Genomic DNA, 48,224 nt, shown 5'->3' on the forward strand with positions numbered 1-48,224 from the left:
GAGCGGCTGCCCGTTCGCGTCGAGCAGCTGGCCCCGCTTGCCCGTGGAGGGGGTACGGTCCAGCCGGAGGCCGGGCGCCAGCGCCGGGTTGACCGAGTCGGGACGGGCCTGCACCTTCCAGGCCTTGCCGCGGCGCACCAGATGCAGCACGCCATCGTAGGTGTACGGCTCACCGAAGCCCGTGAGGACGAGGGTCGCCGAGTAACCGACCGTCGCCGTCGCGTCCTGGCGATGCAACGGGCCGGCTGCGAAGCGGGCTCCCGCGACGTTCAGCCTGGTGCGGACGTCGACCATCGTTGCCACGAGCTGGTCCACGGTGATGGTGGCTGGCACGCTGGCAGCGGTCACGCCGGCCCGGCCCTGATCCTGCGCGGCGGTGGTCACGGCCGTGTCCCCACCCGGGTCGCCGAGCGAACCGAGGTTCTGCCAGCTGGCGAGGTATGCCTGGGCGGCGCCGGCCGCCGCGTGGTCCGCGGCGCGCGCGTCGGCGCGGGTCTTCACGACGTACCCGACACCGGCCACGGCCAGTAACAGGATGACGACCACAAGCGCGATGAGCATACGGCCACGCCCGCGTCGCCACGAGGCCGAGGCAGTGAGCCCACTGGAGGTGAGAGGCACCGTGGCGGGCACTCCTCCCAGAGATGGTGGCCGGGTACGCCACGATTCTTGGCTTTTGACGGACTTTTCCGGGCGCAGTCGCGAGTCTACGGACAGCCCCGTGCTCCCGGCCGCGCGACACACCGAAAGCTGTCGTAAAAACGTAACGGCGTGGTCATGCGTCGTTCGACCGATGGATGGAAAACCCCGCGATGACAACGAGTCCCACCCATCGGCAACACCAGCAGTCACCAACGGAGTCGATGACCACGAACTCGCCCTGACCCTCGGCGAGAAGATAGAGCGAGCGCACGAGGGTCAGCCGTCTTCCCGGGTGGGCAGGCCGCCGAGGATGTTCTTCTGCCACAGTTCGCCCAGCGAGTAGTCGTCCAGCCAGGCCGCGAGATCGGCTGGGTTGGGGCGGTGGAAGGTGGAGATGCCGTCCGTTCGGTCGACGATGATGAGGTCGACATGGTCGACATGGTCGACATGGTCGACGAGGGGGACGGACTGGGTGGCCACGACGATCTGGCTGGTCTGGCTGGCGGAGCGCAGCATGCCAGCGAGCTGGACCAAGGCGAACGGGTGTAGGCCAAGTTCCGGCTCATCTAGAATGATCAATGGTTGTGGGTCGGGACACAGCAGCAGCGTGGCCAGGCAGATGAAGCGCAGGGTGCCGTCGGACAGCGACTCAGGGCCGAGGACCCCGTCCATCCCGGCCTGCCGCCAGCGCAGCCGGACACCGGCATGTTCCCCCACCAGCACAAAGTCCCGGAAGAAGGGCGCAACCTGCCCGACGGCCCGCACAATCCGCCGGTAGGCTGCGGTGTCCTCGGTTGCCAGGCGTAGCAGATAGGCCGCGAGGTTCCCCGCGTCGGGGGCGAGGGTGAGGTTGTCCGCCGGGTTGGCGAACCGTTTCACCGGTGCGGTTCGGCTGGTGTCGTGAAAGTGGTGCACTCGGCAGCCGTCCAGGATCTCTGTCACCTGGCCCGCTGTCGCCCGTTCAGCCCGGCTGCCAGTCCTCCGGTGCAGCAGTGTCTCCCTGTGCCCATGGCCCAGCACTGCGGTCTCTGCCAGCCCGGAGATTTCCTCCGTTTCAAAGACCAGCTCATCGCGTGCGCTGGGGACCAGACGTGCCAGGTAGGCGTGTGGCGGCGCCTCTATCCGGACTGTGATCCCGGGCGTTCCGCCTCGCGGACCGCCGTGCAGCAGTGCCCCGGCGCCGCCGCGCAGCCCGACGAACAGCTGCAGGTCCTCGTCGAGGATCCGCCCCAGCAGCTCCAGCGCGGAGACGAAGTTGCTCTTACCCGCCCCGTTCGGGCCGATCAGGACGTTCAGCCCACCCAGCCGGACCCGTGCCGAGCGGATTGAGGTGTACCCCTCAACCGTCACCGCCGCAAGGCGACCTGCCGTCACGCGATCACTCTACGACGGGCAGTGGCGCGGGGAACCCTCCACCTACCCATCGGGCGGACGGTGGTCCACGACGAAGCCGCCACCGGGCAGCTGGCCGGCACGACCGTCCTGATCCCCTGAGATCAGGCGGTGCGGCGCTGGCCGGTGACTTTGGAGGTTGGCAGGCGGCCCGCCTTGGACTTGCCCGTCATGGTGTCGCCGTTGACGACCATGTCGAAGGTGAGGTTCAGGCGCAGGGGCTTGGTGATGGACTGGGACCAGGTGAGGCGGTCCCCGGCGAAGAGCACGTCACTGAGGGCGGCTTCCTCACCGGATCCATGAGCGGTGCCGTTCAGGACACCGTCTTCGGCGTACAGGTCCGGCAGTCCCCACCGACAGCACCGCGGCGTTGCCGACCCGCGCGCCTGCACCCGTACCAGCCCCCGCCGCCCCGGTCGCCTTCCACCACGACCCGGCCACCCTGCAACGGGTCATCGACCGTCTCCGCGGACTCGACGACTGGCACCGCCCGTCCCCCGGATACGGCGTGACCGACCGGCACCACACCACCACCCGTCACCGCGACGTCCGGCCGGGGCCGTGCGCCGATGACGATCGTCCGCTCTGCCGTGCCCGAGCACCTGCGCCCTGTGGTGCTGCTGGCCAGGATGCGCGACCTGGCACCGGCCGACCAGATGGCGCAGGTGCTCGGCCGGTTCGTCCCCCCGATCGATCCGGCCTCCCGCCGCTGGGCCGCGCTCTGCGACGCCCTGGAGCACTACGACCGCACCGACCGGGCCGGAACCGGCGATCTCACGACCGCCCGTCACCAGGTCGACGCGGCAGCCTCGGCCGTTCTCGGTCTCGCCGGTCCCTGCCCACACAGCGCACCCCCGGCCAGCACGAAGGAGCACCCATGACGCTCGCCAGCCTCCACCACCCCGCAACCAGGGATACCGGACAGACCGACCCCCGTCCGCCCACCACCGCGCCGGAACCGGCAGAACCGGTCGCGGCGTTCGTCGCCCGGCAGGCGCCACGCCTGTTCGCACTCGTCGACGACAGCGCGGATTACCGGATCCTCGTGTGGGGGCTCGCCCATCACGACCATGTCAACCTCGTGAGCCCCGACGGCAACCTGTGCGGCACCTTCGCAAGCGTCGACCGTGCCCACGCAACGTACGCGCTTGTAGCCACCTCCATCGAGATCGTCTGGTGCGCCCCCGGCCGCCACGAGTGACAGCTGGGAGTACACATGGTCACGCCCGCCGACCCCAGCCGCCGGATACCCCTCCAGGCCAGGCCACGTGTTCACCTCGGGACGGTCGTGGTCCGGCCGCTGGGCACCGACGCCCGGCAGGCTCTCGCATGGTCGCTACGTCCCGTTCGAGTGGAATTATCCGAAGTCCCGTCGGCCCGCCCACCGGAGCCGTACCGCTTCGCGGGAAGATCCCCGCGTGTGCGGGGACGACGACTCGAACGGCTCGATAAACGTCTCGTAATCGGGAAGATCCCCGCGCGTGCGGGGACGACAGGTCGTGCATGTCGCGGCGCGCGAACTGGATCGGAAGATCCCCGCGCGTGCGGGGACGACTGGCTCCTGCTCCGCCCGTGGCGCCTGCTGCGGGGAAGATCCCCGCGCGTGCGGGGACGACGCCTCATACCTCCAAGAGCAGCTCTTCGGGGCGGGAAGATCCCCGCGCGTGCGGGGACGACGGTGGATGGGGCGTCGGTGACGGGCGGGACGGGGGAAGATCCCCGCGCGTGCGGGGACGACCTCGAGGACACGTGGCGGCGCGCGGTGGCGCGGGGAAGATCCCCGCGCGTGCGGGGACGACGCCCAGCGGGTCGGCCAGGCGGAACACCACGCAAGGAAGATCCCCGCGCGTGCGGGGACGACTCGTGCGACGGGGATGGCCACCGGCTGACCATGGGAAGATCCCCGCGCGTGCGGGGACGACTACCTCGTTGGGCCGGCGACGGTGCGCGTGGAGGGAAGATCCCCGCGCGTGCGGGGACGACACGGGGAGACGGACTGGCCAGACCCGTTGGAGAGGAAGATCCCCGCGCGTGCGGGGACGACAGGGACTGGAATCCCGGTTTGATACCGACGTCCGGAAGATCCCCGCGCGTGCGGGGACGACCCGGTGCGGCTCTCCTGCCCCCGCGCGTCCGGGGGAAGATCCCCGCGCGTCCGGGGACGACTCGGCCGCGAGGGTGACCGGGTCGACGTAGGTCGGAAGATCCCCGCGCGTGCGGAGACGACGCGGCGGTGGCCAGCCACTGCAGGAACGTGGACGGAAGATCCCCGCGCGTGCGGGGACGACTCGACGAGCGGACGTCCGAGGTTTGGAACAGCCGGAAGATCCCCGCGCGTGCGGGGACGACGTCATCGCACCAGCGGCCACCGTGTAATCCGTCGGAAGATCCCCGCGCGTGCGGGGACGACAGATCGACGCGGCTGTCCTCGAGCTGGGACAGCGGAAGATCCCCGCGCGTGCGGGGACGACTCGGCAATCCCCGCTCGTTCCGGCTGGTAGCTGGGAAGATCCCCGCGCGTGCGGGGACGACGTGCAGCGTCACCGCATCGGACACGCGCTTGGCGGAAGATCCCCGCGCGTGCGGGGACGACACAGCCCGAATGGCCAGAATGAGAGACTCGGAAGGAAGATCCCCGCGCGTGCGGGGACGACCCAGGTCGACGTGCACAGGTCGATCATCGTGGAGGAAGATCCCCGCGCGTGCGGGGACGACAGGTGAGCGTGAGCGGGGAGACTGTCAGGGAACGGAAGATCCCCGCGCGTGCGGGGACGACACGACGCGGTCGCCCAGGCCGCCGGCCGCCGAGGGAAGATCCCCGCGCGTGCGGGGACGACGCGACGACCGTCGCAACGCTGGTCCGGGCCGGGGGAAGATCCCCGCGTGTGCGGGGACGACGACCATGTTCGGTGTGGCGGCATGCTCAAAAAAGGAAGATCCCCGCGCGTGCGGGGACGACCCGAATGTCGGGTGCGCGAACGGCTGGCTGCCAGGAAGATCCCCGCGCGTGCGGGGACGACCACAGCCGGTGCCGGGTACCTTGCGGACAAAGGGGAAGATCCCCGCGCGTGCGGGGACGACTGCCGCGCGCGGATCAGCTCGGCCCAGGCTCCAGGAAGATCCCCGCGCGTGCGGGGACGACCCGAGCTCGGCCGCGATGTCGGCAAACCGGTGGGGAAGATCCCCGCGCGTGCGGGGACGACGAGGTGCCCAGCGGAATCGCATTGGCGTTGGAGGGAAGATCCCCGCGCGTGCGGGGACGACCATCGCCGGAGCCGTGGTCTCGGCCCCGGTCTGGGAAGATCCCCGCGCGTGCGGGGACGACATCACCCTCACGGCGTAGGGAATGGTACGAAGGGGAAGATCCCCGCGCGTGCGGGGACGACTGCCGCGCGCGGATCAGCTCGGCCCAGGCTCCAGGAAGATCCCCGCGCGTGCGGGGACGACACACGGGCCGAGCGTCAGCCAATCCCGGTCCCAGGAAGATCCCCGCGCGTGCGGGGACGACGTCGCGCCCTCTGGGACAGTGAGGGTGCCGAGGGGAAGATCCCCGCGCGTGCGGGGACGACTCAGCCACGGTCGGTCTCCTGGCTGCGTGCGTAGGAAGATCCCCGCGCGTGCGGGGACGACGTTGAGCGCGATCCCATCAGCGCCGCAGGCCGGGGAAGATCCCCGCGCGTGCGGGGACGACTCTCTCCTGTGCTGCCCGCAGTCAACCAGAATCGGAAGATCCCCGCGCGTGCGGGGACGACATCTGCGATCAGGGTACCGCTAACGGGATCTCGGGAAGATCCCCGCGCGTGCGGGGACGACCCGCACGCCAGCTGAGCCCCATCGGCCGACCATGGAAGATCCCCGCGCGTGCGGGGACGACATTCAACCTGCCACCAACCGTCTCGGGCAGGGGGGAAGATCCCCGCGCGTGCGGGGACGACCGGTCCGCGCGCATCGCGCGCCCGGCTGGTCTGGGAAGATCCCCGCGCGTGCGGGGACGACATCAAGACGGCCCTGGGCCTGGATGACGCGGCCGGAAGATCCCCGCGCGTGCGGGGACGACTGGCCCGCCCAGCAGGACACCCGCCTGGAGGTCGGAAGATCCCCGCGCGTGCGGGGACGACCGCGGGACGCTGGGGCGCCGCGACCATCCTCTGGGAAGATCCCCGCGCGTGCGGGGACGACCTGACGACCGGGGTGAGGGAGCGAGCGCAGACCGGAAGATCCCCGCGCGTGCGGGGACGACGGCTGGTGCCGGGCGCGGAGCTTTCATAGGCGCGGAAGATCCCCGCGCGTGCGGGGACGACGGCCACCGGATCGTCTGGTAGCGGGGCGGTTTAGGAAGATCCCCGCGCGTGCGGGGACGACGACGCAGGTCGACCGCCGGCCTGGCCTCCTGGGGGAAGATCCCCGCGCGTGCGGGGACGACCCACGATCACCACCGTCCGGCTCGCCGACCGACGGAAGATCCCCGCGCGTGCGGGGACGACGACGGTCCAGTGCGGCTGAAGGACCGCCGCGAGGGAAGATCCCCGCGCGTGCGGGGACGACGTACCCGGTTAGCAACCTTCGGCGGCGCAACTCGGAAGATCCCCGCGCGTGCGGGGACGACCATCACCACTAGCACCGGGGTGGGGTCGGTGAGGGAAGATCCCCGCGCGTGCGGGGACGACTGGACCGACCTACGGCCGCGCCGCGTCACCCGCGGAAGATCCCCGCGCGTGCGGGGACGACACGTCAGCGTCCGTATGACTCACCATGAGGTGGGGAAGATCCCCGCGCGTGCGGGGACGACGGGGCGGGGATGGTGCCTCCCTGGCTCAGATGAGGAAGATCCCCGCGCGTGCGGGGACGACGGCATCGGCGCGCTCCTGGCCCCGGTCGGCGCGGGAAGATCCCCGCGCGTGCGGGGACGACTCCGGTGATCCGGGCGAAGCCGGCCGCGATCCGGGAAGATCCCCGCGCGTGCGGGGACGACTGGCAACGGATGTGTCCAGGGTGTAGGTATTGCGGAAGATCCCCGCGCGTGCGGGGACGACGGTTGGACTACCGAAAGAAATCTTCCAACCCCAGGAAGATCCCCGCGCGTGCGGGGACGACGCCTGGAGCCGAGCCGCCAGCTGGGGCGCGGCACGATGGGAAGATCCCCGCGCGTGCGGGGACGACCGTCAGGGTGGCTACACCGGCACCGAGTCGACAGGAAGATCCCCGCGCGTGCGGGGACGACGCGAGCTCGCCCCTGCGGGCCATCCGGGCAAGCGGAAGATCCCCGCGCGTGCGGGGACGACATGCTGATGGCGCTCTCGATGCCACCAACAGCCGGAAGATCCCCGCGCGTGCGGGGACGACCATACGCCCGTACCGCACCCCTGGCGGTACCACGGAAGATCCCCGCGCGTGCGGGGACGACTGTCCTGTCCGGGCTGCGAACGGAATGGTCCGCGGAAGATCCCCGCGCGTGCGGGGACGACTGGGCCTGGTCCACCCTGAGCCGGGCCGGGGGTGGAAGATCCCCGCGCGTGCGGGGACGACTCAACACTATCTTCGCTCAACGTCGGTCCGCATGGAAGATCCCCGCGCGTGCGGGGACGACGTCCCGTCGCATCCCGGCATGGTGAGCACGATCGGAAGATCCCCGCGCGTGCGGGGACGACAGGTCGCCAGCAGGGCAATGATCTGATCGTCGGGGAAGATCCCCGCGCGTGCGGGGACGACTCGTCTCGGGCGCATTGATCGCCGGCGCCTGGAGGAAGATCCCCGCGCGTGCGGGGACGACGCCGACAGGCCCTGGGCGGACAGGCTGTTGCGCGGAAGATCCCCGCGCGTGCGGGGACGACTCCAGCAGCTCGGTTATGTCACCAAGCCCGAAGGGAAGATCCCCGCGCGTGCGGGGACGACGCCGACAGGCCCTGGGCGGACAGGCTGTTGCGCGGAAGATCCCCGCGCGTGCGGGGACGACCGAGCCCGGCTCGCCGTCGGACGGCCCGTCGTGGGAAGATCCCCGCGCGTGCGGGGACGACGGCCGGTCCACGTCGGCTGGGCGTGCGCCACGTGGAAGATCCCCGCGCGTGCGGGGACGACGATGCCGATGATCTTTTCGCGGCGTGAGAGATCGGAAGATCCCCGCGCGTGCGGGGACGACTCGGCGCGGCGCAGCAGCGACGGCATCCAGTCGGGAAGATCCCCGCGCGTGCGGGGACGACTCCGACGTCTGATCCATATGGCCGGTGGCCTCGGGAAGATCCCCGCGCGTGCGGGGACGACAACGCCGCCGCATGCCGGGCTTTCACACGGGGGGGAAGATCCCCGCGCGTGCGGGGACGACCGTCGAGCGTGCCCACAAGGCCCACCTACCGGCTGGAAGATCCCCGCGCGTGCGGGGACGACTGGTTCGGGATCTGTATGACAGTGGTTTCCGGCGGAAGATCCCCGCGCGTGCGGGGACGACCTCAGCGAGCTGGAAACCGGTCGTATATATCTAGGAAGATCCCCGCGCGTGCGGGGACGACGCTTCGTCGTCTGCTGCTGTCAGAGCCATACTCGGAAGATCCCCGCGCGTGCGGGGACGACACTTGCTGACCTGCGGCTTTAGCGGCGTGGACGGGCAAACAGTATCAGTCCGTCGTAGTCGACGGGGTAGCCTCGATCGCGGCCAGCGGTGCGGACGGTCCAGCCTTGTTCGTTGTTGGCTGGTTCGATCATGACTGCCTGGCCGTCGTTGACGCGAGCGGTCAGGACGGTCCAAAGTCGGTCGCGGACCCGGGCGCTGGGGTTGCCGACGAACACACCGGCCGTTATCTCGATCATCCATCGGGTGAGGTGCCCGCGCAGGCCGTCGGCCACTGCTATGAGGACGATGACGGTCACAGCGGTGGCCGGTGGTCGTCGATGTCCGGGCCTGTGATGCCGAGAAAGCTGACGTCATCCCAGCTGTCGACCATGTCGATGGCCCAGTTGACCCCGCCGGGGACGCGGTCGTTGACCTCATCCCACAGGTGAAGTTCATCTTGGTCATCGATATCCGTTCCTTCGCCGAGAAGCAGATCTTTGATATCGCGGACAATGCGGGCCATGAGCTTGCCATCGGCGACGCGGTCGCGGAAGGCGGTCCGGATGTCGCGTTCCTCGGTTCGGCCGGCGGCGGCGAGGTCGAAGGCGAGCGGAATTGTGTATTCCGCCTTGTAGAGGTCAGCTATGTCGAGGACGAAGGAGGTGGCTCCGCCGGTGTGGACGAATCCGAGTGCTGGGCTGGCTCCTATTCCTACGACAGCGGCGTGGCATATTCCGTAGAGGCAGGTGTGACCTGCCGACAGGAGCCGGTTGATGTCGTCGCCGGCGGCGTAGGGTTCACCTGGTTTGTACGCGCGTCCGGACCATTCAATGCCGGTGCGTTCTGAGTGCTGTCGGTAGATTTTCTTGACGCGGGCGCCCTCCCGGCCACGGAGCTGTTGCATCGTGGCTTGGGATACGTCGTCGTCGGGGAAGCGTTTGCCGTACATGCGTCGCGCGACACCGAGACGTTCCTTGGTACGGGTTACCAGGTATGCCTGACGGAGGAGCAGCCCGGCGCCTCGGCTGGGTCCGAGACCGGCGGCGTACATGCGGACCGCGCGATCGCCGACCCAGCATACGGCGGTGCCGGAGTCGGCGAGCAGCCGGACGGCACCGCTGGTGATTCGGGTTCCTGGGCCGATCAGCAAGCTCGCGACAAACGCGGCTGGAACCCTGACGGTACGTTCGCGGGTCACGAGCACGACGGCGTTGTCGTCCCGATCGATATGGCATTTCTCGACATACAGGGTGGAGACGCGGTCTTCGATGCGATGGAGGTCCTGTGGGTTGGCCAGCCACCACATGTCATCCGCCGGTTTCGGCTGGCGGCCGGTAGGCGGCGAGGGTGAGGAGGCCGCATCCATAGGCTTTGGCGGAGCCGACGCCGTGCGTCAACGTATGACGGGCAAGAGCCGGATCAGTCACTCGCAGCGCTCCGTCAAAGGTTGCGGTGCTCAGCACGACACGATGGCCCCGGGTGCTGGATGCACCCGCACCCGCACCCGCACCCGGCTCGCCTTCGCCTCGCTTGTAGAAGGTGAGGCGGTCACGGGCGGTCAGGCGGAGCGCGGGGTCACCGTCCGGGGTGTCGAGCACGTGAAAGCCCCACCGTTCGACTCGGCTGGTCAGCCAGGCGATCTGGTGGGTTGCGGTCCGGTGCGGAACGCGGACGCCGCGCGGACGCGGCTGGGATAGGCGCTCTTTTTGGCTGACCGACGGGTTCATCGGCGTACGGGTGGAACTGACCGGGTTCGCGCGGAGCCGGAAGCGGAACTCCCGGCCCGTCTCGAGGCGGTCGAGCAGCGGCTGGTAGTCGCGGATGAGAGCCTGCGGCTCGTCGGCATGGGCCCAGCCGGCCTGTTCGATGAGGTGTTCCCACGATGGGGTTGACTCGGTGAGAACCAAGAGCTCCGCTCGATACTCACGGCGCGGCCGATCGCGGGCCTCACCGCGCGACGGGTCGCTTTCCAGACGCCAGAGAACGCGTTCGCTGATCGGCTGGCGGCTGATGCCGCCAAGTATGGCGGCGTGCAATTTCTCCGGGTTGCTGAGCAGCTTCTGGCTCTGTCGCCGCAGCGGGTTAAGCCATATTCGGGACAAATAGGTCACGGCTGGTCACCATCCGAGAATCGCGAAGGGGTCATGGCTGTCGGCCGCGTCGACAGCATCCGGGTTGTCAACGTGGGGCGAGGGAACGCGCACCCAGGTCTGACGGACCCGGCGGCTGGTGAAGGACCGGTCTCGGGGGTCGAAGCTCGTTGGCAGGTCCATCCGGATGTCGTCACCGGCGGGATCGTCGAGGGTGACGGGCAGGTCGAGGTGACGCGGCGGGGACTTCAGCCGTTCGAGCTGACGCCGCTGGCTGTGTCCGCCGTACCAGGGCACCTGGCCGAGGACGTCGAGCAGCTCACCGGCCCAGGCGGTCGAGCCTGGCTGACCGACGGGTGTGATCAGCACCGGTTGGGTCGGGGGGCAGGCTCGGCGGCCAAGCGCGAGGGGAAAGGCGGGATTGCGGATGGCATCGGCGAGGGCGACGAGGACGTCGTCGGGCGCGACGATCGCGACGATGAAGACGGCGTCCTGGAGGTAGAAGCGTTCGGTGACATGGGTGAGTTTCGCGGGCGATGTCGGCTTCTGCTTCCCCTTGGCTGTGACGGCGGCCGACGGCAACGGGCGGCCACGGTAGTCGCTGACGGTGTGGTAGTCGCGGAGCAGAGTCCCGGCCTGGTCGGTGCGAACCCCGAAGGTCAATGCGAGCAGGTCTTCGATCGGGTCGGCCCGTCGGCGGCCCTGCGCGGCCGCGAGCAGGCCGACAAGACCGCTCTTCGTCGGCTCGGGAGAGGTTTCACGGCGGTTGAACATGCTCGGGCCGCCCCATGACTGGATCGGCCCGGCCAGCCGGAGGACCAGACAGGACGATGTGCTCATCGCGCCGCGCCGGTGAGGCGCTCCCGCGCGGCCACGGTCACCATCTCGACGACGTCCTTGAACGGCGTCGATGGGCCGAGCGTGCTGGCTAGATCGTCTGCGCCAGCGGTTGACGTGCTCGTGCTGTAGGTGGAGGCGACGAGCGCGGGCCGGCGTCCCCACAGCGAGGCGGCCTCGGCCAGCTCGTTCGCCAGCCGGTCGACGGAGGTCGCCAGGATGCTTCGGCTGCCGGCCCGTACGGGATTCTCGAACGCGGAGACGAGGTTGACCGGCTGGTCGCCGCGCAGGGCGACGGTGACGAGGTTGGGGACAGTGCGGTGCGCGAAGGAATTCCTGTGTCCGGTCGGCATGGAGGTGGTGAACGCGGTGAGGAAGACACGCAGGGCCTCGACGGCTGCCTCCACGTCGCCGCCGAGGTTGTCGGCGAGTTGGTGCAGGCCGACGGTCGCATACCGGTAGAGCGTCGCGGACTGGAACTCCACCGTGCCGATCATTCCGGCGCCGGTCTCCTCCTTGAGGTTCTCGTCATCGACCGCCGTGTAGTAGTCGAACTCGACCTCGGCGGCGTGGGTGGACAAGGCGTGAGCGACCTGGGTCGCGGCGTCGACGTTCAGATCAGGCAGCTCAGCGACCATGCGTCCGAACAGGGCCACGTCGATCGGATGGCCGGTGCCGAGCACCTTTTTGATGGAGACGTGGCCGAGGGAGGCAGCGAGGGCCGTTTCGTCGAGCTCCGCGAGCTGAGGAAGGTCGGCTTCGATCAGGTCGATGAGCCGCTCGAGCTGCGGGCGGCCGAAGAACAGCAGATAGGCGGTCTCGGTCTCTTTCTTCCCGTCCTTGATGCCAAGGTCAGCGAGGAGAGCCTTGGTGATCCGGGCGCACGCCTCCGGGTCAGTGAGGCCGCGCGCGGCGATCCGCTCGCGGAGCAGGGCTGAGATCTTTTTTGTCCGGGTACCGAGCCGGGCTGGATCCACCTGATCACTGAACGCGGTGCGGGTCGCCCGCTTCCACGCCTGGGACGATACCCGCGCGCGCCTGACCCCACCGTAAATGGCTTGTTTCGGTGTGCCCGCGTCATCCCGGTTGAGGTTCGACGGGGGCACGGTCTGGAGAATATGAATGTCAACATAGAGAGGCATCGGTATGCTCTTCATCCTGATGGTATCGGGCGATGGTATTGGGATCGGTACGGGCGCAACGGCCGCGGGGAAATGCGCGCCGCGGGTGTCAGTCGTTGGGGGTGGCGGAACCGCCGGGCTTGGTGCCGTCGGATTTGGCGCGGGCAGATTTGGCGCGGTCGGGCTTGGTGCCGTCAGGACCGCCGCGGTCACGGCCGAGGAAGTACTGTCGTCCCCAGTCGCGACGGACCCGGCCGATTCGCTCCGGACGCTGCCAATCGATGAGGTCGTCGAGCAGGGCGGTGTAGTCGAGCGGCTGGGAGATTTGCCGGAGCTGACGGACCAGGCCCCGGAGATGGTAGGCGCACTCGTCCAGTGATGTGGCGGTGGCGGCGGCGTTGAAGCGCCGGTCGACAGCGTCGACGCTGAATTTCTCGCTGGCCCGCAGCATCTGAACAGCTTCACCGACCCCGATGCCCGCGTCGTGCACCGACTTGGGCTGCGACTGCTGATGAATGGCATACAGGGTGAGGGCGGCGTGCTCGGCACGTAAGCGCGCGCTGATCCCACCGTCTGCCGTGAGGAGGGTGTAATGCTGCCACATCGAGGGGACGCTGCCCGGCTCGCGGCCGACACCGCGCCGCAGGGCGGCCAGGGCCGCGCCGTCCGGGCTTGTCCCCGACGCCGTCCGTTCCCAGAAGTATCGGACCTGGCTTCGTTGCTCCGGAACGGACGTGTCAGCGGACGGTGTGGCTTCGGTGGTCATGGGTTCCCCGTCGTAGGTCTGGATGCCGTGGAGGTGTCTTCCGGCCGGCCGAGGGCATCGTTGAGCGCGCGCCGGAACGACGCTTCGGCGGTCGCGAGCCGAGGCCCGAAGGGGGTGTCCGGGTCGCGGCCGAGGAATGTTCCCGGGCCCGCCCCCGCCAGGGCGGGTTCGGCGATGGCAAAGGCCAGTCGGCGGGCAATGGCCCGCCAGGCATCCTCGGCCTGTTCGGTGAGGTCGGGCCGCCGTTGGAGCCCGGCCAGGAGCCGATGGACGTAGGGGGTGAAGCTGTGGACGAGGGTGTCACCGAGCCGTTGGCCCTTGTCCCAGGGAATCTTCTCGCCGTGTTCGGCGGCTCGAAGGTCGTCCCCGAGCCGGTTGGCCGCGACTCGCAGCTTCTCAGCCTGCCCGACGACGGCCAGGATGGTGTCCCGGACCGCCGAGTCTCCTCCGGCGAGCGCGGCGACCGGTAGCGGGACACCATCGACCATGACGTCCTCGATGACCGCCGACTGGTTGCCGTAGCTCACCCCCACGGTAAGTACCTGAAGGGGGATGTCGTCGGCGAGGTAGTCGTCCGTGCGGAGCCGGCCGAGCTGGGTGAGCAGCGACGGCGCGGTCATCCGCTCGCCGCTGGTCGGGATCGTGGCCAGCAGCGCCTCCAGGCCGCGCCAGGCGGACCGTCCCGGCTGGTGGCGGGCCGGTCGTACCGGCGGGTCTTCTTTCTTGGGCTTGTCGACCCGCCGCCAGGCGGTGTGGGGCTCGAGGTCGTGCGGGAGCGGCACGAGCCGGTCGCCGGCGGTCAGGACGACCCGGCTCACGGTGGGTACCGTGTCGCCGTGGTCGAGCACGAGCCGGACTCGGCGGGACTGCCAGGTGAGCAGGTCCAGCAGGCCCTGTGCGGACCGGGAGGCCCAGCGTCCGGTGGGGGGCTCCCGCCGCCACCAGGGAGCATCCCGCTGGCGCAGCCCCGCCGGCAGTATGGGCGTGTTGAGCAGCAGGGTCTGGAAGAGGGTCAGCCCGATCGGGATGACGACGCCGAGCTGGCCGACCGGACCAGTCGGGTTGCCGGTGGTTTTCCCGGCCTTGACCTTGTCGTCGTCGGCCGCGCCCGACTTGATGGCGGCGGTGTCCCAGCACTGGACGGCCAGTAGCGCTCGGACCGCCCGCGCTGGGCTGAGCGCTGGCGGGTCATCCTCGGTCCGGGCTGAGAACAATGGGACGTTGTTGCCCGCGGCGAGCCGAGGGATGAGCAGTGAGATCGGTTTTGTCTCGTCCTTTCCCGTGCGCAGCCCGGCGACCTGCCCGAACGGCTGGGTGGGATGGAACACGTCGAACCGGGCGGCATGATCGCTGAGGTAACGGCCAATCGGGTCGCCGGCTGTGCGGCCTCCCGTCTCCCAGCGCGCCGCCCACTCGTCGTCGTCACGCGGCGCGCCCAGCGCGTCCAGCATGACGGGCAGCAGGACCTGACGGAGGACAGCGACGGCCTCCAGCGGGTCGTCGACCGCCAGGCCGTCGATCACGGCGGCGTCGGCGAAGGCGGTGGCCAGACTGACGTCGGTGCGGTGGCCGTCACGGATCACTGGAATCCACGGCTCGTGGACGAGGTCGAAGCTGGTCATCGCTCCCCCTGGCGTTGATACCGCAGACCGTGGTCGTTGTCATACGTCAGCAGATATTTACCAAAGGCCACCGACAGTTTGTCGTCGAGCACAAGCGCACGGGCGTGACGCAGCCACGGATCGTCTCGGGACCAGCCGGGGAGCGGGCCGAGCTCCGCCCGAGCGGCCGCGGTGATCGCTTCGATCGGCGGCAGCCGGATGGTCGCGCCGACAACTTCCTCGAGCAGAGCGTCGTCGCCGTTGACCGCCTCGCCGTTGGGCCCCAGCGGCCGGCCGGCCAGCGTCCGCAAGCCCCCGTCTGGCGCCCGCCGGACCAGGACCACCTCGACCGACTCGGGACCGTCGCGAACCACCGCGGCGATCCTCTCGTCGTCCTCCCGGGGCGCGGCCGACCGATCGTGCAGGCCATCCAGGGTCTTTGCGCCGAGCGCATCCACCCCGGCGAGAAGATAGTTCGCAGCCTTCGCGGCGCGTTCAGCTTCCTTGTCCAGCCAGTCCTGGCGGTACCGCTCAGCCGCCGCGGTCCAGGACGGCGGGCCGAGCGGATGCTCGCCGTACCCGTCGGCGACGAGTGCCGGGACCTGGGCGGGTATCGACCAGCCGGGACCGGCCGCGGCGTCGAGGACGAGCGCCGCCGCGCGGACGAGCGGATGGTCACCGTAGACCGCCCGGCTTCCGGCCGGCCAGGACGGCAAGCCGGCGGCGTCCAGGCGCAGCCCGCTGACGATCAGGCGAGGCTGGCGCAGCCGGTGCGGCCGGTCGACGTCCGGCCGGACATGACGATGTAAACGTCCAACACGCTGGATCAGCAGGTCGATGGGCGCAAGATCGCTGACGAGCAGATCGGCATCAACGTCAAACGACTGCTCGGCGACCTGCGTCGCCACGACCACCAGCCGACGCGGTCGCTCGGCGGCCCCGGATCGGCCCGGTGGGCCGAGCTGGTCGACGATCCGTTCCGCCCGCTCGGCTCGGGCGGTCGCGACGAACCGGGCGTGCAGCAGAACGACGTCGGCGCCGAAGACGGGACGGAGCAGATCGAAGACGTCCTGCGCCCGGCGCACGGTGTTGCAGACCACCAACGCCCGTCCACCGTCAGCTACCTCGGCGGTGACCGCGTCCGCGATGCTTGTGGGAGCGAATTCCACCGTCTCGGCCAGGATCTCCACACGGACATCCGATGGTCTGTCCCGCCAGGATGCGCCCGACGTGACGCGGGCGTCGAGCCCGCCGTCGTTGCCTACGGCGACGGCGGTCAGACACGGATATCCGTTCGCCGCGGGTATGGAGCCCAGTTCGGGGTCCGGGTTTTGGGTCACGCCCTGCACATATGCCTCGATGAGGCGCAGGCGAAGGGCGGGCGGCAGGGTCGCCGAGAGGAGAATGACGGGCACACCGGCGTCTGCCAGCCAGCGCAGTGCTTCGAAGAGGAACTGCGCCATGTAGACGTCATAGGCGTGCACCTCGTCGAGAATCACCACCCGACCCGCCAGGCCAGCGTGGCGCAGCATGACATGCTTGGTCCGCGTCGCCGCGTAGAGAAGCTGGTCGACGGTCCCGACCGTCACCGGCGTAAGCAGGCCACGTTTCCCGCCCAGGAACCAGTCGGGCGCAGCCTCGCCCGATGCGGCGGGCTCGGCCGCGGGACTGGAGCCGTTACCCGCCGACGCCCCGTCACAATCGTCAGGCAGACCGTACTCGTCGAGGCCCTCGTCGATACCGGTGAACCGAGCCTCACGACGGAGTGCGGCCCACTCTTTGTTGAAACGCGCCCGGCCGTGGAGAAGACCGATGGGCACCTCCGGATCGACCTTCATGAGCCACTCCAGGACCCGGGTGAACATGGGATCGCTGGTCGCCTGCGTGGGCATACCGACGAACACACCGTCCGCGCCGAACCGCCGGGCCATCACCTCGGCCGTGACCAGCGCAGCCTCGGTCTTCCCTTCGCCCATCGGCGCTTCGATGATCATCAGGCCTGGCGCCGGCATTTCCGTCGCGAGCGCGACAGCGGCCGCCTGCGCCGGCCGGGCGCTGCGCCCGAACCGGAGACGAACCAGATCCTTCTCGGCCTGCGGGGCGGGGTGGCTGGAGCGCCAGCCGCCCCGCAGGCCCAGGCTGGTCCACGCCGTTTCCGCGCGCCGCCGCGATTCCTTCAATGAAATTTTTTCCAGGCTGGGCTGGCCCTCGAAGTGCGTCTCATCGCTCGCTATCCAGTCCGCCATGATGATCAGACCGGATAAGGCGAGCTGCCCAGCCCGTCGCGGGCGGCTCACATTCACGAACGAGGTTAAATCGGTGCCGAGTTCGCGGGCGACCATGGCCACGAAGGCACGTTGCGCTTCCCGCCAGGGGCCTTCACCATGCGCGGACGGCGTCGGAGGCTGAAGGGTGGCGGTCGCCGGGACGATGCCGTGATGGCCCGCGATCAGTGGCCATACCCAGTTCCGCGTTTCCCGCGGCCAGCCAGCCTCCGCGGCGTACGTCCGCATGATCACAGCGCCGGCTCGGGCGTGATGCCACTGCCGGCTCTGATTGCGGGTCAGTCGTCGCCAGTCAAGCCCCGCAACGCGGACCCGCTCCGCCAAGGCGTCGTCTTTCATCTGGAACGCCGGTGTCGCCTTACCGACGTCGTGCAGCCCACACAGCAGGGAGAAGAACAGCCGCCCTCGGCCGCCGCTATGGGCATCCAGCCGGTCTTTCACCGCCGAGGACAGGAACCGGTCCCACACCAGCTCGCCGACCGCCGCGGTATCGAGCAGGTGCCCAAGTAGGAGGTGAGCTGAGTTCTGCGCCTTGGATTTTCCCCACACGACGCCCAAGCCCGCATGCATCAGACTCCGTCCTATCGGTCAGAGGGCAGCATCCAGGACGCAACCCCGCGCGTGCGGGGACGACACCGATACGGCGCGCATCCAGGGATGACCCCAGCGGCTGAAGGCGATCCTGGCGACGCCCCCAATACTCATTGAGCCTGAGCTTTGCGGCCTACTGACCGCGCAGGCCGGCGATGGGCAGGTTGCCTCCGCATGCGCGTGGATCTTCCCACGGGCCGGGAGATCCGCCGCTATCTCGGCGCGACCGGGCTGGCAGGCGCGAGATCTACGGTGGCCGCGTCGTCGGTCCCGACGTCATCCTGCTCCGGAACGAGTTCGGCGAGGCGCTTGTTGATCTCCTCACTGTCGAACGGCACCGAGCCGGGCTCCGAGTCCTCCGGGTTCCAGTACTCGACCGGTGCGTCACCTTTCCCAGCCAAGCAGACGATGCGGAGCGGCCCGGCTTCGACGGCGTCCGCGGCCTCGTTAAAGTCGAAGCCCTCCAACGTTACGGTGTGCTTCCAGGATGCGCCGAAATCGTAGAGATAGTCCAGCCGGGAGCCCACCCGCGGCAGCACGCGGTAGAGCGAGGTGCTGTCCTCGTCCTCGGCTTCGTCGATGTCACCGAACCTCAGCCCGTTCTCGGCGGTGAAAGCGTGGAGATGGTCTCCGTCCCAGCCGAACAGGGCCTGGATGACCAGGTGCAGGTCGGCAAGGCTCGCGGCGGCCGGGATCCGCACCCTGCGCCATGCTCGTGGCCGCCAGCCGTCCAGCTCGACCTTCAGCCGGAGGGCACGGGGCCGCCCGCCGGCCTCGAGAACCGCGTGGATGGCCTCGCGCAGCTCGGGTTCGTCCGGGTGCCCGCCGCCGACGGCTCTGGCCAGGCCACCGACCATGGTGACCTCGTCGAGAACGGCCTGTGTGCCGTAGCGGTGCAGGATGGCGAGCAAGAACTCGGTGCGCAGCCAGCGGGTCTGCGTGGCGTCGGGTTCATCGCCCAGCCCGTGGGCGAAAAGGGCGTCGACCGCGTGCGGCGCGAGCGTCGGCAGGTCCCGGACAGCCATCATCGCGGGTAGCATCTCAGGCCCGTGACAGATGACAGCCTCCACCACGACCCCGCGGGCGGCAGGCCCCGCGTCGGCGGCTGCTCGCAGTAGCTCGGTGAGCAGCCCGATGCTGTCGCGCTCGCCTGTCCACTGAGCGAGCAGCATGTCGACCTGCTCGCTGCTGTCGGTCGCGACGAGGCGGGCGACGAGTTCGGCTGCCGGCAGCGAGGGCGTCACCTGAGACGCGCGCACGACCTCGTGAAGCCAACGGCCCAGCGGCGTGAGCGCGACGCGGTCGGCCCCGCTGTCCACTGCCGCGAACGACTCCAGCAGCCGCAGCACGCTGTCAAACCGCCCCATGCTGCCGCTGAACGAACCGAGTACGAGCGAGCTGGACATCCAGTCAAGGTCGTAGAGCCGGTCACGGAGTCGCTTGGCCACCTCGTCCTGACGCAGGCTCGGCTGTTCACTCAGGATCGACAGGAGCAGATGACAGGCAAGCAGCACCCCGGCCCGGTTCCGGTCGCGCGACTGGCTCCGGCAGACCTCCTCCAACGCCGTGGCCCAGGTGTTCAGCATGCTGGCATCGGTGTCGGTCCCGTCCGTGCCCGGAGAGACCGCGGTGTCCGTGCTTTCGGCGGGGGAATCCGCAGGGCAGGTGCCCACCGCGCGACCGCCGCCGATGACCAGCCAGCGGGCCGACTGCGCGGCCAGCCATGCAAGGTGTAACTCTGGGACGTCGGCCGCTGTGCGTACCTTTCCCGGAGCGGGCAGGCCCGCGCCGGCCGCGGCAGCCGCGACATCAACCGGTCGGAGCACCTCCTTCGCTGTCACGGGACGACCAGGGCCGACCCAGGCAGCGAGCCGCCGTGCGCGGGACAGCGCCTGACAACCGGCCGCGGCGCGGGCAAGCTCTGCGAGATCAGCGGGCGGGACTGTGACTGGAGAGGAAGAGATCACGGCCGTTAGCGTAGACAGCCTGGGCGACCGTGACGTCATCGAGTCGGGGGATGTCTGGTGTGCCCTCGGAGATCGGCTCACCCAGGTCCATCCCGCCCCCGAGCAGCGCCACCTGTGCCGTCAAACGATGTAGGTTTACATCATGGCGCACCGTACACAGATCACTCTGGCCGACGAGCAGTACGAGCGGCTGCGGGCCGAGTCCCGGCGCAGCGGGCTCGGCCTCGCCGAGCTTGTGCGCCGCGCGGTGGACCGGGTGTACGGTTCAAGCCGCCCGGAGGAAACGGTGCGCGCTCTGGACGCCAGCTTCGGGAGCTGGACGGGCCGCGTGGACGACGGGGCGAGCTACGTAGAAGGGCTGCGGCGCGGGATGGCACACCGCCTCGCCGACTGATGGCAATCGTCGTCGACACCTCGGTGCTCATCGATCATCTCCGTGGCGACCAGGGTGCGCGCGGCGCGCTGCGCCAGGCCGCGCAGGCGGGGGAACGCCTGGTCGCCTCAGTCCTGACGAAGGTCGAGATATTGGCGGGGATGCGGGCGGGCGAGGAACATGCGACGCACCGCCTGCTGGACAGTCTCGACATGGTCGGAGTCGATGACTCCATGGCCGAACGTGCCGGTATGCTCGCCAATCGCTACCTGCGTTCCCATCCCGGTGTCGACCCTGTCGATTACGTCATCGCCGCGACAGCACAGCACCTGGACGCCGATCTGTGGACCCGTAACCTGAAGCATTTCCCGATGTTTCCTGGGCTCGCGGCACCGTATTGAGTGCCAGACACCCGCCTCGGTGACAACGTCAGCCTCAGCCGGAGACAGCCAGCGAGAGTGTCGTTCCAAAGAGCCGACGGCTCGGGCCCCATGGCTGGACCGGAGAGGTCAGCGCCGCACGTCAGATCACGGCCAGCGTTTCTCACCGGCGGAGCCGCGGGCGACCAGCGTCGGTTCGAAAACGATGCTGACCGGCTCACCGGGGTGTTCAACGACGAGTTCGGCCGCCCGTCGGCCCATCTGGTACGAGGGCTGGGTGATCACGGTGATCCCGAGCGCGGTGGCCCAGGGAAAGTCATCCATGGTCAAGAACGCGATGTCGTCGGGAATGGCGAGGCCTCGAGCGGTCAACGCCGCGTGGACAGCGATGGTCAGGCGCCCGGTGGTGCAGGCGATCGCGTCCAACGGCCTTTTTCGATCATGTGCACGCGCGAGGAGCGTACCGACGGCGCGGTCGACCTCCTTCGCAGTCTCCGCTACGGTCACCGCGTCCTGGGGCAGGGGCAGATCGAAATCAGTGAAAGCCTGCCGCAGCCCCGCCGTGCGCTCGATCTGGGACGGGCGGCCCCCGGAGGTGACAACACCGACGGACGACCGCCCGCACTCGGCCAGATGCACGGCCATCAGACGACCGGCCCCGACGTTGTTCAGACTGATCGAGTGCATGCTCTGCGGTGGGTCCCGCACGATGCGCGCGACGATCACGCATGGCGTGCCGTTCTCGGCCATGTGACGGGTACGGCTGTCGGTCCCCTCGCCGGTCGTCACGATCAGGCCACGCACCCGGTGTTCGTCCATCATCCGGACCAGGGCGATCTCATGATCGATCTGACGAAACGTGTTGGCGAACATGACGAGGCTGTCGTTAGCGGCGGCCACGTCGTCGATGCCACGGATCAGGTCGAGGTAGAAGGGGCTGCTCAAGTCGCGGATGACAACTCCGATCGTGCTGGAGCGTCCGGCGAAAATACTCCTGGTGAGCGCGTTGGGGGTGTATTCGAGACGCGTGACCGCCTCCCGCACCCTGATGGCCGTCGCCTCGGTCACGGCCCCGCCGTTAAGCACCCGGGAGACCGTGGCCGTGGACACGCCGGCGTGCGCGGCGACGTCACCGATGGTGACCCGCTTCACCATGGTCGCTCCACGTCTCTCCAAGGTCCCGCCAAGGTCACGCCACGCGGTTCCGGCGCCGGCCCGGTCAGGGGGTGACACGCCGACCGTGCCGGACGACGATCTCGCCGCCGAGCATGACGGTACCCACCTTGTCGAGCTCCGCCGGATCTGTCACCACCAGGTCGGCGAGGGCGCCCGGGACAACGCGGCCACGCCGGGGCGCCAGCACCGGGACGCCCGCCCCACGGGCCTGCTCGGCCGCCTCGGCGAGCCCGCGCAGCGCGATGTCGAAGGCCGGCAGCACTATGGCCGAGACGATCTCGCGCGCGTCCTCGACCGACAGCCTGCCGGTCAGCCCCACGTCCGCAAGTGCCTGCTCGACAGCGTCCCGGTCAAATGCCGACGCCGCGATATGCCGGCCCAGTACCGCGATCTTCAGCCCGTTCGCCTGCCGAGGTGTGGACGATGTCGACGCCGCACTGTGGCTCCCCGCCCCGGCCGTCGACCAGGTCGCAGCTGTGCATGACAACTGTGCGCACCGTTGCTCCCCTACCTGCTCGCCGGGCGGAACCGCTCGAACCGGAAGGCGGCCAGGGCGTCGCCTCGGTCCTCCCCGAGCACCTCTGCCGCGACCAGGTCACCCGCGTGCACGCTCAGGGTCGCGCCGCTGTGCGAGACGGCGAAGTGGAAGTTGGGCAGCTCGACCGCCCGCCCCAGCACCGGTAAGCCGTCCCCGGGAATGGGACGTTCAGCGATCCGGACGCTTTCCACGGCCGCGGCCCGCGTCCCCGGGTACAGCGCACGGCTCGCCTCGAGTATGTCCTCGACCGCCGACCGGTCGGCACTGATCTCGCCGCTCTCGGACACCCGCACGGCACCGTCGATCGCGGGGGTGTGCAGCAGCAGCCCGCCGGCCCCGTCCGGACGCAGGTGGACGCGGGGTGCGTGGATGACATGGGATACCGAGACCGTGACCGGGGAGGTGTAGACAAGCACACCGCGGGTGTTGCGCATCGGCAGATCCAGACCGGCGAACCTGGCGATCATGCTGGCCTGCGGCCCCGCGCAGTTCACGACCGCGTCCGCGCAGAGCCGCCGCCCCGAGGCGAGCCGGACGCGACGCACCGTTCCGGCCGTGACCTCCAGGCCGATGACCGCATCGTTGGTCACCAGCTCAGCGCCCTGGGAGACCGCGCTGGAGAACAGGTGACCGATCAGGCCGGCCGGCTCAACCCATCCCTCGCGCGGGAAATGGACGATCTCGTCCGCCGGTAGTTCGGCCGGATCGATGTCCGGTTCGAGATCCAGTGCCTCGGCCCGGCTGAGCCAACGCGCCTCGTATCCGTAGCTGAGGACACCGGCGACTTTCCTCCGCAGCTTCTCGCGCTCGTCGTCGCCAGCTGCCCACTGTAGGTTACCGCCCTCGTGGTACCAGTCGCTGTGGGGCACCTCGGCCGCTAGTTTCTGGTGAGCCGCCATACCCGCGACGCCGAGATCATGATACAAGCGCGACTGCTTGCTGGAGGCGTTGGTCCACGAGAAGGTCGAACCGGAGGTACCGCCCGCTGGCACGCCGGCGTCCACAACGATGACGCGGGCACCCCGCCGCACCAGCGAGGCACTCACCGCCGCGCCATAGACGCCAGCACCGATGACGACCACGTTCTCAACCATGTTGGTCCTTCCTCCTCTGCTCTCTGCTGCTCTGTCTCTCTGCTGCTCTGTCTCTCTGCTGCTCTCTCGGAACTGGTGGTCGGGCGACCGACGGGCCCGTGCGCTCATTCCGGCGGCACCCGGACGGCGCCCCACCGGGGCGTCACGGCCGACGGGAAATGCTCGGCCGGCCTGGAGCAACCACAGCGGTACACATCTGCGGCGCATCCGCCGCTACCGGCGATGTAACTAGTTTCAGCAACTATTTGCAGTCTGACGTACGCAGCCAGCGCGGTCAACCCATCCAAAAAGCACCCGAACGCGACGCGGGACCGCCAGAGGATCTTCCGGTAATTGCCAACAACAGAGAAATAGGCGTTTCATCCGCTTATGTTCGACGGCATGTCGACCCCGTAGCCGCAAGCACCCCACCAACCATTTGATCCGCGGTCAGACCTGGATTTTCCGCCAGCCCCCGTGGGCGTCCTTCCTGTCGGCTGAGCTCGTACGCTCCATTCATCGTCGTCCGCCGGCTTGGCTGTCAGCCGGTCAGTCACAGCGCGCCGGCCGCGGAATCTTCTGGAATCACAGAGCGGATGTTTAGGCTAGGCTATAGTTGATCCATGTCGGCAGAACCACCTCATCAGTGGGCGATCAAGGTCGCACCCGAAGTACGGGAGTGGCTGCGTGCGTTGCGCCAGACAGATCCGGACGCCTATCGGTCGGTCAACGTGGTGATCGACATGCTCGCCGAGATCGGACCCGGGCTCGGGCGTCCGCTGGTCGACACACTGCGTGAGTCGACAGTCAAGAATCTCAAGGAGCTGCGTCCACGGTCGGGCCGTGATGTTGCGATACGGGTGATCTTTGTCTTCGACCCCTGGTCGCAGGCGGTACTGCTGGTCGCTGGCAACAAGGCTGGCGACTGGTCGCGATGGTACAGGACGGCGATCCCCGCGGCCGAGATCGCGTATGACAGATGGCTGGCCTCGGAGAGGAAGCGACGGGAGGGCTCATGACCGAGTTTCATGACTGGGACGACATTCGCGCCGAGCTGCACGACGGCGATGGGGATGCGCTAACCGCTGAGCGGGCGCGCACCGAGGCATGGGTTAGTGCATTCCATCTGGCCGAGGAGCGCAAGCGACTGGGGCTAACTCAGCGTCAGGTGGCCGACCTGATGGGCGTCTCCCCGGGCCGGGTGAGTCAGATCGAGAACGGTGATCTCGATGCCAACGAGGTCGCTACGCTAAGCCGGTATGCCCGAGCGCTGGGTGCTCGCATGCGGATCATCTTCGACTATGGAAACGATCTCCGCCAGATCGCCTGACCGGCCATTGCCCTTCACGAATTCTTGATTATTTTCTGAAGTGGTCCCTCTATCGTAGAGGGCGAGTTCTCCACCGTGGGATTTAAGCGCGCCACCAACACAGAGAATGAGATCATATAGACAGATCCTACTTGATGCGGAACCGTGCAGGAGATGAAGGTTTTGCGGCCCTTCGGCGTCGCCCCGCGGGGGAAACACCAAATGGAGCGGTCCCGGTTCCGTGGAGAGTGAATTTTTGGTCCGCTGTCTGCCCCATCGCCGAACAGGAAAGATCAAATAGCCTTGGCTGCGCTGGCTGAGGACAGCCTGGCTACGCGTGAGATCGCCCGGATGGTCCAGCTATGACAACCCGGCCACCCGGGCCAGCCGCCCAATGACAGTCTATGATCAGTAAAATAAGATTACGCAAGGTTCACATCAACCGGCGGCTTCTTCCGTGCCCGGAACCAACACTCCACGCTTTTCGTCGCGGATACCGGCCGCAGGCTGTCGGTGGGGCAAGCCAATTAACCACAAATCTACGACGCCGACGAGCGGATGCGGCTATGGAGCCGGAACCTGACCGAAAAGCTGGAGATTCTCTACGCCGAGCAGGCTCGGAGTATGGTGGCCGTCTTCGTCTACGCCGACTACGCCATCCGGAACTGGACCTACGCAGACCGGGTCGCCGCCGCTCTCGCTGACCTACCGCTCGCCGTTGGAGCGATCCCGGTAGGCGTAGAGCGCGTTCTCCCCGAACCGGAGAAGGTCCAGCTCCGGTGGAGTCCCGACGCCGAGCCGAGCGAGCACGTCGAACGCCGCCATGCGGGCGTCGGACTCTTTCCAGGCCACAACGTCCTACCAGGCGAGACGGGAGTAGCGCGAGGAACAGCAGGCGACGACCGGGAGGACCGCACCGGACCGCTCCCGGGCCAGGGTGCGCGAACAATCAGCCGGGCTCACCAGTGCAATCAGACCCACGGTCCCGTCCAGGGTTGAGGCTCTCCGTCACCACCACCCTAGGCCCGCAAGCCGTCACACGCATCCGGGACGGGACAATCCGGGCACAGGCAGAGCGCCACCTGCTGTCCGCGCCTCGGTCCGCGTCGGGAGATGGAACCCCGATCTCCGCAGGAGCGACGGAGAGCACATAACGGGTGCCGGCGGCCCCCTCCGGATTCACCGACACCCACCATCGAGCAACATCGACCGACGACGACAAGCATCGAAACCGTGGGGTAAACGCGGGGTTCGGCACCTTGGACGCCCGATCCAGTGGCGAGAAGTGTCTGTGCTGCAGGTGATCTTGGCGCGCCGCCAGGGACTTGAACCCCGAACCCGCAGGTTAAGAGTCACGTTTGTGATGTTTATGGAGGTTCGCCGGTGTTCATCAGCTTGAGTCGGCGGGCCTCCGTCGTTCGTTGTCGTCCGCCGACGTCCGCTCACGTTGCTGTCAGTGGTTGCTGTCGGACCCTCCACTGGAAGCCCGACCGTCGACTCCGTCAGATCAGCCCCACAAGAGCTTAACCTCTGAGTTAAGATGCTCCTGTGCAGAGCTGGGAAGTCCTCTTGGTAGAGGAGGTCGCCGAGTGGTTCGTCGACCTGACCAAGAACGACCCCACTCGGCCGACCTCGTCGAGGACGCCATCGACCGCCTGGCAACCGTCGGTCCAACCCTCGGCCGGCCGCTGGTCGACCGGATCAAGGGCGCACGTCACCACAACATGAAGGAGCTACGGCCAGGTTCGGCAGGCACGAGCGAGATCCGAATCCTGTTCGCCTTCGACCCGGTCCGCCGAGCGGTGCTGCTGGTAGCCGGGGATAAGTCGGGCAATTGGCAGCGCTGGTATGAGACCGCGATATCCGCAGCGGATGAACGCTATGACCTTCACCTTGCCGAGATCGAGAGGAGGGACTATCGATGACAACGATGCGATGGGACGACGTCAAACGCCAGGCCGAGCAGGCACGTGTCGCCGCCGGCTATCCGGTACGGACCGATGCCGACCGCGAGGCCGGGCAGCGCCGCCTCGATGACGAGATCCACGCCTACCGGCTGGCCGAGGTCCGACGCAGCCGTGCTCTGACTCAACGTGAGGTCGCCGAAACCATGGGTGTATCCGGCCCCCGCATCTCCGACGTGGAACGCGGAAAGCTGGACGTGGTGTCGGTGTCAGTCCTGCGCGCCTACGTCGAGGCGCTTGGCGGACGGTTGAAGGTCACGGCCGAGTTCGACGACTCGAGCTACATCGTCGCCTGACATCGACAGCCGTCACCGAACAAAGAGGCAGCCCGTAACAAACCGCAACGAAGCTGCCCGCTGCTCAGCAAGCATGTGGAGTGTGGGTGCGCCGCCAGGGACTTGAACCCCGAAGCCGCAGATCAAACGGATCGAAGCGCGTGCCGACCCTGTCCACGCTACAAGCTTGGAAAACCTGTGCCGCGGTTGTCGCTGACCTGCGCCAGAGTGCCCCCGCCCAGGTCAGCGGCCGCTGCTCCTCGCTAGCGCCGACCAGCGGGGTCGGCTGCTGACTGCTGCTACTGGCACCCGAATGACATACTCGGGATCTCGACCAGGATGACGGCCTTCCATGAACGTTCGCCCAGTCCCGGTCCGACCAAGCCTGCTATCTCAGCCGATCCTCGACCCGGCCTATGCGACCTTCACCGAGTGCGGGCCCACGCTGATGGTGACGTCGAGATGCCCGCCAAGTGCCGCGGCGTAGGCACGGAGGGTCTCCAGTTCCATGGCCTCGATGTCGCCGTTCTCGATCTGGGAGATCCGGGACTGGGATACGCCAAGGATCTGGGCGACCTCGGACTGTGTCCTGCCGATGGCCTGACGGAGCTCTTTGAGGTGGTGACCGGCGACGTACGCGTCGAGTTCGGCGCGGGCCCTGGCCTGCCGTTCGGGATCAGCCAGTTCAGGGTGACGACGGTGCGCTTCAGCCTTGACTTCATCCCAGCGTCTTCCAGTACTCACGGGCCTACCTCCTTGTCCTTTTTCGCCCGATAGTCGGCGTATCGGGCCTCGGCCAATGGGATGGCTTCCTCGTACCAGTGAGACCAGCGCCCGGTCTTGTCGCCTGCGACAAGAAAGATCGCCGCGCGGTCCGGGTCGAAAACGAAGAGCATCCGGATCTCCGACCGCCCCCGGGAACCAGGCCGCAGCTCCTTTAGGTTGCGAAGTTCGCTGTGCCCAATGGTGTCCACGAGCGGCCTGCCCAGCGTGGGTCCTACGGCGGCAAGCCTGTCGATTGCCTGCACGATCAACGCTGCTGTGTCCGTGTCGGATTCACAGAGTTTCAGGAACCAGGACTCGACCGGTTCGAGGAGGATGACGTCCCACGCCACGTTGCCAGCATAACCCCTGGCTCATGTCGTGATGCCAAAGTCGATCAAAGCACGCATACGGATTGCAACCCGGTCCGGTGCACGACCCTCACCAGACGTGCCGGCTCTGCGAGCAGTACGACGTGCCCTCGAACGACAGCCCGGGAGCCAGCACGGTGCTGCCTCGTCTCGCAGGAAGTCGAAGAGGTCCCGGCAGGTGACCACGGTGATTTCGGACGTCTGGGCCGTTCTCGGGGCCGCGGCAGCGCCGGCCAGTTGTCGAGCACTGGCAGACCCACAGCCGTCCGATCTCCGCGGAGACTCTCCGCGAGCGGCTCCACATCGGCGCTGCCACGGCGCGCGCCCTGGTCACCCGGCTCCGCGCAGAGGCGGTCGTGACCGGCCTGGCTACAGAGACTCTCGCCGAGGGGTCCGAGGTGGTCCGTCTCCCTGCCGGGTGCGGAGCCCGGCCGCTGCGCACGAGCCGTGTTACGGTTGCTGCAGTTGATTCACTTGGAGCAGATGGAGTCCTGCCGTGACCGAGCTGCTGCTGCGTGACGCCGAGGCTCTTCACCACGCGCTGGCGACGCCTGGCGAACAGGTGAGAGTCGCGCTCTCGCGCGAGACCGCCGAACTGGTCTCCCGGCTGATCGACGCCAGGGTGCGAGGCGAGGAGATCGTCATGGCCTCCCGCACCGCCGAGGTGACTCCCACCGAGGCTGCGGTGCTGCTGGGGATGTCACGTCCCCAGGTCCGCAAGCTCATGGACCGCGGCCTGCTGGAGTACCGCAAGGTCGGCACGCACCACCGCGTGCGCGTCTCGTCAATCCGGGCGTTCCTGGAAACCGAGCGTCCGCGGCGGCGCGAGGCACTCGCCGACCTGGCGGCCGTGCAGAACGACCTCGGCCTGACCGAATGAGCGCCGCCGCCGACGAGACCGACCTGATCCGGATCGTTCTCGCCGACGCGAACGTGCTCTACTCCCGTGTCCTGCGCGACTACCTCCTCTACGCCGCCGACCAAGAGATCATCGCCATCACCTGGAACGCCGCGATCCTCGATGAGACCACCGAACACCTCATGCTGAACGTGAACGGCTTTGACCGCGCGGCTGCCCGACGGCTGGTGACAGCGATGAACCGCGCGTTCCCGCTTGCCGAGGTCGAACCCTCCGAGGAGGACTTCCGGGCGCTGGCCGATGTGTGGCTGCCAGACGACGACGATCGCCACGTCCTCGCCGCAGCCGTCACCGCGGCCGCAACTGTCCTCTGCACCTGGAACATCAAGGACTTCCCGGCCGACGCCGCCGCCGCGGCCGGCGTCGAGGTGCTCACTCCCGACGAGCTGCTCGGCCGGCTCGTTGCCGAGTACGAGCCGCACATGCTTGCCGCGCACCGGACGGCGGTCGCGTCACTGACGGGCGCCACAGACACCTCGACGATCGCTGCGCTGCGCAGAGCCGGAGCCTCGACAACCGCCGATCTGATGGATCATCTGATTGGCCGTTGCTGAACCGTCCGGCGGAGACCTCCTGCTGGTCTCCGCCGGGTCGACATCACAGCCACCGGTATGAGCGGGCGACCGCGGGTACAGTCCACCTCCGGCGACCTCACGCTGACCGGGCCGCGCTCGGCAACCGTCGATGCCACCTCGGACAGCGGCGATACCGACACGCAGTTCAGCGCCGCCCCGCGACGCGTTGCCGTGCACACCACGCGAGGCGACATCAACCTTGTGGTCCCGGGTACGGCGACGCGCACGCCCGCCTCAGTGAATGGCTGGAGATCAAGCGTGGCGATGGGACGCGACCCGCGACGTTGCGAACCTACCGCTGGCTCGTCGACACGCATATCGTGCCGACCATCGGCCGAATCCAACTCGACAAACTCACTCCCCTCGACCGGACCCACGGCCACGTCCAGAGTTGAGGCTCTCCGTCACCACCACCCTAGGGCCGCAAGCCCTCACACGCATCCGGGACAGGACAATCCGGGCACCGGCAGAGCGCCACCCGCTGTCCGCGCCCCGGCCCGCGTCGGGCGGTGGAATCCCGATCTTCAGCGGAGCGACGGAGGTCACATAACGGGTGTCGGTGACTCCGTCCGGGTCCGCTGACGCGCGCCATCGAGGAACATCGACCGATGACGACAAGCGTCGAAACCGTGGGGTAAACGCGGGGTTCAGCGCCTCGGAGGCCCGATCAAGTGGCGAGAAGTGCCTGCGCCGCAGGCGATCTTGGTGCGCCGCCAGGGACTTGAACCCCGAACCCGCAGATTAAGAGTCTGCTGCTCTGCCAATTGAGCTAGCGGCGCGTGTCGCCTTGCGACGGAACCGAATGTATCAGGTCCGGAAGGGATCGAGGCCCGCAGGTGGTCTCAACCCTTCTCGCAGCCGGTGCCATCATGATCGCTGTCAAGCCTGAACGGGTCGGGTGCCAGCACCCGAAGCGGGCCGCGCACGTAGTTGGGGCCATCGCCCGAGCCGCCGGCACAGTCGTAGTCGCCGATCCCGTCCTGTAGACAGACATCCGGATACGCGGGGTCACAGTTGCGCGCCGGTGCGGCCGCCACGGTCGTCGCCGGCCGCGGTGCGGGCGCAGCCGCGGGAGGCTGGGCCGCAGCCTGGGCCGATGTTCGGGATACCGGATGTGTAGTCGGGGCCGTGGCGGCCTTCCCGGCTGCGGACGCGGCAGCGGACGTCGTCGCGACCGCTACGGCCGGTTGCGGAGCCGGCGGGATCTCGCCGGCCGTCGGTGTCACCGGCCCAGCTGCGACGGCCTCGCCGACAGGCAACCCGACAGTGGCCGACGGGCTCGTGGCCGGGGACGGAATCGATGACCCGGACGGGCTGACGGACGGGCTCCGCAAGCTCGACACCGCCAGCGACGTGACCGCGGCCGAATCGTAGTTGTTCCCGGCCGCCGCGAGTACGAGCAGGCACAGGAAACTCGCTCCGGTGATGAATCCGGCGGTACGGCGGTTGTGAACACGCACCCGGTGAAGATGTCCGCGCACCAGCCCGACAATTCCGGCAAGCATGATGACACAAACGATGAAAAAGCAAAACCTCAGCATGCATCCCCCATGGCCATGATGGGTGGACTTTAGCGCATGCCGCAGATGAGTTGTGACCGGCCCGGCCAGCCATGTCGCAGACCGGATGTCATCTCGCCGACGGCGCCAGGTTCGCGCTGCGGGCGACCTGGCGCCGTGTCCCGCCCGTGCCCCACGCTGAAGACGCTCAGGCTCACGCCGAAGATCGCGGCCGAAGATGTCTTCGCTACGCGTCTACGCGCCCGCGGCGGACTCCTCGGGCATGGGATCGCCGAAACGCCAGCCCGGCACGATGCCACGGTTGAAGAAACTGCGGAACTCACGCACGGACGGGCCGTCCGGTTTCACCCAGAGGGTCTTCTCGGGCATCCGCAGCCATTTCAGGACGTCCATGTCGGCATAGGCGTTCCGCCGGACAGTGAGCCACATTATACGGGCGAGCGCGTGGTTGAGCGGAGCGAACAGCGGCCCAGTGCCGATCTTACGCACCACGACCCGCCAGGTGAAAATCGTAAGGTCGTCCCGAATCGGCGTGCCGCCGAGGACCATTGTCAGCATCGGTCCGGAGCGATCGACCGTGGCGTCCTTCTGCGTCCGGTAGATGGCTGCGGCCGGGCCGATCATCTCGATGAACGCGAACGGTTTAAACCATCGCTGGACCTTGTTCCGGCTGGCGGCGTCAGCTGGCCGGAGCTGGTACTCGAGACGGTCCTCCTTGTTCACCATAACCGCGTACTCAAGGCGTCCGGTGCCCTTGTGCGCATTCGGGAAATGGTAGATATCGGCGACGTGCTCCGCGACTGGCAGGAGTTTTCCGTGCGCGATGTAGACCTGGCCCTTGAGGTTCAGGTACTTTTTGGAGTCGGCATAGGAGACCTCCGTGAAATCACCGGCGGGCGCCGGGCCGTACCAGAACCAGATGTTACCGGCGTGTTCGCGAACAGGGATCGACCGCTGGCCTGCCCGCGGGGGGATCTTCGAACGCTCCAGCCCGGGGATGACCTCGCAGCCCCCATCCGGCCCGAACTCCCAGGCGTGGTAGCCGCACTTGATCCGATTCTCGACGACAGTACCGCAGCGGGCAAGGTCAGCGCCCATGTGGCAGCACTGACTGTCGATCATGCCAACGTCGCCGTCCTTCCCCCGAAAGAGCGCGAACTGGTGAGACATGAACTCCACCGGGACGACCTGACCGGGAAGAAGGTCTTCGCTGAACCGGGCGAAATACCAGCCCAGCGGGTAGTCGGTCCGCTGCTCCTCGTTCGTGGACTGGTCCTTGAGGAGCCGTCTGTCATATTCCTTGAGTTGTCTCTGCCATTTCGACTTCGACACGGGTCCTCCGGGAGTCCTACTTCTTCAGGGCAAGTATGCGGGCCATGGCCGAGATATAACTGATGACACTGCCGGCTGGCCGGCCGCTCGGCGCGGCAACACATGATCGACGTTAGCACGCGAACCACACCAGATCTCACCAAGTCCACCGCGTGACCGAAAGAACAAGCAGAGCCCGCCAGTCAGGAAACACGGTAACGACAATGTTTCGGGCGGGCGCAGTCGGCTGAATCACGCTGTTACAAACGCCATACCGATGCGGTGAAGTGTTTCCCGTGGCGTAGGCTACCACTTTTCCACGGCGGCCGGACAGCCCTTCACCGCCCAGTCATTTCAACCGTTGGGCGGTGCGTGAATTTCCACTTTTTCTCGGTCCAGGAAACACTGCTGGTGGCTCAGCCTACATCCACCCAGTTCAAGGTGCGTTCAACCGCCTTGCGCCAGCCCGCGTAACCGCTTTCGCGCCGATCCGCCGACCACTCGGGTTCCCACCGGCGATCCTCGCGCCAGTGCGCGGCGAGTTCATCGGTGCCCTTCCAGAAGTTCACCGCAAGACCGGCCGCGTAGGCCGCGCCCAGGGCCGTCGTCTCCGCGATCACCGGCCGGCTGACCGGGATGCCGAGGATGTCCGCCTGCGTCTGCATGCACAGATCGTTGGCTGTCACACCGCCGTCGACCCGCAGGATGTCGAATGTGACCCCCGACTCCTTCCCCATCGCCTCGGCCAGGTCGCGGCTCGAGTAACAGATCGCCTCAAGCGTGGCGCGGGCCAGATGGGCGCTGGTGTGGAAGCGCGACAGGCCCACCAGCGCTCCACGCGCGTCCGACCGCCAGTACGGCGCGAACAGCCCGGAGAAGGCCGGGACGAAGTAGATGCCAGCGCTGTCGGGCACCTGCCGGGCGAGTTCCTCGCTCTGTGCCGCGCTGGCGATGATGCCCAGGTTGTCTCGCAGCCACTGCACCGCCGAGCCGGTGACCGCGATCGAGCCTTCCAGCGCGTACACCGGGTCCTGGTCACCGAACCGGTAACCGACCGTGGTGAGCAGGCCGTTGCCGGACCACACCGCCCGTGTCCCGGTGTTCAGTAGCAGAAAGTTGCCTGTGCCATAGGTGTTCTTGGCCTGCCCGGCGGCGAAGCACACCTGACCGACGGTCGCCGCGTGCTGGTCGCCGAGAGCACCGGTCAACGCCACCTCGCCGCCCAGCGGCCCGGCCCCGGTGGTCGTCCCGTAACCGGCCGGCTCGGATGACGACCGGATCGCCGGGAGCATGGCCCGCGGGATGTCGAAAAACGACAGCAGCTCGTCGTCCCAGTCGAGGGTCTGGAGGTTCATCAGCATGGTGCGGCTGGCGTTGGTCACATCGGTCACGTGCACCCCACCACGCGGGCCACCGGTGAGGTTCCACAGCAGCCAGCTGTCCATGGTGCCGAACACGGCATCGCCGCGCTCCGCGGCCCGGCGGACCCCTTCGACGTTGTCGAGGATCCACTGGATCTTGGCTGCGGAAAAATAGGTCGCGGGCGGCAGGCCAGCCTTACTCTGGATGATCTTCCCGCGGCCATCCCGGGTCAGCGCCGACGCGAGCCGGTCGGTCCGGGTGTCCTGCCAGACGATCGCGTTGTAATAGGGCCGGCCGGTGTGCGGATCCCACACCACCGTGGTCTCCCGCTGGTTGGTGACGCCGAGCGCCACCAGGTCGGATGCCCCCAGGTGAGCGCTGGCCATGGCCGACTGGATGACCACCGCGGTACGTTCCCAGATCTCGACGGGATTATGTTCGACCCAACCGGAGCACGGCAGAATCTGCTGGTGCTCCAGCTGGTGGCGCCCGGCCTCGTTGCCATCATGATCAAAAATCATGAAACGAGTACTGGTGGTGCCCTGATCGACCGCTCCGACGAAGTCGTTCATCGTCCGCTTCCTCCTGCCGGCCGGTGGCCGTTTCCCACGACATGAGGAAGAGAACCACGTGCCGACGGCCCGTGCAGCAAACGATCCGCCTGGCCGCGGTCCGTCCGCGAGCCTGCCGACTGACGGCCCTCAGCCGGTACTCACCTCCCGACCAGCGAAAAGCGACCCATCTTTTCACCTCGATTTGGGAAAATTCGCCAGGACACGGAGGCCCGTCCCGGCTATTTCCGAGCTGGCCCCGCGGGCGCCAGAGTGTAACAATTCGATGGCAGCGCCGACGGAGAATTCGGCCAGCGGTGAAAGAAATCACCTGGAAGCACGGACCAGCCGGCCGTCAAGGCCGTTCCCGAAGGTCAGCCGGGGTGGCCGGGATGATTCGCGCGACGTTGCCCGACTGACGGATCAACAGACGGCCAGCCGTACTACGTTTAGATCATCATGGAAGTGGAGACCGACAGCGGGAACGCCGGGCAACCGTACGGCGACGATTTCGTTACCCATCGGGTTGATCGGGCGAAAGACCTGATCATCACGCAAAGCCGCTTACGCGGTCTGCTGCGCGCGAGCCGGATGGTCGCCTCCGACCTGAGCCTGCCCGTTGTGCTCACCCGTATTGTCGAAGCAGCCTGTGATCTTGTCGACGCTCGCTACGGAGCGCTCGGCGTGATTGCCCGTGACCAGAACCTGGAGCAGTTCATCCATGTCGGCTTCGACGAGAGCATGGTTCGCCGAATTGGTGATCTTCCGCGCGGAAAGGGCATTCTCGGCCTGCTCATCCGGGAGCCCTACCCACTGCGGCTCGACGACATCACCGCCGATCACCGAGCGGACGGATTCCCTCCTGGGCATCCGCCCATGCACAGTTTCCTCGGCGTTCCGATCCGTATCGGCACCAAGGTCTTCGGCAATCTCTACCTGACGGACAAACAGAACGCGTCGCGCTTCACCGCCGAGGATGAGGAACTCGTCCAGGCGCTGGCGGCAAGCGCTGGCGTCGCCATTGAGAACGCGCGCCTTTTCGAGGAGTCCCAACGCCGGCAGCGGTGGTTGCAGGCGTCCGCCGACATCACCCGCCATCTCCTGGCCGAAGGCCCGAACCCACTGGGACTGATCGCGCGTAGGGCCCAGGAAGTCGCCGCGGCCGACTTCTCCGCCATCCTGCTCCCGCGGGCATCGCCCGAGGAACTCATCGTGGAGGTCGCGACCGGCAGATATCCTGACGGGCTGGTCGGCGCGATCGTTCCCGCGTCGGATCCGCTGGCCGGGCACAACGGCCCGCTGATGGTTATTCCACTGATCGCCTCGGAGGAGAGCGTCGGCGCGCTCGTCCTCGGCCGGCAGCACAACGGCCGGCTGTTCACCGATGCCGACATCGACATGGCCTCGGGGTTCGCCGGCCATATCGCGCTGGAACTCGAACTGGCCCAGGCCCGTGCCGACCGCGACCGCATAGCCGTTCTGGAGGAACGCGACCGGATCGCCCGTGACCTGCACGATCACGTCATCCAACGGATCTTCGCCACGGCGATCGGGCTACAGGGCATGGCCGCACGGGGCGAGGCAACCGACGACCAGTCCGAACGGCTGGCCTCCTATATCGAGGACCTGGACGAGACCATCAGCCAGATCCGGACAACGATCTTCCAGCTGCGCCGCCGCGGCCGGGACAACGCCCCGAGCCTGCGTGGACAGCTCCTTGATGTCGTCGACGATGCCACCGCGGCCCTCGGGTTCGCGCCGCACCTGCGGTTCGAGGGGCCGTTGGACTCCTCGGTCTGCGAGGGCGTCGGGGAGCACCTGGTAGCCGTACTGCGGGAGGCCCTGTCAAACGTCGCCCGGCATGCGCGAGCGACACAGGTGAACGTGACGGTCTGGTCCACCGACGGCGAGGTACGGATCGATGTGATCGACAACGGGCTGGGCGGAGTGGATCCGGATGGCCCTGGCAGCGGCGGCGGCAGCGGGCTGGCCAACATGCGCAGCCGGGCCGAAGAACTGGGGGGCAGGTTCCTCGTGTTCTCCCCCGCGTCCGCCGGTACCCGGCTGTCCTGGTCCGCCCTGACCCGCCCACCGGGTCGGCACGCCTGACCCGGTGGGCGGGGGCGGGGGCGGGGGCGGGGTCAGGCGACCGAGCGCAGGCCGGACATCCCGCCAGTGAGCCTGCCGGTGCCGCCCGCCAGTTCCACCACCGCGTCCAGCTCGTCGAAACCGCTGGTCCGGTGGGTGATGAGCAGGAGCGTCCGGCCGCGGGTCACGTCCAGGATCGTGCGCATCACCGCGGCCTCGGTCACCGGGTCGAGATGCGCGGTCGGTTCATCGAGGACGAGCACCCGCGGGTCGGCGAGCAGCGCGCGAGCGAGCAGAAGCCGCTGGCGCTGGCCGCCGGACATCCGCTCGCCGTCCGCTCCGACCCTGGTCGCGAGGCCGTCAGGCAGCCCCGCGACCCAGTCCGCGAGGCCCACCCGGGCGAGCACGCCGGTGAGCTCCGCGTCGACCGCCCCGGTATGGGCGATCAGAAGGTTCTCCCGCAGTGTCGCGTCGAACACGTGCGCGTCCTGCGTCATCCCGGTGACCCGTCGATACAGCTCATCGGTTCTGACGTCCCGGATGTCCACACCGCCGACGAGCACCCGGCCCGCCTGCGGATCACGGAAACGCAGCAGCAGGTCGACGACGCTGCTCTTGCCCACGCCGCTGGCCCCGACAAGCGCGACCCGGCCACCGGCCGGCAGGTACAGGTCGAACCCGTCGAGCACCAGCGGGCTGTCCGGGCCGTAACGCAGGTGGACACCGGTCATCCGGACGTCGAGCGGCCCGTCCGGCAGCGGGCGGGGCCGGACGGGTTCGCTGACCGGTGGCTCGCGGTCGAGGACGGCGAAGACCCGGCCGGCGGCGTGGCGGGCATCGGCGAGCGCCGCGAAGGCACTGGTAAGGCCCGCCAGCGGCTCGAAAGCCACGATCGTGGTGAGCACGATCACGGCGAGCATGACCGGCGACAGCGTCGCGCGGTGCACCGCGGCAAGCCCGACGACGCTGACCGCGGTCAGGGTGAGTCCAGCGGCAAGCGAACCGGTCGCGGCCCCCCACGCCGGTGACCCGCGCCATGACTCGACCAGCCGCTGTATCTCCTGGTCGCGACGGCGCAGGCGGGCCAGCCGGGAGCGGACCGCGCCGAACGCGACGAACTCGTCCAGCCCCTCGAGCAGCGACACGATCTCGGTGTCCCGGCGGGCCCGCGCCAACGCGGTGGCCGTGACCGTCCCGCGGGTGTACCGGGCGGTCACCGGCCCGGCGAGCAGCGCGGCCACGGCAAGCCCGACAGCGAGGACGGCACCCGCGGCCGGCAGCAGCACACCGACCCCGATCACCGCTCCGGCGCAGGCGAGCGCCGCCGACGCGGTCGGGCCCACACCCCGCAGCAACGACTCCCCGACCCCGTCGACATCCGCGGTGAAACGGCGCAGCAGGTCCCCGCGCCGATGGGTGCCAAGACCCGCGGGAGCCAGCGGGACCAGCCGCGTGAACACCTGCGCGCGCAGCCGTGCCAGCCCGCGCAGGGCCGCGTCATGGCTGGCGAGCCGCTCGACGTAGCGAAAGACCGGCCGGCCGAGCCCGAAGGCGCGCACGGCGACGACGGCGACCATCAGCGTGAGCACCGGTGGACGCTGGGCTGCCCGGACGATCAGCCAGGCGGACGTGGCGGTCAGGCCGATGCCGCATCCCAACGCGGCCGCCCCGGCGATGATGCCGAGCGCGAGCCGCCGCCACGCCGAGGCGAACAGCATGAATGCCCGCCGTGGCGAGGCGGGCGGCGGGCCCGGGAGCGGAACGGCTGGTGCCACCGCCACTGAACGATCGCGTAGCTGGATGGCCGCCGGCCGGCCCATGACCGCGCCGGGGGCCGCGGCTGGGAGCATGGCCGGGACCACGCCGGAGCCGGCGAGGCGCGTGCCGGAGCCGGCGAGGCGCGCGGCCCGCGGGCGGACCGGCGCGGGAGCCACCGTCCGGTCGTCGACCACCTGCCCCGCCGAAACCGTGACAACCCGGTCAGCGACTCCGGCGAGCATGTCGGAGTGTGCCACGAGCACCACCGTCGCGCGTCCCCGCAGCGCCGCGACGGCCATGGCCACGTGCTCCTCCGCCGCGGCGTCCAGGCTTTCGCCCGGCTCGTCGAGCAGCACCAAGGCCGCGTCGCGGATCAGCACGCGGGCCAGCGCCACCCGCCGCAGCTCGCCGGCTGACAGCTCCCCACCGTCCTCGCCCACAACGCGGTCCGCCGCTGGCGCCCCCGCGGCCGTCAGCGCCGCGGTGATCTCGGCGGCAGTGGCACCGGGCCGCCCCAGCCGGATCTCGTCAGCGACCGTGCCACCGCAGACGGCATGCGGGCGCTGCGGCAGCCAGGCGATCCGGGCCCGCCAGGCGGCCGGGTCGAGGTCCGCAAGGTCGGTCCCGTCCACCAGCACCCGGCCCCGCGCCGGGGCCAGTGCCCCGCGCAGCAGTGCCAGCAGCGTGCTCTTGCCCGCGCCGCTCGGCCCGACCAGCGCGACGATCTCACCGCGGCGAATGGTCAGGTCGACGCGCTCCGCATGGCGCAGCCGCACCCCGTCCAGCCGGAGCGTGTCGAACCGGACCGGCACGGGAAGCGGCCGCCGGCCGGCCACGCCGGTGCTGTTACCGGCACCGGTATCAGCACCGGTATGAACGGCGGCGCCGGCACCGGTGGGCGCGGCGTCGATCGCGTCGAGGGCCGTGCCAGCCGCGGTCAGGCCGGAAACGGTCGCATGATACTGCATCCCCACCTGCCGCAGCGGCAGGTAGACTTCCGGGGCGAGCAGCAGCGCGAGCAGCCCGGTACGCAGGTCCAGCGAACCCGACACCAACCGCAGGCCGACGGACACCGCGACCAGCGCCACCGACAGGGTCGCCAGCAGCTCCAGTACGAACGAGGACAGGAACGCCCAGCGCAGCGCCACCATGGTCTGTTCCCGGTAGGCATCGGTGATCCGGCGGATCACCTCCACCTGGGCTTTCGCCCGATTGAAGATCTTCAGCGTCGCCAGTCCCTCGACCACGTCGAGAAAATGCCCGGACAGCCGCCCGAGCACCGCCCACTGCTGGTCGGTTCTGCTCCGGGTGGCAAGCCCCACCAGGACCATGAAGGCCGGGACCAGCGGCAGGGCGACAGCGAGCATGACCGCGGAGGTGAGATCCGCACCGGCGATCCGGATCAGCACGAACGGCGGGACAACCACCACCATCACCAGGGCCGGTAGAAAGCGGGTGAGATAGGCCTCCATACCGTCGAGGCCGGCGCCCGCGATGACCGCGAGCGCCCCTGATCCGCCGTCCCGGTCCCGCTCGCCGCCGCGATGACCGCGGGCCGGCTGTTCGACGGCCGGCTGTTCGACGGCGAGCTGTTCGACGACCGCCCCGAGCATGGCGGCACGCAGCTCCGCTGACACCGCGGGGGCGGTCCGCTGCGCGGTCCGCTCAGACACCCAGAGCAGCACCGTCCGGGCGGCCACGACCGCGATGAGAGCCGCGGCCGCGGCTCTGGCACCGGCACCAAAACCAGAACTGGGACCGGCACCGCCGCCCCGGCCAGCCGGCGGTTCCTGGCCCGCGAGCACAAGATCAGCCAACACCGTCGCCTGGATCACCACCAGGACGGCCGAGGCGACCGCCAGTACCCCGAACCGCACCAGGTAGAGACGCAGCGCCGGTACGGTACGAAGCAACCGTGGATCAACCGGTCTCATGGGATCCAGCCAGATCCGCCAGATCCGCTCCGACCAGCCGCCGCCGGAAGATCCAGTACGACCACGCCTGGTAACCAAGGACTACCGGCGTGAACAGCACGGCCACCCATGTCATGACGGTGAGTGTGTAGTGCCCGGACGCCGCGGCGTTGATGGTCAGGCTGTTGTCGGGCATGCCGCGGGCCGGCAGGACATCCGGGTAGAGCGCGGCGAACCAGCTCGCCACCAGCAGGGCCATCGCACCGGCGGTACCGGCGAACGCAAGGCCGTCCCGTTCGCCGAACCAGGCCAGGACGGCGAAACCCAGCGCGAGCAGAGCCGCGGCCCCGACCGCCGCCCCGGCGATGCCGCCCCGGACGGCGACCGTCCAGACAACAAAGGCGGCGAAGGCGACCAACGTCGGTGCGGCCAGGCTCCGGGTGACGTTACGGGCGCGGCTGCGTACCGCGCCACGGGTCTTGAGCGTCAGGAACACCGCGCCGTGCAGAACGCACAGCAACAACATCGTCACCCCGCCAAGCAGGGCGTAGGGGTTCAGCAGGGCGAGAAAGCCACCCGTCACGTCATGTTCCGGGGTCATCTCCAGACCGCGCACCATGTTGGCGAAAGCGACCCCGAACAGCAGCGCCGGCAGCGCTCCCCCGATCACGATCCCCCGGTCGCACCAGGCCCGCCCCGCCGCGCTGCTGGCCTTGCCGCGGTACTCCAGCGAAACCCCCCGGATGATCAACGAGAACAGGACGAGGAACAGCGCAAGGTACATGCCGCTGAACAGGCTCGCGTACCACTCCGGGAACGCCGCGAACATCGCCCCGCCCGCGGTGAGCAGCCAGACCTCGTTGGCGTCCCACACCGGGCCGATGGTGCCGAGCACCGCTCGCCGGTCGGTCTCGTCATTTCCGCCGATCACCGGCAGCAACGCGGCCACACCGAAGTCGAAGCCCTCCAGCACGAAGAAGCCGACCCACAGAACGGCTACCAGTACGAACCAGAACTCCTCAAGCATCGCCCTACTCCTAGCCAGCCCACGGGCACGCGATCATCGCTGTGGTCACGCGCCCTGAAGGCAACAGGTCTGCGGTACCGGGATGTCAGTAGGCGAGCGACGGCAGCGCCCCACCCGGCTGTGATCGGCCACCAACGGTCACGTTCGGGCTCAGCGCCGGTATCTCGTGCCGGCCATGGTGCAGGAACAGCCGCAGTGCGACCGCGGCCAGCGTTCCGTAGATGACCGTGAAGCCGGCCAGGGTAGCGATCACCGCTGTCGTGGAGACCCCCGGTGACACCGCGTCGGATGTGCGCAACAGACCGAAAACGGCCCACGGCTGGCGCCCCATCTCGGTGAAGATCCAGCCAGCGGTGTTCGCCAGGTACGGCAGGGCCGACGCCCACACGAACGCCGGCAGGAGATAACGCCCGCCGGGCAGGTGGCCACCGCGCATCCGGAACAGCCCGAGCATGGCGAGGCCGAAGTAGACGGCGCCGAGCCCCATCATGGCCCGGAAGTTCCAGAAGGTGATGCCCATCACCGGGGTGTAGTCGCCCGGTCCGTACTGAGCGGCCTCGGCGGCCTGCACATCGTTGACTCCCCGCACCGTCCCGGAAAAGCTGTTGGTGGCCATGAACGACAACAGGCGCGGAACCTTTATATCGATCTTGTTCTCGCCGTGGGACACGTCACCGTAGGCGAACAGGGAAAGGCCGGCGCCCCGCTCGGTTTCCCACAACGCCTCGGCGGAGGCCATCTTCATCGGCTGCTGGCGGGTCATGACCTGCCCCTGGAAGTGCCCGGACGCCATGACCCCCACCGATGCCACGGCACAGACGACCAGGCCCAGGCGCACGGCCCGCCCATGCAGCTCCACCTGTTGTCCCCGCCGCAGGTGCCAGCAGGACAGCCCGACGATCACGGCTCCGCCCGTCAGCAGCGAGGCCGCCAACACATGCGGGAAGGTGACCAGCTGGGTCGGGTTTGTGAGCACCTGCCAGATCGAGGTGAGTTCCGCGTGCCCGGTATCGGGGTTGATCCGGTAGCCGACCGGGTGCTGCATCCACGAGTTGGCCGCCAGGATGAAGTAGGCGCTGATGACCGTGCCCAGCGACGCCAGCCAGATGGTGGCGAGGTGCACGTTCCTGGGCAACCGGTCCCAGCCGAAGATCCACAGGCCGAGGAAGGTGGACTCCAGGAAGAACGCGATCAGCGCTTCCATGGCCAGCGGCGCGCCGAAGACATCTCCGACGAAACGCGAGTAGTCCGACCAGTTCATCCCGAACTGGAACTCCTGGACGATTCCCGTGACGATCCCCATCGCGAAGTTGATGAGCATCAACTTGCCCCAGAAACGGGTCAGGCGCAGCCATTCGACGTTGCCGGTCCGATTCCACACCGTCTGCATCACCGCGACCAGCAGCGACAGCCCAATTGTCAGCGGGACGAACAGAAAATGATAGACCGTAGTGATCGCAAACTGCCAGCGCGCTATCGTTTCGTGGCTCATATCCGTTGCCATCCCGCGTATTCCTGGCCTACTTCTTCCTGGCTCATCTGCGTTCCCTTCCAGTAGTCCGGGGGCCTGGGCCGCCGGCGGCGCGGAAAGCATCAGCGCGTCGCCGGCGGCCGCTGTGCCAGCCGGGGCGCGGGCCGCCGACGGTGCGGAAAAACATCGTCACGCAGCCTCTGGCCGTTACCGGATGACAGCGACCGGGCACGGAGCATGCGTCATAACCTGGTGGCCGACCGAACCGAGCAGCAGGCCACCGAACCCGCCATGGCCACGGGCCCCCACCACCAGCAGCTGGGCAGCGTGGGCAGCCACGATCAGGCCGTGCGCCGCCGCGGCGGCTATCAGCGTCGCCTCGACGGCAGTTTCGGTATCGCGTGGAAGTCCTTGTTCAATAGCTGTGTCAAGAGTGATGCCAGCGGCTTTTTCCAGCTCCGCCTCGTCGAACACGGGGAGCCCGGCGGCGTTGGGCGGCGGCTGCGGCTGCCAGCAGTGCGAAACCCGCAACGGAACATGGCGCAGCCTTGCCTCGACCGCGGCCCAGCGCAGCGCCGCCAGAGATGGCCGTGAGCCGTCCACACCGACGACGATCGGCCGGCGGTCCGGCTGGGACAGCGCCGGCCCGCGTACGACCACCACCGGAACGGGAGCTTCCTGGACACATCGCGCACTGACCGAACCGACGAACATCCGGCGCATCCGGGCAAGCCCGCGTGCGCCGACGACGAGCATCAACGCGTCCCGGGACTCCTCGACGAGAGCGTCCGAGGGCGCGTCGTAAACCGTCCTTTCAACGACATCGACACCGAGGTCACAGGGATGCGTCCGACGGACCGCGTCGTGCAGCACCTGCATTGCCGCACGTTCGAGATCATCGACGCCGATCGACGGTGAAATGTCGTCCACAACACGTGGCCGCCCGCCCGGGCCCCAGGCGAGCACCGCTCGTATCCGAACCCCGATCAACGCCGCGTGCACCAAGGACCAGCGCAACGCCAACTCGGCATCCACGGACGCATCGATTCCCACCACGATATCGGATGTCGTCTCCACACCGTTCACGCTCGCAGCGCCCGGCGACGCGAACGAGAGCGATTCGGGTAGACCGCGGGACCGAAAGTCCCGCCCGCGCGGGCCAGCCAGCCGAAAGGGCCGTCAGCCGGAAAGCTTGGTGGCAAACACCGCCGCTTGCGTCCTGCTGGTCAGGCCAAGTTTTTCCAGAATGGATGACACGTTGTTCTTGACAGTTTTCTCAGCGAGATGAATCCGGCTGGCGATCTGGCGGTTGGTCAGCCCCTCGGCGATCAGGGCGAGGATCTGGCGCTCCCGCTCGCTGAGGGCGGACAGCAGGCGGTCTTCGGGCGCGCCGTCGCGCAACCGGGTCAGCACCCGCTGGGTGACCGCCGGGTCGAGCATGGACTGGCCGGATGCCACGGTCCGGACCGCGCCGACAAGATCAGTCCCTCTGATCTGCTTGAGCACATAGCCCGCAGCTCCGGCCATGATCGCGGCAAAGAGAGCCTCATCATCGTCATGGGATGTCAGGATCAGGCAAGGGACCTCCGGTGTACCGGAACGGATGTCGCGGCACACATCGATGCCGCTGCCGTCAGGCAGGCGGGCGTCGAGTATGGCGACGTCAGGACGTAGCGCCGGGATGCGCCGTAGGGCTTCGGCCACAAGGCCGGCCTCCCCCACGACTTTGATGTCGCCCTGGCTTTCCAGTAGCTCGCGCATCCCGCGCCGGACGATCTCGTGGTCATCGAGAACGAATACGCGGACAGGCTCCACCGAACCGACGATACCTGCCGACGAGGCCTTAGCGACCATGGATGACCGGCAACAGGACATGACAGACCGAAGGGCCTACCGTCATGTGTGTGACTAGCACCGGCACTCTACCCGCGGACCTCGCCCGCACGGTCGTCGAGACAGCGGGGCTGGCCCCGTCGATCCACAACACCCAGCCGTGGCGGTGGCGAGTGGGCAGCACCGGCCTTGACCTCCTCGCCGACACCTCGCGGCGGCTCACCATCGCCGACCCTGACGGTCGTCAGCTCCTGCTGAGCTGCGGCGCGGCACTCCTGCACGCCCGCCTCGCCATCCGGGCCGCCGGGCTCATCCCCACGGTGACGATCTTTCCGGATGCGCGTGACGAACTTGACGGCGGGCCGTTGGCCACCATCGCCATCAGGCCCGCCGCGGCCACCCAGCCCGCTGATCCCGACAACGCCACGCTGCTCGCGGCAACCCGCCATCGGCGCACCGACCGCAGGCCCTTCGACCCGCGCCCGCTGGAACCGGACGCCCTGCGGGCGCTGCGGCTCGCGGCCGAGGCGGAGGCGGGGTGGCTGGTGTCCCTGGACGACGCGGACCTGCGCATCGACACAAGTGTGCTGATCGCCCGCGCCGACTGGCTGGAGAACCACGACCCGGCCTACCGCGCGGAACTGGAGTCCTGGAGCCGGACCAGCACGGATGCGGTCGACGGCATACCCCGTGATGTGGTGATCAGCTCAGCTCAGCCACGGCAGTCCGAATTCACGGTGCGGGACTTCAACGTGGTCGGCGAAGCCGGCCTACAGCTGCGACAGACCGGTGTGGAACGCCCGATGGTGCTCCTGATCGGTACCGACAGCGATACCCCAGCCGATCGGCTGCGAGCCGGCCAGGCGATGGAACGGGTGCTGCTGACCGCGACCGCGCGCGGTATCGCCACGTCGCCGCTGGGCCAGGCTGTCGACCTCGAGTCGACCCGGGAGCTGCTGCGGCACTCGATCGGTGGCCTCGGGCACATCCAAATGATCATCAGGGTAGGTTACCCGCTGCCGGACGCCGAGACGCTGAAGGCGACACCGCGCCGATCGGTCGACGACATCCTGCGGTTCGAATGAACGCACTAAGCGAAGGTGCCGGCCGCGCAGGTCGCCTCTCGGCGCGTGGTCGCTCGCAGCGACATTGGGGTGAGCCCGGGGGCCATGTCACGGCCGGCACCTCACCACAGTACCGGGTTCTGGGCTGTCGCATCACGGGGGAGCGAAATCGACGGTCCATCACCTGTCCGGCGGGACACGGCCGGATCAGGCAGCCGGAAAATCGTGCGAGCGGGCACCCCAATCCCAGCAAAAAACGATGTATGTCAGCCCGGCATCTGGTTCTATCCGACCTGCGGGTCCGTCGGCCGGGCAGCTCACGGGGGGAACTGTCCGCGCCGCGCCGTAGTGCCGAGCAGATCGCCGCTGGCAACGGTCACGCGGGACAGCGGTCACGCCCGGGACAGCGGTCACGCCGCCAGGAGCGCGGCGCTGAGATACGCGAGGCTGAACTGAGTATCGGAACGGGCACCGGCGGGGTCCGCGCAGAAGACGGAGACCGTCACGTCGCCAGCCGCGCTGCCACGCGGTGAACTCCATCCGCCGATCGCGCACCGGTGGGTCGGCTCACCATAAGGGATGACCTCGACGTTGTCGGGAGCGCGCCCAGCCGCCGGGAAGGTCACCTCGTACGCGCCCGCCGAGATGTGACGGACGGTGTTCACTTTTCCGGCGCTGTTGGCGGTATACCTGTCCCACGCGTCTACTGTCATGCCCAGGGGCGGCTGGATGATCCTCCCGGTGTCCTCGGCCTCCTGGCCGGAAAAGGCGTGCCCGAATAGCACGGTGTCCGCCCCGATCAGCGCATGCTGGTTGGTGTAGACGAGCACGAACGGCGTGTCCGTCCAGGTCTGCCCGATGGCGCACCCCACGAAGATGGTCTGCCGGTCGGTCTTCTCGTCCCGGCCGAGTGGGTTGCAACCGGCCGGTGTGGAGCCGATCGCATTGACCTGGAGGTTGTTTCCCTCCCGGCCGGAGTAGGCCGGCCCGACCAGGTCGATCGAGTAGTGCCCGACACCGATCCGGTGGATCTCGAAGGGGGTGGCCGAACCGGCGGCGTCGTAGTAGTCGCCCGCCCGGGTAACGTCCTGCCCCGGCTCGTCATCCCGGAAGTAAGTGTAGGGCGGTGGCAGCGAAGCAGGCCCCCCGGTGGGAGCCGGGCTCACCGCCTGCCCGCGGAAGTACGGGTCAGGAAAGGTCGATGACGCCCGGTAGGACGCCGGTGCGAACGTGAACAGCGCGGTGAACCGCGAGTCGGTGTAGTCCCCGGTCGGTGACCGGCAGGCCAGGGTCACCTCCTCGGCGGGACCCGACGGCGCCCACCCTTCGGTGTGGCAGCTCACCGGCTGGTCACCGACCGCGGATGCCAGCGCGACGCCATGCCCGCCGGGCACGCCGATGCCAGGAAAGATCACTTTGTAACGACCGGTGCCCCGCCGGACCACTGTCGCCGACGCAGCGGCGGTGGCCGTGCCGGCGGCGCCTGTGGCCGACTGCCAGCTTCCAGCCTGCACGAAGGGCGCGGGCGTCCGCGCGGCCCCGAACGGCGACGCGGCCTCGTCCGACCGGACGAATCCCCAGACCGGCGTGCCGGGAAGAACCGATGCCCCGGCTGCCCTGGGCGGAACCGAACCACCGCAGCCCACCAGCACCCCGAGAATCACGGCGATCACAGCGGCATACGCACAGACGGTCACCGGAACCAATCGTCGCGCCCCTGTCATCCCCCAGCCTTCCCGTGTGTGGAACTCGGCTTCTCCGCGGCACCGCAGCCGGGATGAGCATGTCATGCCCGCTCAACCAGAAAAGCCGGGAGTCAGCGAGACGACCACGGGAGTACCTTTAGGCTGGTCGGGCCGATCTGACAGGGCGTCACAGGTAACACGCGGTCTGGAGGTTGGTTCAACAATGGCAGCGCCGGATGCGGCCGTGAACGCGCAGGCTCTCCCGCTGGGCCCGGGTGACCCCAGCCAGCTTGGCTCCTACACCCTGCTTGGCAGGCTCGGCCAGGGCGGGATGGGCACCGTCTACCTCGGGCGTACCGGAAACGGCCGGCTGGTCGCCATCAAGGTGATCCGTACCGACGTGGCCGATGACGATGAGTTCCGGCTGCGTTTCCGGCTGGAGGCGGAAACGGCCCGCCGGGTGGCCCGGGTGTGCACCGCCGAGGTGCTCGACGCGGCGCCCGACGCCGAGCAGCCGTATCTTGTCACCGAGTTCATCGAAGGCCGGACGCTGGCGAAGTTCGTCTCCGAAAGCGGCCCACTGCTGGCGGCAAATCTTGAACAACTCGCGGTCGGCGTTGCCGCGGCGCTGACCGCGATCCACAGCGCCGGCATCGTGCACCGAGATCTCAAACCGTCCAACGTGGTGCTCTCCCCCTTCGGTCCCCGGGTCATCGACTTCGGGATCGCCCGCGCGCTGGACTCCGCCAGCAACCTCACCGGGGACCTCCAGCAGCTCGGCACCCCCGCGTTCATGGCGCCCGAACAGATTCAGGGCGATCCGGTCACCCCAGCGGTGGATATCTTCGCCTGGGGCGGGCTCATCACGTTTGCGGCAACCGGCCGTTACCCGTTCGGCGAGGGCAGCGCGCAGGCGCTGCTCTTCCGCGCGGTGAACGAGGATCCGAACCTGGACGGGCTGGACAGCCCGCTGCGCGAGATCGTCGCGAACGCGATGCTCAAGGCTCCGTCGGCCCGGCCGACCGCGCAACAGCTGATGCTGCGCCTGCTCGGTGAGCCGCTGTCGACAGCACAGATCGACCCCGAGGCA

At 68.4% G+C, this 48,224-nt stretch carries 40 protein-coding genes, 1 tRNA gene, 3 pseudogenes and 1 CRISPR repeat array; of the genes and pseudogenes, 16 read left to right on the forward strand and 28 right to left on the reverse strand.

The genetic code is table 11. The features are described from left to right. The 3 genes and pseudogenes from MJ777_RS03610 to MJ777_RS03620 form a co-directional block, all read right to left on the reverse strand. Positions 1-621: pseudogene (locus tag MJ777_RS03610) on the reverse strand (penicillin-binding protein); the annotation flags it as partial. Positions 622-918: 297 nt separating this feature from the next. Continuing rightward, positions 919-2,016, reverse strand: coding sequence for an AAA family ATPase (locus MJ777_RS03615; RefSeq protein WP_239373117.1), 1,098 nt, complete (start codon positions 2,014-2,016; stop codon positions 919-921). A gap of 122 nt (positions 2,017-2,138) precedes the next feature. Beyond that, positions 2,139-2,426, reverse strand: a complete 288-nt coding sequence (locus MJ777_RS03620; protein WP_239373119.1) for a hypothetical protein — start codon at positions 2,424-2,426, stop codon at positions 2,139-2,141. Between the two features lie 177 nt (positions 2,427-2,603). Here MJ777_RS03620 and MJ777_RS03625 point away from each other — a divergent pair, with 177 nt between their 5' ends. Beyond that, entirely contained in the window at positions 2,604-2,915 is a 312-nt protein-coding gene (locus MJ777_RS03625; protein ID WP_239344689.1) for a hypothetical protein, read from the forward strand. Then, positions 2,912-3,235 (forward strand): hypothetical protein, encoded by a 324-nt coding sequence (locus MJ777_RS03630; RefSeq protein WP_239344687.1) that lies wholly within the window; start codon positions 2,912-2,914, stop codon positions 3,233-3,235. Before MJ777_RS03625 ends, MJ777_RS03630 begins: the two co-directional genes overlap by 4 nt. A gap of 204 nt (positions 3,236-3,439) precedes the next feature. Next, a CRISPR array of direct repeats spans positions 3,440-8,598; the repeat unit is 28 nt; unit sequence GGAAGATCCCCGCGCGTGCGGGGACGAC. A gap of 18 nt (positions 8,599-8,616) precedes the next feature. Here the strand turns inward: MJ777_RS03630 and cas2e are convergent. The 10 genes from cas2e to MJ777_RS03680 form a co-directional block, all read right to left on the reverse strand. Beyond that, entirely contained in the window at positions 8,617-8,895 is a 279-nt protein-coding gene (gene cas2e, locus MJ777_RS03635) for a type I-E CRISPR-associated endoribonuclease Cas2e (protein ID WP_239310847.1), read from the reverse strand. After that, the gene (cas1e, locus tag MJ777_RS03640; protein ID WP_239373134.1) at positions 8,892-9,884 is read right to left on the reverse strand and encodes a type I-E CRISPR-associated endonuclease Cas1e; all 993 of its coding nucleotides are present in this window, start codon (positions 9,882-9,884) and stop codon (positions 8,892-8,894) included. The genes cas2e and cas1e overlap by 4 nt, the downstream gene beginning before the upstream one ends. Position 9,885: 1 nt before the next feature. After that, positions 9,886-10,689: a type I-E CRISPR-associated protein Cas6/Cse3/CasE gene (gene cas6e, locus MJ777_RS03645; RefSeq protein ID WP_239373136.1), complete on the reverse strand. Its 804-nt coding sequence runs from the start codon at positions 10,687-10,689 to the stop codon at positions 9,886-9,888. Between the two features lie 6 nt (positions 10,690-10,695). Beyond that, complete coding sequence (cas5e, locus tag MJ777_RS03650) at positions 10,696-11,508, reverse strand: type I-E CRISPR-associated protein Cas5/CasD (RefSeq protein ID WP_239373138.1); 813 nt, start codon at positions 11,506-11,508, stop codon at positions 10,696-10,698. After that, complete coding sequence (cas7e, locus tag MJ777_RS03655) at positions 11,505-12,647, reverse strand: type I-E CRISPR-associated protein Cas7/Cse4/CasC (RefSeq protein ID WP_239373140.1); 1,143 nt, start codon at positions 12,645-12,647, stop codon at positions 11,505-11,507. Before cas7e ends, cas5e begins: the two co-directional genes overlap by 4 nt. A gap of 88 nt (positions 12,648-12,735) precedes the next feature. Further along, complete coding sequence (gene casB, locus MJ777_RS03660; RefSeq protein WP_239373142.1) at positions 12,736-13,392, reverse strand: type I-E CRISPR-associated protein Cse2/CasB; 657 nt, start codon at positions 13,390-13,392, stop codon at positions 12,736-12,738. Then, the gene (gene casA / locus MJ777_RS03665; RefSeq protein ID WP_239373144.1) at positions 13,389-15,014 is read right to left on the reverse strand and encodes a type I-E CRISPR-associated protein Cse1/CasA; all 1,626 of its coding nucleotides are present in this window, start codon (positions 15,012-15,014) and stop codon (positions 13,389-13,391) included. Before casA ends, casB begins: the two co-directional genes overlap by 4 nt. Next, positions 15,011-17,848 carry a CRISPR-associated helicase Cas3' gene (gene cas3 / locus MJ777_RS03670; RefSeq protein ID WP_239373146.1) on the reverse strand — a complete coding sequence of 946 codons (2,838 nt, stop codon included), beginning with the start codon at positions 17,846-17,848 and terminating at the stop codon, positions 15,011-15,013. Before cas3 ends, casA begins: the two co-directional genes overlap by 4 nt. A gap of 233 nt (positions 17,849-18,081) precedes the next feature. Then, positions 18,082-19,710 (reverse strand): plasmid pRiA4b ORF-3 family protein, encoded by a 1,629-nt coding sequence (locus MJ777_RS03675; RefSeq protein WP_239373148.1) that lies wholly within the window; start codon positions 19,708-19,710, stop codon positions 18,082-18,084. 88 nt (positions 19,711-19,798) lie between these two features. Continuing rightward, positions 19,799-19,960, reverse strand: coding sequence for a hypothetical protein (locus tag MJ777_RS03680; protein WP_239310857.1), 162 nt, complete (start codon positions 19,958-19,960; stop codon positions 19,799-19,801). Between the two features lie 18 nt (positions 19,961-19,978). On the opposite strand from MJ777_RS03680, the gene MJ777_RS03685 reads away from it, so the two are divergent. Next, positions 19,979-20,230, forward strand: coding sequence for a ribbon-helix-helix protein, CopG family (locus tag MJ777_RS03685; RefSeq protein WP_239310858.1), 252 nt, complete (start codon positions 19,979-19,981; stop codon positions 20,228-20,230). After that, positions 20,230-20,610: a type II toxin-antitoxin system VapC family toxin gene (locus tag MJ777_RS03690; protein WP_239373150.1), complete on the forward strand. Its 381-nt coding sequence runs from the start codon at positions 20,230-20,232 to the stop codon at positions 20,608-20,610. The genes MJ777_RS03685 and MJ777_RS03690 overlap by 1 nt, the downstream gene beginning before the upstream one ends. A gap of 126 nt (positions 20,611-20,736) precedes the next feature. Here MJ777_RS03690 and MJ777_RS03695 read toward each other — a convergent pair whose 3' ends face one another. The 3 genes from MJ777_RS03695 to MJ777_RS03705 all read right to left on the reverse strand — a co-directional run bounded on the left by MJ777_RS03695 (position 20,737) and on the right by MJ777_RS03705 (position 23,397). Then, positions 20,737-21,744 carry a LacI family DNA-binding transcriptional regulator gene (locus tag MJ777_RS03695; protein ID WP_239373152.1) on the reverse strand — a complete coding sequence of 336 codons (1,008 nt, stop codon included), beginning with the start codon at positions 21,742-21,744 and terminating at the stop codon, positions 20,737-20,739. Between the two features lie 64 nt (positions 21,745-21,808). Beyond that, positions 21,809-22,252, reverse strand: coding sequence for a hypothetical protein (locus MJ777_RS03700; protein WP_239373154.1), 444 nt, complete (start codon positions 22,250-22,252; stop codon positions 21,809-21,811). A gap of 20 nt (positions 22,253-22,272) precedes the next feature. After that, the gene (locus MJ777_RS03705; protein WP_239310861.1) at positions 22,273-23,397 is read right to left on the reverse strand and encodes an FAD-binding oxidoreductase; all 1,125 of its coding nucleotides are present in this window, start codon (positions 23,395-23,397) and stop codon (positions 22,273-22,275) included. 602 nt (positions 23,398-23,999) lie between these two features. On the opposite strand from MJ777_RS03705, the gene MJ777_RS03710 reads away from it, so the two are divergent. From MJ777_RS03710 to MJ777_RS03730, 5 genes and pseudogenes are all read left to right on the forward strand, one after another. Continuing rightward, positions 24,000-24,395: a type II toxin-antitoxin system RelE/ParE family toxin gene (locus MJ777_RS03710; RefSeq protein WP_239373156.1), complete on the forward strand. Its 396-nt coding sequence runs from the start codon at positions 24,000-24,002 to the stop codon at positions 24,393-24,395. Next, positions 24,392-24,706 carry a transcriptional regulator gene (locus tag MJ777_RS03715; protein ID WP_239310862.1) on the forward strand — a complete coding sequence of 105 codons (315 nt, stop codon included), beginning with the start codon at positions 24,392-24,394 and terminating at the stop codon, positions 24,704-24,706. The genes MJ777_RS03710 and MJ777_RS03715 overlap by 4 nt, the downstream gene beginning before the upstream one ends. Before the next feature lie 537 nt (positions 24,707-25,243). Then, positions 25,244-25,684, forward strand: a complete 441-nt coding sequence (locus tag MJ777_RS03720; protein ID WP_239373158.1) for a hypothetical protein — start codon at positions 25,244-25,246, stop codon at positions 25,682-25,684. A 549-nt stretch (positions 25,685-26,233) separates the two neighbouring features. Beyond that, a pseudogene (locus MJ777_RS03725) lies at positions 26,234-26,610 on the forward strand (type II toxin-antitoxin system RelE/ParE family toxin). Beyond that, positions 26,607-26,945 (forward strand): XRE family transcriptional regulator, encoded by a 339-nt coding sequence (locus tag MJ777_RS03730; protein ID WP_239336476.1) that lies wholly within the window; start codon positions 26,607-26,609, stop codon positions 26,943-26,945. The pseudogene MJ777_RS03725 and the gene MJ777_RS03730 overlap by 4 nt, the downstream one beginning before the upstream one ends. Before the next feature lie 393 nt (positions 26,946-27,338). Here MJ777_RS03730 and MJ777_RS03735 read toward each other — a convergent pair whose 3' ends face one another. Together MJ777_RS03735 and MJ777_RS03740 are read right to left on the reverse strand one after the other, a co-directional pair. Then, positions 27,339-27,668: a helix-turn-helix transcriptional regulator gene (locus MJ777_RS03735; protein WP_239336473.1), complete on the reverse strand. Its 330-nt coding sequence runs from the start codon at positions 27,666-27,668 to the stop codon at positions 27,339-27,341. Continuing rightward, complete coding sequence (locus MJ777_RS03740) at positions 27,665-28,039, reverse strand: type II toxin-antitoxin system RelE/ParE family toxin (RefSeq protein WP_239373167.1); 375 nt, start codon at positions 28,037-28,039, stop codon at positions 27,665-27,667. Before MJ777_RS03740 ends, MJ777_RS03735 begins: the two co-directional genes overlap by 4 nt. 514 nt (positions 28,040-28,553) lie before the next feature. Here MJ777_RS03740 and MJ777_RS03750 point away from each other — a divergent pair. The 4 genes and pseudogenes from MJ777_RS03750 (at position 28,554) to MJ777_RS22990 (ending at position 29,946) form a co-directional block, all read left to right on the forward strand. Continuing rightward, complete coding sequence (locus tag MJ777_RS03750) at positions 28,554-28,937, forward strand: helix-turn-helix domain-containing protein (protein WP_239313984.1); 384 nt, start codon at positions 28,554-28,556, stop codon at positions 28,935-28,937. Beyond that, entirely contained in the window at positions 28,934-29,530 is a 597-nt protein-coding gene (locus MJ777_RS03755) for a PIN domain-containing protein (RefSeq protein ID WP_239346091.1), read from the forward strand. The genes MJ777_RS03750 and MJ777_RS03755 overlap by 4 nt, the downstream gene beginning before the upstream one ends. A 57-nt stretch (positions 29,531-29,587) precedes the next feature. Next, a pseudogene (locus tag MJ777_RS22985) lies at positions 29,588-29,755 on the forward strand (DUF4097 family beta strand repeat-containing protein); the annotation flags it as partial. Positions 29,756-29,796: 41 nt separating this feature from the next. Continuing rightward, positions 29,797-29,946, forward strand: coding sequence for a hypothetical protein (locus MJ777_RS22990; RefSeq protein WP_370652634.1), 150 nt, complete (start codon positions 29,797-29,799; stop codon positions 29,944-29,946). Between the two features lie 308 nt (positions 29,947-30,254). On the opposite strand, the gene MJ777_RS03765 is transcribed toward MJ777_RS22990, so the two are convergent. From MJ777_RS03765 to glpK, 4 genes are all read right to left on the reverse strand, one after another. Next, positions 30,255-30,330 (reverse strand) — tRNA-Lys (locus MJ777_RS03765). A gap of 63 nt (positions 30,331-30,393) precedes the next feature. Continuing rightward, positions 30,394-31,092 (reverse strand): hypothetical protein, encoded by a 699-nt coding sequence (locus tag MJ777_RS03770; protein WP_239373178.1) that lies wholly within the window; start codon positions 31,090-31,092, stop codon positions 30,394-30,396. A 213-nt stretch (positions 31,093-31,305) separates the two neighbouring features. Continuing rightward, a complete protein-coding gene (locus MJ777_RS03775; protein WP_239373190.1) occupies positions 31,306-32,403 on the reverse strand; it encodes a Rieske 2Fe-2S domain-containing protein in 1,098 nt (365 codons plus the stop codon). A gap of 395 nt (positions 32,404-32,798) precedes the next feature. Further along, the gene (gene glpK, locus MJ777_RS03780; protein WP_239307924.1) at positions 32,799-34,316 is read right to left on the reverse strand and encodes a glycerol kinase GlpK; all 1,518 of its coding nucleotides are present in this window, start codon (positions 34,314-34,316) and stop codon (positions 32,799-32,801) included. A 438-nt stretch (positions 34,317-34,754) separates the two neighbouring features. Between glpK and MJ777_RS03785 the strand changes: the two genes are divergently transcribed. Beyond that, positions 34,755-36,404 carry a GAF domain-containing protein gene (locus MJ777_RS03785; protein ID WP_239373192.1) on the forward strand — a complete coding sequence of 550 codons (1,650 nt, stop codon included), beginning with the start codon at positions 34,755-34,757 and terminating at the stop codon, positions 36,402-36,404. 32 nt (positions 36,405-36,436) lie between these two features. Here MJ777_RS03785 and cydD read toward each other — a convergent pair whose 3' ends face one another. From cydD to MJ777_RS03810, 5 genes are all read right to left on the reverse strand, one after another. Next, positions 36,437-40,075 carry a thiol reductant ABC exporter subunit CydD gene (gene cydD / locus MJ777_RS03790; protein ID WP_239373194.1) on the reverse strand — a complete coding sequence of 1,213 codons (3,639 nt, stop codon included), beginning with the start codon at positions 40,073-40,075 and terminating at the stop codon, positions 36,437-36,439. After that, the gene (cydB, locus tag MJ777_RS03795) at positions 40,062-41,081 is read right to left on the reverse strand and encodes a cytochrome d ubiquinol oxidase subunit II (protein ID WP_239346082.1); all 1,020 of its coding nucleotides are present in this window, start codon (positions 41,079-41,081) and stop codon (positions 40,062-40,064) included. The genes cydD and cydB overlap by 14 nt, the downstream gene beginning before the upstream one ends. 85 nt (positions 41,082-41,166) lie before the next feature. After that, positions 41,167-42,585: a cytochrome ubiquinol oxidase subunit I gene (locus MJ777_RS03800; protein WP_239346081.1), complete on the reverse strand. Its 1,419-nt coding sequence runs from the start codon at positions 42,583-42,585 to the stop codon at positions 41,167-41,169. Between the two features lie 174 nt (positions 42,586-42,759). Then, entirely contained in the window at positions 42,760-43,629 is an 870-nt protein-coding gene (locus MJ777_RS03805) for a universal stress protein (protein ID WP_239307919.1), read from the reverse strand. Positions 43,630-43,731: 102 nt separating this feature from the next. Then, on the reverse strand, positions 43,732-44,406 hold the full coding sequence (locus tag MJ777_RS03810) for a response regulator transcription factor (protein ID WP_239307918.1): 675 nt from the start codon (positions 44,404-44,406) through the stop codon (positions 43,732-43,734). A 44-nt stretch (positions 44,407-44,450) separates the two neighbouring features. On the opposite strand from MJ777_RS03810, the gene MJ777_RS03815 reads away from it, so the two are divergent. Next, positions 44,451-45,470 carry a nitroreductase family protein gene (locus MJ777_RS03815; RefSeq protein ID WP_239373196.1) on the forward strand — a complete coding sequence of 340 codons (1,020 nt, stop codon included), beginning with the start codon at positions 44,451-44,453 and terminating at the stop codon, positions 45,468-45,470. 389 nt (positions 45,471-45,859) lie between these two features. Here the strand turns inward: MJ777_RS03815 and MJ777_RS03820 are convergent, their stop codons facing one another. Further along, positions 45,860-47,146 carry a hypothetical protein gene (locus MJ777_RS03820; protein ID WP_239373198.1) on the reverse strand — a complete coding sequence of 429 codons (1,287 nt, stop codon included), beginning with the start codon at positions 47,144-47,146 and terminating at the stop codon, positions 45,860-45,862. Positions 47,147-47,357: 211 nt separating this feature from the next. Between MJ777_RS03820 and MJ777_RS03825 the strand changes: the two genes are divergently transcribed. Next, positions 47,358-48,224 (forward strand): serine/threonine-protein kinase (locus tag MJ777_RS03825; protein WP_239373200.1); only part of this gene is annotated, 867 nt, incomplete at its 3' end.

The sequence above is a fragment of the Protofrankia sp. Cj5 genome, from assembly GCF_917627405.1.
Taxonomy (GTDB): Bacteria; Actinomycetota; Actinomycetes; order Frankiales; family Frankiaceae; genus Protofrankia.

What these genes read in the sequence shown, in the direction of transcription:
- MJ777_RS03625 (WP_239344689.1), top strand. Translation starts at nt 2,604, where the DNA reads ATGACGATCGTCCGCTCTGCCGTGCCCGAGCACCTGCGCCCTGTGGTG.
- MJ777_RS03630 (WP_239344687.1), top strand. Translation starts at nt 2,912, where the DNA reads ATGACGCTCGCCAGCCTCCACCACCCCGCAACCAGGGATACCGGACAG.
- cas1e (WP_239373134.1), bottom strand. Translation starts at nt 9,884, where the DNA reads ATGTGGTGGCTGGCCAACCCACAGGACCTCCATCGCATCGAAGACCGC.
- cas5e (WP_239373138.1), bottom strand. Translation starts at nt 11,508, where the DNA reads ATGAGCACATCGTCCTGTCTGGTCCTCCGGCTGGCCGGGCCGATCCAG.
- cas7e (WP_239373140.1), bottom strand. Translation starts at nt 12,647, where the DNA reads ATGCCTCTCTATGTTGACATTCATATTCTCCAGACCGTGCCCCCGTCG.
- casB (WP_239373142.1), bottom strand. Translation starts at nt 13,392, where the DNA reads ATGACCACCGAAGCCACACCGTCCGCTGACACGTCCGTTCCGGAGCAA.
- casA (WP_239373144.1), bottom strand. Translation starts at nt 15,014, where the DNA reads ATGACCAGCTTCGACCTCGTCCACGAGCCGTGGATTCCAGTGATCCGT.
- cas3 (WP_239373146.1), bottom strand. Translation starts at nt 17,848, where the DNA reads ATGCATGCGGGCTTGGGCGTCGTGTGGGGAAAATCCAAGGCGCAGAAC.
- MJ777_RS03685 (WP_239310858.1), top strand. Translation starts at nt 19,979, where the DNA reads ATGGCGCACCGTACACAGATCACTCTGGCCGACGAGCAGTACGAGCGG.
- MJ777_RS03690 (WP_239373150.1), top strand. Translation starts at nt 20,230, where the DNA reads ATGGCAATCGTCGTCGACACCTCGGTGCTCATCGATCATCTCCGTGGC.
- MJ777_RS03695 (WP_239373152.1), bottom strand. Translation starts at nt 21,744, where the DNA reads ATGGTGAAGCGGGTCACCATCGGTGACGTCGCCGCGCACGCCGGCGTG.
- MJ777_RS03705 (WP_239310861.1), bottom strand. Translation starts at nt 23,397, where the DNA reads ATGGTTGAGAACGTGGTCGTCATCGGTGCTGGCGTCTATGGCGCGGCG.
- MJ777_RS03710 (WP_239373156.1), top strand. Translation starts at nt 24,000, where the DNA reads ATGTCGGCAGAACCACCTCATCAGTGGGCGATCAAGGTCGCACCCGAA.
- MJ777_RS03715 (WP_239310862.1), top strand. Translation starts at nt 24,392, where the DNA reads ATGACCGAGTTTCATGACTGGGACGACATTCGCGCCGAGCTGCACGAC.
- MJ777_RS03720 (WP_239373158.1), top strand. Translation starts at nt 25,244, where the DNA reads ATGCGGCTATGGAGCCGGAACCTGACCGAAAAGCTGGAGATTCTCTAC.
- MJ777_RS03730 (WP_239336476.1), top strand. Translation starts at nt 26,607, where the DNA reads ATGACAACGATGCGATGGGACGACGTCAAACGCCAGGCCGAGCAGGCA.
- MJ777_RS03755 (WP_239346091.1), top strand. Translation starts at nt 28,934, where the DNA reads ATGAGCGCCGCCGCCGACGAGACCGACCTGATCCGGATCGTTCTCGCC.
- MJ777_RS03770 (WP_239373178.1), bottom strand. Translation starts at nt 31,092, where the DNA reads ATGCTGAGGTTTTGCTTTTTCATCGTTTGTGTCATCATGCTTGCCGGA.
- glpK (WP_239307924.1), bottom strand. Translation starts at nt 34,316, where the DNA reads ATGAACGACTTCGTCGGAGCGGTCGATCAGGGCACCACCAGTACTCGT.
- MJ777_RS03785 (WP_239373192.1), top strand. Translation starts at nt 34,755, where the DNA reads ATGGAAGTGGAGACCGACAGCGGGAACGCCGGGCAACCGTACGGCGAC.
- cydD (WP_239373194.1), bottom strand. Translation starts at nt 40,075, where the DNA reads ATGAGACCGGTTGATCCACGGTTGCTTCGTACCGTACCGGCGCTGCGT.
- cydB (WP_239346082.1), bottom strand. Translation starts at nt 41,081, where the DNA reads ATGCTTGAGGAGTTCTGGTTCGTACTGGTAGCCGTTCTGTGGGTCGGC.
- MJ777_RS03800 (WP_239346081.1), bottom strand. Translation starts at nt 42,585, where the DNA reads ATGGCAACGGATATGAGCCACGAAACGATAGCGCGCTGGCAGTTTGCG.
- MJ777_RS03810 (WP_239307918.1), bottom strand. Translation starts at nt 44,406, where the DNA reads ATGGTCGCTAAGGCCTCGTCGGCAGGTATCGTCGGTTCGGTGGAGCCT.
- MJ777_RS03815 (WP_239373196.1), top strand. Translation starts at nt 44,451, where the DNA reads ATGTGTGTGACTAGCACCGGCACTCTACCCGCGGACCTCGCCCGCACG.